The sequence below is a fragment of the Pseudomonas sp. NPDC086566 genome (genome assembly GCF_050280885.1).
Lineage (GTDB): Bacteria > Pseudomonadota > Gammaproteobacteria > Pseudomonadales > Pseudomonadaceae > Aquipseudomonas > Aquipseudomonas vlassakiae.
On sequence record NZ_JBNNWD010000002.1, the window covers coordinates 389,042 to 446,712 of the forward strand.

Genomic DNA, 57,671 nt, shown 5'->3' on the forward strand with positions numbered 1-57,671 from the left:
GCCCCAGGTATCAGTCGCGCCAGTGGCGCTTGTGCTTGCGGTGGCCGTAGTGGTGGCCACGGTCGTAGTGACGACGGTCGTCGTAGTCACGACGGTAGCGACGGTCGTCATGGCGCTCGTCTTCATCGGCCTTGTTGCCTAGGTAGTTACCCAGGGCACCACCAGCACCGCCGCCCGCGGCCGCACCGATGTAGCTACCGGTGGTGCCGCCCATCGAGCGACCTACCACGTTACCGCCTGCAGCGCCCAGGGCGCCACCAATGGCGGCCTCGCCACGCTGACGCTTGTCGGCACCGAGGGCACCGCCGGCCGCACCGCCCAGGCCGGCACCAATGGCACCGCCGGTGCTACCACCGATGGAGTTGCCCACTACGGAGCCGAGTACCCCACCCAATGCGCCGCCAATGCCAGCCTCGGTATTGCCGCCTGCCATGGCAACGCCGCTGAGCAAGCTGAAAGACAACAACAGAATCGAGGAGTACTTCTTCATCGAGAAAGCCTCATAGGGATGACGATGGCGAATTTGAGGCTAAGGCGAGCGGCTGGCAACGAAAATCCGACGAGTAACACGAGTTGTACACAATTCTCTAAGTTACTGTATTTGCTATGAAACTTTATCGTTTTTCGCTTGTCTGAGGTATTTGTGACAAAGCCCTGGACCTCGCGGTTCAGGGCTTTTTTCGTTCTTGCCGAGGCGCTTGCGTTTACAGGATACGGCCGTCGTCCCGCGCGCGTTCCAGCTTGATGGCGACGAATTTGGAAGTCGGCGTATGGCTGCCGTCGCCGATGCTCTCCAGCGGAATCAGCGGGTTCACTTCCGGATAGTACGCCGCCGCCTGCCCGGCGGGGATGTCGAAGGCCAGCAATGTGAAGCCGTGCACACGGCGCACATGTTCATCTCCCCACAACGAGACAATGTCGACCTTCTGCCCGGGCTGGAAGCCCAGGCGGATGATGTCGGCCTCGTTGGCAAAAAGTACCTCGCGCTGCCCGCGCACGCCTCGGTAGCGGTCGTCCAGGCCGTAGATGGTGGTGTTGTACTGATCGTGGGAACGCATCGATTGCATGATCAGGTCCGGCACCTGCCCGCTGGCTCGAACGCGCTCGTCGATCAGGGTGTCGGGCAGCAGGTTGGCCTTGAAGTTGGCGCGGCCGGTGCTGGTTTTCCACTGACGGCTGCCGGCGCTGTTGCCGAGGTAAAAGCCGCCCGGGTGAGCCAGGCGCTGATTGAAACCGGCAAATCCGGCAATGGTGTCGCCGATCAGGTCGCGAATGCGCGCGTAGTCGGCCACCAGCCAGTGCCAGTCCACCGGGTGCTTGCCAAGGGTGGCGGCCGCAATACCGGCGACCACGGCAGGCTCCGAGCGCATCTGGTGTGAAAGCGGCTTGAGCTGGCCATTCGAGGCGTGAACCATGCTGAACGAGTCTTCCACGGTGACTGCCTGTGGCCCGTCGGCCTGCAGGTCGATGTCAGTGCGGCCCAGGCACGGCAGGATCAGTGCTTGCTTGCCGTGGATCAGGTGGCTGCGGTTGAGCTTGGTGCTGATCTGTACGGTGAGTTCGCAGTTGCGCAGTGCCTTGGCGGTACGTTCAGTGTCTGGGGTAGCCTGGGCGAAGTTGCCGCCGAGGCCGATGAACACTTTCGAACGGCCATCGAGCATGGCGTGGATCGCCTCGACGGTGTTGTGACCGTGATGTCGCGGCACCGGGAAGTTGAAGCGTTTTTCGATGGCATCGAGCAGCGCCACAGGCGGGCGCTCGTTGATACCCATGGTGCGATCGCCTTGCACGTTGCTGTGCCCACGTACCGGGCACAGGCCGGCGCCCGGCACGCCGATGTTGCCGCGCAGCATCTGCAGGTTGACGATTTCCTGGATGGTCGGCACCGAGTGTCGGTGCTGGGTGATGCCCATCGCCCAGCACATGATCACTCGCTTGCCACGGCAATACATGCGCGCCGCCAGCTCGATGTCGGCCAGCGTCAGGCCGGATTGTGCCTGGATGTGCTCCCAGGAGGTGGCGTCCACCGCTGCCAGGTACTCGTCCACGCCATGGCCGTGCTCGGCGATGAACACATGGTCGAAGATGGCGGGCTCGCCGTTGGCCTGGGCATCGCGCTCCCATTGCAAGACGAACTTGGCCATGCCGCGCAGCAAGGCCATGTCACCGCCCAGTGACGGGCGGAAGAAAGCGGTGTTGGTCGGCCGGTCGCTGTTGGTCAGCATCTCCAGCGGGTTCTGCGGGTGCTGGAAGCGTTCCAGCCCACGCTCCTTGAGCGGGTTGACGCAGACCACCTGGGCGCCACGTTTCACCGCATCGCGCAGTGGGTCGAGCATGCGTGGGTGGTTGGTGCCCGGGTTCTGGCCCCAGACGAATATCGCATCGGCGTGCTCGAAATCGTCGTAGGTGACTGTGCCCTTGCCGACCCCGACGCTCTGGCTCAGCGCCACGCCGCTGGCCTCGTGGCACATGTTCGAGCAGTCGGGGAAGTTGTTGGTGCCATAGGCCCGCACGAACAGCTGATACAGGTAAGCCGCTTCGTTGCTGGCCCGGCCGGAGGTGTAGAACTCGGCCTGGTCGGGCGTGGCCAGCTTGTTCAGTTCACGGGCGATCAGGGCGAAGGCGGCATCCCAGCTGATCGGCTGGTAGCGATCGGTCTGTGCGTCATAGACCATTGGCTCGGTCAGACGGCCCTGGTACTCAAGCCAGTAGTCACTTTGCTGCAGCAGTGCGCTGACGCTGTAGCGAGCGAAGAACGCTGCGTCGACACGGCGCTTGGTCGCTTCCCAGTTGACCGCCTTGGCGCCGTTCTCGCAGAACTTGACCATGCCGCTCTCGGGCGAATCGCCCCAGGCGCAGCCGGGGCAGTCGAAGCCGCCGTTCTGGTTGGTCTTGAGCAGGGCGCGAATGTTCTTCAGCGCGTTATCGCTGCCGACCCAGGCCTTGGCTACGCTGCGCAGCGCGCCCCAACCACCGGCAGGGCCGTGGTAGGGCTGGTAACGAGGGGTGGAGGCAGGGGCGTTGTCCGGGAGTTGCTGGTACGAGGTCACGACTGTTACGACTCCGCCGCAGGGCTGTAGACCCGCGGTGCACTGTGTTTGGGCAGATGAATGAGGTTGAGGTTGTGCTTGCGCGCCCATTGCAGGGCCAGGCCAGTGGGTGCCGAGAGGCTGACCAAGGTCTGGATGCCGGCGCGCAGCACTTTCTGGATCAGCTCCAGGCTGCAGCGGCTGGTGACGATGGCCAGGCCGCCTGCGGTGCTGATGCCTTGGCGCAGCAGGGCGCCGATCAGTTTGTCGAGGGCGTTGTGCCGGCCAATGTCTTCGCGGCCCATCAGCAGTTCGCCCTGGGCGTTCATGAACAGCGCGGCGTGCACGGCACCGCAGTGCTGGCCCAGCGGCGTGTACGCATCGATGCGCTCGCGCAGGCCTGCCAGCCATTGCGCCGGCGGCAACGGCGCGCCAGGCAGAGCGGTCAGTTCTGGCAGCGCCTGTTCCAGGGCTTCCACCCCGCACAGGCCGCAGCCGCTGGTACCGGCCAGCTGGCGGCGCTGGTTCTTCAGGTTCCAGAACGCCCGGCTGGAAATCTCCAGGTCGGCATACATCGCCGAGCCACTGCCGGACAGTTTCAGGTCGTAGATTTCCGCGGTGCCTTCGACGATGCCGCTGCCAACACTGAAACCGACTGCGAAGTCTTCCAGGTCGGTGGGGCTGACCAGCATTACCGCCTGGTTCAGGCCGTTGTAGGCAATGGCCAGGGCGACTTCTTCGGCCAGTGGCGTGCAGGCGCGTTCGCCGTCGCTGAGCTGGACGTAGTCGTAGGTGTTGCTGGCGGCGGGCAGGGCCAGAGGCATGGAGGCTGCGCAGACCGGAGGTTTGCTTTGCATCGGGAAACTGACTGTTGGCGGCTGTTTGATAGCATCAGCCTAGGCCGCTGTGCCGAGCGCGTCTAATCGCTAGGGTCTATGCCTTGATAGACCGCGTCGATTGGTCGCAGTGGGGCGGGCAGGGCAATCCTGGCCTAGACTCCTGGCTCCGAGGTTTACGTCAACAAGGAGCGCGTCATGAGCCTGTTCAGTTTCGTGAAAGAAGCCGGCGAGAAGTTGATCGACCTGCTGACTCCCGGCAATGCCAATGCCGAGGCACAGCTGAAGAAACACGTGGAAAGTGTCGGCCTGGGCAACCCGAACATTTCGGCCACTGTAGAGGGTGACAAGGTCATTCTCAAGGGCGAGGTGGCCAGCCAGGAGGAGAAAGAGAAGATCATTCTTGCCGCCGGCAACATCGAAGGGGTGGCCACTGTTGAAGACCAGATCACCGTGAGCGGGCCGGTCGTGGCGGCGGCGAGGTTTGTCACCGTGAAGAAGGGTGACACGCTGTCAGCTATCTCCGTTGTCGTGTACGGCAATGCCGGCCAGTACAAAAAGATTTTCGAGGCCAATAAGCCGATGCTCAAGCACCCGGACAAGATCTACCCAGGGCAGGTGCTGCGCATTCCTGACTGATCTATGGCAGTTTCGCGGGCACGCCCGCTCCCACAGGATTTCCACTGGTCCTGTGGGAGCGGGCGTGCCCGCGAAGAGGCCCTTACAGGCCAACCAGCAAGTCCCGGTAATCTTCGACCGCCGCGAACTCCTCGGTATCGCGCGGCTGCGCCTTGCTGTCCGGCTGGCGCACGGCCAACAGGTGCCCCACGCCAAACCGCCGCGCACTGCGCAGGATGGCCAGGGTGTCATCGATGAACAGGCTGCGCTGCGGATCAAAGCCGATATCCGCCATCAAGGTGTCCCAGAACTGCGGGTTCTCCTTCGGGTAGCCGTAATCATGCGAGCTGATCAACCGCTCGAAATACGGTGCCAGTTCCACCCGCTCCAGCTTCAGCGACAGCGAATCGCGATGAGCATTGGTGATCATCACCACGCGCTTGCCGGCCTTGCGGATAGCAGCAAGGAACGTATCGGCATCGGGCCGCAGGGCAATCAGGTCGGCGATTTCGCGCTTGAGCTCGCGAATTGGCAATTTAAGCTCGCGGCTCCAGAAGTCCAGGCAGTACCAGTTGAGCGTGCCGGCATTGCGTTCGAACAGTGGTTGCAGTTCCATTTCCGCCATGGCCCGGCTGACCCCGTGCAGCTCGGCGTAGCGCTGGGGCAGGTGGTCGAGCCAGAAGCGGTTGTCGTAGTGCAGGTCGAGCAGGGTGCCGTCCATGTCCAGCAGGACGGTATCGATGGCAGACCAGGGAAGAACAGGCATGGGAAACTCTCGATCAGTCGGCAAGCCACGGTATAGTAACGCGTTCACGCCAAGGAGCTGCCCCATGCGCCAGAAACCCACCGTCCTCAGTCGCGAGATCGTCGCCAGCAGTCGCCTGTTCAGGGTCGAGGCCGTGCAGCTGCGCTTCAGCAATGGCAACGAGCGTACCTACGAGCGCCTGGTTGGCCGAGGCAACGGCTACGGGGCGGTGATGATCGTCGCCATGCTCGATGCCGAGCACGCGGTGCTGGTCGAGGAATACTGCGGCGGCACCGACGAATATGAGCTGTCGCTGCCCAAAGGCCTGATCGAGCCGGGCGAGGACGTGCTGGCCGCGGCCGACCGCGAACTCAAGGAAGAAGCCGGTTTCGGTGCTCGTCAGCTGGAGCATCTGACCGAGCTGTCGCTGTCCCCAGGCTACATGAGCCAGAAGATCCAGGTGGTGCTGGCCAGCGACCTCTACGAGGAGCGCCTGGAGGGCGATGAGCCGGAGCCGATGCGGGTCGACAAGGTCAACCTGCGCGAACTTTCGGCCCTGGCCATGCACCCGCAGTTCACCGAAGGGCGGGCGTTGGCGGCGCTGTACCTGGCCCGCGACCTGCTGATCCAGCGGGGGCTGCTCGAAGCATGAACGACCTGCAACTGATGCACGAAGTGGTCAAGCTCGCCCAACTGGCTGGCGAGGCCATCCTGCCGTTCTGGCGCGCCGACGTGGCAGTGACCAACAAGGCCGACGATTCGCCGGTGACGGCCGCTGACCTGGCGGCGCATCGGGTCATCGCCGATGGCTTGCTGGCGCTGGCGCCGCAGATTCCGGTGCTGTCTGAAGAAGACTGCAATATCCCGATGGCCGAGCGCCTGGGCTGGAGCCGCTGGTGGCTGGTCGATCCGCTCGACGGCACCAAGGAGTTCATCGCCGGCAGCGAGGAGTTCACCGTCAACATCGCGCTGGTCGAGAACGGCGAGGTGGTGTTTGGCGTGGTGGCCATGCCGACCAATGGTCGCTGCTATTTCGGTGGTCGTAGCTTCGGTGCCTGGCGCTGCGAAGGGGCTGCCGAGGCGCAGCCTGTTCAAGTGCGCAATGCGCCGCCTGCCGATGGCCGCTTCACCGTGGTGGCCAGCCGTCGTCATTCCAGCCCGCAGCAGGAAGCGCTGCTGGCTGGCCTGAGTGCTGCTGTGGGTGAGCTGGAATTGGCGAATATCGGCAGTTCGCTGAAGTTTTGCCTGCTGGCTGAGGGCAGCGCCGATTGCTACCCGCGCCTGGCGCCGACTTCGCAATGGGATACCGCGGCAGCGCAGGGTGTGCTGGAAGGTGCCGGGGGCGAGGTGATCGAGGTCGATGGCCAGCCATTCCGCTACCCGGCGCGTGAGTCGCTGCTCAATCCGTTCTTCCTGGCGCTGCCTGCCAACGCGGCCTGGCGTCAGGCGTTTCTTGACCTGATCTGACCTACCCTGTGGGAGCGCGTCAGCCCTGTCAGCGGTGCAGGACGTACTGCCCGCTGAAGGTGACGGCGGGCTCATCACTGCCGGCGTTGCTGACCGTGGTCGCCAGTGTCAGCCGCGCCCGGCCCCGGCGCTGGTACATCGTCAGGAACCGCTCCCACGTCTTATCGTCCGGTGCTGCGCAACGCGCCACCGCCGCGCCGGTCACCGGCAACGGGTAGCTGATCTGGCCCTCCTGTATGACGATATGCCCGTCGTCGATGCCCACTTCGCGCAGGCGCAGGTGCAGCCAGCCCCATCCCGCCAGCACTGCGGCACAGTACAGGCTGCCGCCGAACATGGTGCTCTTGTGGTTGACGTTGGCCGCCAGTGGCAGCTGCAGGCGCAGGGTCTGGGCGTGCCAATCGATGACTTCCAGGCCCATTTCACGGGTCAGGGGAATGTCGCCGTGCAGCACGGACTGCAGGTATTGGCTATCGGCACTCATGAACGGTTTTCCTCGTGGTCGTCGCTGCCGCTGCTACCGCCTTCGAAATGCAGGCCGTGCTTGCGTAGCTTGTCGTGCAGGGTCTTGCGCGGAATGCCGAGGGCTTCGGCGAGGCTGCGCATGGAGCTGTGGGGCTGGGCCAGTTCGGCGGCGATCAGCGAGCGTTCGAACTGCTCGACCTGTTCGCTGAGGTTGCCCAGCAGGATTGGCGGCGCCGTCGGCGCAGCAGCAGGTGCCTGGCCATCGAGGGCCAGCTCCAGGCCCAGGGCAAAGCGTTCGGCGGCGTTCTGCAGTTCGCGCACGTTGCCTGGCCAGCCATGGCGCAGCAGCATGGCCCGCTGGGCCGGTTGCAGGCTGTGGGGCGGCAGGCCATGCCGCTGGCTGGCGGCATCGGCGAAGTGCTGGAACAGCACCAGGATGTCGTCCCCACGCTCGCGCAAAGGGGGGATGCGCAGTGGCGCGACGTTCAGGCGATAGTAGAGGTCGGCGCGGAAACGGCCCTGGTCGGCGGAGGTGCGCAGGTCTTCCTTGGTGGCCGCGATGATGCGGATGTCCAACGGGATGAGCTGGTTGCCACCGAGCCTCTCGACCACTCGCTCTTGTAGCAGACGTAGCAGCTTTACCTGCACGTCCAGGCTCATGCTCTCGATCTCGTCGAGGAACAACGTGCCGCCATTGGCGAACTCGAACTTGCCGATGCGGCGCTTCTGAGCACCGGTGAAGGCGCCCGGCTCGTGGCCGAACAGCTCGCTTTCGACCACCGACTCGGCCAGTGCGCCGGCGTTGATGGCCACGAACGGACCCTCACGGCGGCTGGACAGGTCGTGCAGGGCGCGGGCGACCACCTCTTTGCCGGCACCGGTCTCACCGAGGATCAGGACATCGGCACGGGTACCCGCCAGGGCGCCGATCTGTTCACGCAGGCGTTGCATCGACGGTGAATGGCCGACCAGGCGAGTGGCCAGTTGCTGGCGGTCGCTCAGGGCCAGGCGCAGGCTGCGGTTGTCCAGCACCAGGCGGCGCACGGCCAGGGCGCGGCGCACGCTGTCGAGCAGGGCGTCGCTGGCGAAAGGTTTTTCCAGAAAGTCGTAGGCGCCCGCGCGCATGGCCTGCACCGCCAGCGGCACATCGCCATGGCCGGTAATCAGCAGCACTGGCAGCTCGCTGTCGCGGCCGTGCAGCTGCTCCAGCAGCTGCAGGCCGTCGATGCCTGGCATGCGAATGTCGCTGACCACCACGCCTGGCCAATCAGGCTCGATGCGCTCGGCCAGGCCCTGGGCGTCAGCCAGGGCGACAACCTTGAGCCCGGCCAGGTCGAGGGTCTGGCTCAGGGCCTGGCGCAGGTGTGGGTCGTCATCCACCAGGATCACCTGGGCCTGGCTGTCGATGTTAGGCTCGGTCGTCATGCCGAGGAGTCCTCCGAAGTGGGCAAGGTAGCGCCGGGTGCGGCCACGCGCAGTTGCAGGGTGAGCAGGGCACCACCTTCAGGGTGGTTGGCCAGTAACAGTTCACCGCCCAACGTGCGCATCAGGCTTTCGCAGATGGCAAGGCCCAGGCCCAGGCCCTGGGTGCGGGTCTTGGTGGTGAAGAACGGTTCCTTGGCGTGCTCCAGGGCCTGGCGGCTGAAGCCTGGGCCGTTGTCGCGAATGTACAGGTAGACGTAATCCTCGTGCTTCTCGGCACTCAGCCACAGGCGGCGCGGGTTGGCCTTTTCGGTCAGGGCATCGAGAGCGTTGGCCAGCAGATTGCCGAGCACCTGGCGCAGGCGGGTTTCGCCGGCCTGCACCCACAGGGTGGCCTCTGGCAGGTCGCGGATCAGCTCCACGGCCATCGCCCGGCGGCGCTTGGCCAGCAGCGCCAAGGCATCATCCAGTGCCGGCTGCAGGGCCACGCTTTCCGGGGCGTGGCGGTCGCGACGGGCAAAGGCGCGCAGGTGGGCGATGATCGAGGCCATGCGCCCCGTCAACTCGCCAATCAGCTTGAGGTTGCCGCGGGCGTCCTCGGTGCGCTGGTGGTCGAGCAGGATCTCGGCGTTTTCGGCGTAGCTGCGGATCGCCGCCAGGGGTTGGTTAAGCTCGTGGCTGATGCTCGCCGACATGGTGCCGAGTACCGACAGCTTGCCGGCCTGGACCAGTTCATCCTGGGCACGTACCAGCTCCTGCTGGGCGTTTTCGCGCTCCAGCACCGCGCTTTTCAGCCGGGTATTGAGGCCTTCTAGGGCAGCAGTACGCTCGGCCACGCGTGACTCCAGCTCCTGGCGGCCACGGGCTTCAAAGTCGATACGGTCGATGTAATGGCGACGCCGCTGCATTACCAGGCCGGTAAACAGCATCAGTACCAGCAGAGCGCCAGCGCCAATCGCCATCACCGTCTGCACCGAGCGATCAACCAGCTGGCGCGGAGCGAGGATGCTCACCTGCCAGCCGGTTTCCTTGATGTCGCGGGTCTGGGTGAGCCAGGCGTCATGGTTGAGCACCAGCGGCTGCGGGGCCTGGGTCGGGTAGGGCTGGATAGCGATGATCGCCTGGCGCTCGGCGTCGGTCAGCTCACGGGTGGCGCGGAAACGCCACTCGGGGCGTGAGGTGAGGATCACCACGCCGTTGTGGTCGGTCAGCAGCAGCTGTTCGGGGGTACGGCCCCAGAGGGTTTCGGTGTGGTCCAGGTCGACCTTGACCACCAGCACTCCCACGATGCGTTCGCGGTCGCGCACGGCGGCAGCGAAGAAGTAGCCGCGTTTGGCCGAGGTGGTGCCTTGGCCGAAAAACCGCCCCAGATGGCCGGCCATGGCTTCGATGAAGTACGGGCGGAAGGAGAAGTTACGGCCGACGAAGCTGTCCGGCTTGTCCCAGTTGGAGGCGGCAAGAGTATTGCCACTGACGTCCATCAGGTACATCACTTCGGCGCCGGTCTGGTGGACGATGTCCTTGAGCAGGCGGTTGGCATTGGTGACGGCTTCGAGGCGGAACGGGTCGGCCAGCACGCCGCGCAGTGCCGGGAGGTCGCCGAGGATCTGCGGCAGGGTTTCGTAGCGGTGCAGGGTGCCGAGCAGGTTGGCGACGTACAGGTCGAGGGTCTGGCGGTTCTGTGAGGCCAGCTCATCCTGGTAGTAGCGCTCGGCCAGATGGTGCAGTGGCCACAACAGGGGCGCCAGGCACAGGGCCAGCAGGGCCAGGCTGCGCCAGCGGGGTCGGCGTGGGGGGGTGGGTTTTGCAATCATCGGGTCAATGCGCCAGAAGGGTCTGGCGCAATTATGCGCTACTTGAGGCAGTCGATCAGTGCCTGCTGCCAGTGCGGCAGGCGTACATCCCACGCACAGGCCAGGCGCGAGCAGCCCGGATCTTCATGGGAACAGGTCCGCGTCTTTCAAAAGCACGGCTGCCTGGTCCTTGGCCGACAGGGTCGGGTGCTGCATGCCCCAGTCGATGGCCAGATCAGGGTCGTCCCAGCGGATCGAGCGCTCGGCGGCTGGATTGTAGTAGTCGGTGGTCTTGTACAGGAAGTCGGCGGTTTCGCTCAGCACCAGGAAGCCATGGGCGAACCCCGGTGGAATCCAGAACTGCAGGTGGTCTGTGGCGCTAAGGCGCCGCGCCACCCAACGGCCAAAGGTTGGTGAACTGCGGCGGATGTCCACGGCCACGTCCAGCACTTCGCCGTGCACCACGCGCACCAGTTTCCCCTGAGGGTTGTCGATCTGGTAATGCAGGCCCCGCAGCACGCCGCGCTGTGAGCGCGAATGGTTGTCCTGCACAAAATGGCCGCCGAACCCGGTCTGTATCTTGAATTCGCGCGCATTGAAGCTTTCGAAGAAGAAGCCACGGCTGTCGCCGAATATCTTCGGTTCGATGATGACTACGTCAGGTATCTCGGTCGCTATGATGTTCATGGAAGTTTTCTTCGGTCAGTGTGCTGATGGTCCGACCTTGAAAGGTCCGCTCTAAGTCCGCCGCCCTGCAACCTGAGCCTAGATCGGCTGGCGGGGAGCCAGCATGAGACTACCTGCGGATTTCATCTTTACACCGGGTTATCGGCCACAAGCCCGGCTTCCCCAGCAGAAACATGAAACAGGTTTCATCTTGAGGCCTTTTGGCATGCAGATGCAGCCCGCGCCAAGCGACTATATCGAAGGTAGAGGTCGCAAGGCTTTGGGTGAACCGTTTGTCGATCAATATCGGTAAAAATATGGATATACCTCAATAATAATTGAATTTTAGGCTTCTAAAGTCGATATGTATCGGTTATAAATTGGCCAATCGCGGCGAGCATCCTGCACCGTCGGAAATGCCACATTCATTTGCCAACTTCGGCCCATCGCCCAGTGCCTTTGCAGAGGTTAACCATGAAAACCCTCAACTCCACCCCCCGCGCCGACGGCTTCCACATGCCCGCCGAATGGGCGCCGCAAAGCCAGGTCTGGATGGTCTGGCCGGAGCGTTCGGACAACTGGCGCCTGGGCGGCAAGCCAGCCCAGGCGGCCCATGTCACCCTGGCCAAGGCCATTGCCCGCTTCGAGCCGGTAACCGTGGCCGTTTCAGCCGGGCAGTACGAAAACGCCCGTCGTCAGCTCGACCTGCCGAACATTCGCGTGGTGGAAATCAGCAACGACGACGCTTGGGTGCGCGACACCGGCCCGACCTTCGTGATCAATGACCACGGTGAAGTGCGGGGTGTGGATTGGGGCTTCAACGCCTGGGGCGGCTTCGATGGTGGCCTCTATGCGCCGTGGAACCGCGATGAGGAACTGGCGGCCAAGGTGCTGGAAATGGAGCGTTGCCAGCGCTACCACACCGAAGGCTTCGTGCTGGAAGGCGGCTCTATCCATGTCGATGGTGAAGGCACCCTGATCACCACCGAAGAGTGCCTGCTCAACCGCAACCGCAACCCGCACCTGAACCGCGAGCAGATCGAAGAGATCCTGCGCGAGCACTTGGCAGTGGAAACCATCGTGTGGCTGCCCGATGGCCTTTACAACGACGAAACCGATGGCCACGTCGACAATTTCTGTTGTTACGTAAGCCCAGGCGAAGTGTTACTGGCCTGGACCGATGATTCCAACGACCCCAACTACGCCCGTTGCCACGCCGCCTACGAGGTGCTGAAAAACACCCGTGACGCCAAGGGCCGCGAGTTTGTGGTGCACAAGATGCCGATCCCTGGCCCGCTGTTCGCCACCGAGGAAGAATGCGCCGGTGTCGACCAGGTGGCCGGTAGCCAGGAGCGCGACCCGTCGGTGCGCCTGGCGGGTTCGTACGTGAACTTCCTGATCGTCAACGGCGGCATCATTGCGCCGAGCTTCAATGACCCTGCGGATGCCCAAGCCAGAGCGATTCTTGCCAAGGTTTTCCCGGACCATGAAGTGGTGATGATTCCAGGCCGCGAGCTGCTGCTCGGCGGTGGCAACATCCATTGCCTGACCCAGCAACAGCCGGCACCGTTCAAGCGCTGACTCGCTGCCAACACGAAAAAGCCCGTCGAATGACGGGTTTTTTTTGCCCTGCCGATATGCGGAGGGTCGAGTGGCATATGTTTTGTATTGTTTTTCAGGGGTTTACCCAGGCAGACCGGGCACACCGTTCTGTAACAATCAAGACGTAAATTAGCCGCTCACGGGCCAGGGAGTACGTGTGGACATGAACGCAGCAAGTGAGACGGCTTTGCGCCCATCGGCAGTCAATCACCAATCGCTCAGGGTTGTGGCGCAGTGGTTGAAACACCATGGAGGCAAACGGGTCAGGACGACCGACCCACGACGTCTGCTTGACGGCCGCTACCCTCAAGGGCTGATAAGCGACGCTGAGCTGGATGCGCTGCTGGGGGTCTGGCACTGACCAGGGCAGGAGCCCGACCCATGAATAACGCCACCGCAATTGCGGTGGCGTTTTCGTTTGTGGGATGGCGCAAAAAGCGCATCAGAAACGGTAAGTACCGGTCACCACCAAGCTGCGTGGGTCGCCGATCTGGATCTGCGCGGCGCTAGTCGCCGAGCTGTAATAGGTCTTGTCGGTGATGTTGTTCAGCGCTGCCCGCATGTCCCAGTCATGGGTACGGAACCCGGCCAGGGCATCCCAACGGCCATAGCCTGGCAATACCGTGGTGTTCTGGTTATCGGCGTAGCGTTCGCCGACCAGTGTCAGGCCGGTCTCGGCATACCAGCCCAGCTCGGGTTTCCAGGTCACGAACAGGCTGCCATTGCGTTTTGCCACATCGTTGATGCGATTGCCTTCCAGGCCATTGTTGTCTTTGACAATGGTTGCATCCTGCAAGCCAATGCCGCCACGAACGTACCAGTTGCCGACGATATTGCCGGTGGCCGTCAGCTCGATACCGCGTGAGCGTTGCAGGCCGCTGAGCAAGGTGATCTCCGGGTTGTTCGGGTCGCGGGTGCGGCGGTTGTAGAGTTCCAGTTCATAAATGGCAAGGGTGGTGCTCAGGCGTTCGTCCAGCCAGTCGCTCTTCACCCCGATTTCCTTTTGCCGGGTCAGCTCGGGGCTGGTGTCGTTGGTGTTGCCTGGGGCGCCCGGGGTGATGCCGATCAGGCCACCGCCGACGGGCGAGAATGTCTTGCTCCACGACGCATAGAAGGAGTGGTCGCGCCAAGGTGTGTAGACCACGCCCAGGCGCGGACTGGTGGTGTTGCTGTCCTGCTTCTCGGAAAGCTTGCGCAGCTTGTTCGTGGTCTCTACTTCGAACTGGTCGAAACGCACCCCGGCCAGCAATTGCCATTGGTCATTCAGGCGGATCTGGTCCTGCAGGTAGAGGCCACGGCTGTCGACCACGGTGTGGTTGTCGCTCGACACCACCATGCGGCCATTGTGCTGCAGGCTGCGGGCGGGGTTGTACACATTGAGGCTCGGTACCGGGCTGCCTCCGGCAGCCACCGGCGCGGCTGTATACAGCGTCGGGTCGCGGCGCTGATTACCGAACTCCAGGCCGATCAGCAGCTTGTGCTCCAGGCCAAGGGTGGCGAAATCACCTTCGGCTTCAAGGTTGTTGAACAGGTTGCGGGTGGTCAGGTCCTGCTGCCAACGCTGGCGGGTTACCGTCTGGTTGCTGGCGTTGTAGCCCGTCAGGTAGGTGTTGTCGAAATCGCTGTCGAGCTTGAACAGGCCCAGGGTGTGGCGCAACTGCCAGGTTTCGTTGAGCTGGTAGTTCAGGCGAGAGCGCAGCGACTGCGCACGGTCATCGATGTAGTCGCGCTGGGTGTCGCCGTAGGTGGTACTGCGGGCGACATCCGCGGGGCGCCCGTCGACACCGGGAATGCCACGGTCCGGCGTGCGGTTGTAGCGGCTGTACTCGTACTGCACCAGCCAGTTGAGGTCGGGTGCAAGCTGCCAGCTCATCGATGGCGCGAACAGCTGCCGGCTACCGTCGATGCCATCGCGGAAACTGTTGTTGTCCTGGTTGCCCATGTTCAGGCGCAGGCTGATGGTGTCGCTGGGGTCGGCACTGAGGTCGGCATACAGGCTGCGCAGGTCTTCACTGCCACCCTGGGCTTCGATCGACGAGCGCCGCCCAGGCTCCGGGGCCTTGCTTACCCGGTTGACGATGCCGCCCTGGCTGCCACGGCCATAAAGCACGGCTGCCGGCCCTTTGAGGACTTCGACCCGCTCGATGTTGTTGAGGTCGCGAATGTACTGGCTGTCGTCGCGGATGCCGTCCAGGTAGAAGTCGTTGCTGGCCTCGAAGCCCCGGATACGGATGCTGTCGAAGCGCGTATCGGCACCGCTGCTGACGTTGGGAATGCCCTCCAGCGCCTTGCCCAGCGTATTGCTGCCGTAGTCCATCACGGTGGCGGTCTTCACCGTGTCGATGGCTTGTGGCACATAGCGCACTGGCGTCGACGTACGGGTCGCGGTACTGACCTCCTTGACCTGTGGGTTGTCTTCTTCGCCCTCGCTCCGGGCAGTCACCGAGAGTTCGGGAAGTGTGGTGCTGGTGGCGTTGGCCAGGCCGGCGCTGATCAACAGTGACAGGCCAAGGCCGAATGAGGGCAGGCGATTGGGGGCAAGCATCAGAACATCCGTGCAGGGGTAAATGGAAAATAGGCGCGAATGGTAATGCTTGCTATTTGCGGCTGCATAGGTATTTGTAAAGACTTGTCTTTACATATGTTTCAGCTTGTAAGTTCCGCTTTTCCGCCGGTTTATTGCGAATACTCCCACCGAAGACAAAATGCCTGCCGATTGCCTCAAGTAGCGTGAAAATGCACCAGCGATGCCAGTGAAATTGGTTATAACAACCTTCAATTCACGACTTTTTGACATTTGTAATCGCGCACGGCTAGGATTCGGCCAACGCTTGCTGGCCACCCATGGCCATGCTGCTGCGAAAGGCCCGCAACACGATTGCCGGCGGGCCTTTCAGTTCGGATCCGCATAGCGTCGAACCTACGAAGGGGCGTTGGTTCCTGGCGTAATAGTGCAAAGCGTTTTTGATTTAGAAATAAGGAAAACAACATGTTGAAAACCAGGATCAGCCTGGTCGCCCTGGCGATGATCGCCGCGACCCAGGCCCAGGCCAACGATCAGGCCGACAGCAAGGGCTTCCTCGAGGACAGCCACGCCAACATTCTGCTGCGCAACGCCTATATCAACCGTGACAAGAAGCACGGCAAGAACGACCAGAGCGAATGGGGCCAGGCCTTCATCGGCAAGTTCTCCTCCGGTTTCACCCAGGGCACCGTGGGCGTGGGCGTCGACGCCTTCGGCCTGTACGCACTGCGCCTGGATGGCGGCAAGGGCCGTAATGGCGGGGCCGGCATCGATTTCTTCAAGCCCAGCGACACCGCGCCGACCAATTCGCCGCACAACCTGGCCCGTGGTGGTGCTGCCATCAAGTTCCGCGTCTCCAACACCGTGCTCAAGTACGGTGACATGATGCCTGAGCTGCCGGTGCTGCAATATGACGACAGCCGCCTGCTGCCCGAGAGCTACACCGGTACCTTCATCACCTCCAAGGAGATCGAGGGCCTGGAGCTGAACGCCGGTCACTTCACCGAGCAAGCGCGCAAGAGCGCCGAAGGTCGCGACAGCGGCCACCTGAAGTCGATCGATGTGTTCGGCGGCAGCTACAAGTTCACCGACAACTTCACCGCTTCCGCCTACACGTCGAACATCGAAGACGTGATGAAGAAGCACTACCTGGGCATGAACTACGTCTTCCCGATCGCGGCTGACCAGTCCCTGACCCTGGACTTCAACGGCTACAAGTCGGACGTCAACAGCAAGTACGTCCAGAAAGCCGAGCTGACCGGTGACGAAAACACCATCTGGAGCCTGGCGGCCACCTACGCCTTTGGCCCGCACTCGGTGACCCTGGCGCACCAGCGCAGCACCGGCAGCACCGGCTACAACTACGGCTGGTACCAGGACCGTGGTGGTGTGGGTGACGGTGGTTCGACCATCTACCTGGCCAACTCCTACTGGTCCGACTTCAACGCCGAAGACGAGCGTTCCTGGCAGCTCGCCTACGGCCTGGACTTCGGTGCCTTCGGCATCCCGGGCCTGACCTACAAGATCGCCTACGTGGCGGGTGACAACATCAACACCCACGGCTTCGGCGAAGGCAAAGAACGCGAAATCTTCAACCAGCTGCGCTACGTCGTTCAGGACGGCCCGGCCAAGGACCTGTCGGTCAAGCTGCGCGGTTCCTGGCTGCGTACCAACAACGCGGTACAGCAGAACGGCTACAACGACGACGGCAACGAAGTCCGCGTATTCGTCGAGTACCCGATCAGCATCTTCTGATCCTGACCGAGCGTCTCGAACAGCCCCGGCCCATGCCGGGGCTGTTTCTTTGCGGCGCATGTGGGCCGCTGCCGGCGCGGCCGGTAACTCGCCTTTCTCCGGCGCAAAGCTGTCACTGCGCGCCTTTCGCCACATCCTTGCATATCGCGGTGGTAAGGGCTGATCCTGCCCTCGCCGGTGGGTCCATCGCAGGCTGGATGACGCGGCCTGGTACAGTCAGGGAGGCAGCCGCTTATGGCTGCTCAGCTTGCCAGCAGTTCGGGATAGTCGCTGAACCAGTAGCGCACAGCGTCATCGTTGATGCCATGCTCGCCGCGCCAGAAGTCCACCGGATAGCTCCAATCCGACGAGCGAGAACTGCGCGGTGCCAGGCCAAGGTTCGTGTAGCGGTAAAGCAGGCCAGGGTGCTCCGGCGTCTGCAGAATGCCGCAGTGGCCTAGCAGGTTGAGAAACCCGCGCCCCTCGTCATCGCTCATCTTGACCCCTGGAAGCTTGCGCAGCTGTTTGAGAAGGTCATTGGGTTTGCTCTGCGCGGGCATGTGACGGATCAGGTCGAGGATCCTCAGCATCAGATCGAGACTGCCAGGCAGTTGTTTGTCACTGGTTCGATGCTCTTGCAGAAGGAAGGCCATGTTCGAAATATTGCCTGCCTGCACCGCACCGACCAAAAAACGAATGCGGTTGAGTGCAATGAAACTGACGTCGCGTTGCTTGAAGAAGCTGCAGATCTGGCAGCTCAGTTGGGTTTGTGCTGTAAAGCTGTGTTCAGGCAGGTGCATGGCACAAGAATAGGCTGAGAGTGCAGCACGCAGGTAGGCGTGATTCCGCTCTACGCCTGCGAGAAAACTGGCCACTACCTCTGCCTTGATTGCTGCTTGGCGTTCGCCGACAAGCCACGCCATGACCTGATCATGGTCCATGGATCTGGTATCGGTCGCCAAGCCAGTTGCTAGTAATGCCGGGCTCGGCGCTTCGTTGGGGTGCTGTGCCTTGAGGAGCTTGCACAGTTGTTCCGCAGTTGCTGTCATGTTCATTTCCCACAGGAACTTTTATTGGCCTTCGGTGGCAGTGCTCCGCGGCTGGCGAGCACGGGGAGTTGCGTGACTTTCTTGACGCCGTTGGCCTTGAGGTACTCGTTGGCCAGTGCGATACGTTCGATGCCGAGGTCTTTTCGCGCCTTAGCGTCGGAAATGCCAAAGATCTTGTTTCCGCGCACGTAGGGGCTCTTTCTGCCGAGCACTTCACGTTCACGAATACCGGAGTCTTCGATACCTCGAATGGTGTCGTAGTCGGTGCCTTTTGGGGTGACTTGATTGATCCGGTCACCTTCCTTGAACCGTGGTCCGTCAACGCCAGTGGTTTCCATATGGCGGCGCACGACGCCTTCGAGCGTATCGTTATCCGATGCCCGTCCGTTGTAGTAGGGAACACCGTCCTTGTCGGACAGGAAATAGCTCCAGTCCAGCCCCAGCGGGTCAATACCACCTATCGGATTAGGCCCATACCGGTAGAGGTTTACACCACCCTCAAGACCGATCGGGTCAGGTTGGGTGAAGCGACCGCTGTGCGGGTCATAGTAGCGGAACAGGTTGTAGTGCAAGCCGGTTTCACGGTCGAGGTACTGCCCCTGGAAGCGCAAGTTCTGTTGCTCGACAAAATCGCTTGCTCGCCACTCCTGCAATGTCACCCCCCAAGATGAGCATTCTCCTGTCCAGACAGGGTCGCCCTGGCTGTCTGTCAGTTGTTCAGGCAGACCGTTGAGGGCGTTATGGTAGTGTCGCAACTGTTGATGCGGCCCTTGCCCATCGATGCGTGCCAGCACTCTGTAGTCCGGCTCGTTCACATACAAGGTGCAATGGCCGTTAACGCGCTCCTGCAGCAGTTTGAGCCCGTCCCAGCCAAAGTCGGTACAGCCGAGAAGGTTATCGTTATGGTCGCGCTCGGTCTTGGCGATACGACGCCCGAGAGGGTCATAGCTCAGGGTAACGATGCGCTCGCGGCCATTTTTCAGGGTACGGACCTGCACTAGCCGATGATGACGGTCGTAAGTCATGCGCTGCTCGCCATACTGCGCACTGCGCTTTTCTGCGAGGCGGCCGAAGCCGTCATAACGGTACTGCCGGTCTTCGAGCTGATGCAACTGATCGTGCTGGACAACTTCACTGAAACGCGGCGTTCGGTTGCCTGCCGCATCGTAGTCAAAGCACTCATCCTGGCCAGGCAGCCAACCTTGACTGGCAAGCAAGCGGTCAGTGGCATCGTAGTGCAGCACTCGCTGCTGCAGGACATGGGGCTGCTGGCGCAGATAGCTGATCAGGTTGTCCCGGTCATCGAAGTCGAAACGTTGCTGCCAGGCGGCAGGCAGCAGCGCATTTTCGTCTTTCCTACGGCGCAGACAGGCTGTCAGGCGCCCGCTGCGATCATACAGGCTGCGAGTGATCAGCTGCCCCTGAGTGCGTGTAACCTCCCGGTGCAGGCGGTCACGTTCAAAGTCGCATATCACCTGGCCATCGATATTGATCTGGTGAAGATGACCTGAACCGTAAACCAGTCGGTTCAAGCGTCGACCGTCGGGCAAGCGCGTACTCACGCGGTTGCTCAGCGCGTCGTAGGTGTGGTCCAGCCGTCCTGCGCTGTTGCTCTCGCTGATGCGGCGCCCACAGGCGTCATACTGGAAAGTGACACGCTGAACGTTGCCATTCTGATTTTCACAGCGTGCCTCCAGAAGGCGGTTTGCAGGGTCAAGGTGGTAGTAAGTGCTGTCGTCCTGGGTGTGCAGGGCAATGAGCCTTCCGGCAGCGTCGCGCTCCAGGCTGTGATGCAGCGGCAGCTCCAGCGCTCCGGGTGTCGGGATGAAGTGCAGTTCGGTTAGCTGTCCCTGCCCGTTGTAACGGTAGCCTTTGCGGCTGCCGTCGAGATTCTCCTGCCAGGCCAAGCGATCGGCATCATCCCAGGTAAAACGATAGCCTTCGCCGTTGGCGTTGATCAGTGCGACCAGCCGCGCGCGCACGTCGTACTTGAAGCGCACCGAACGCCCAAGATTATCTCGATGTTCGACGAGTTGTCCGTTGAGGTCATGCTTGAAATGCTCCGCATTACCCAGTGGATCAGTCACCTGTTCGAGCAGGCCTGATGGTGCGTAGCGGTATTGCGTGATACGGCCATCTTCACATTCCAGACTTACGGTACGCCCCAGGGCGTCATGTCGGTAGCGGGTGATCTGTCCTTGCGCGTCGGTCAGGCTCAGCAGATTGCCTTGGCGATCATAGTCAAGGCGTGTGCCAAGGCCTGAGCAATCGATGTGTTCGACCAACAAACCCTGCTCGTTCCAGCGTTGTCGCCTGTGCCTGCCCATGGCATCGATGGTTTCCAGCAGCTGTCCATGTTCATCGTAGCGATAGCGCGTCACCTCACCCAGTGGGTCAGTTTCACGGATGCAGTTGCCGCGCTGGTCATACCGATATGTCCATGTCGCACCTGTGGCATCCGTTTCGCTTCGTGGCAGTGCCCAGTGTTCCAGCCACTGGGTCGACTCGATTCGACCTAGTGGGTCCACGGTTTCACTGAGGTTCCCGGACTCGTCGTAGTTGAAGCGCCATTGACCGCCCTCGGGGTCGCTTGCTGCCAGCAATTGACGCTCGTCATTCCAGTTGAACAGCCAGCTCTGCCCCAGTGCATTGGTGGACTCGATCACCTGATACTGCGCATTCCAGCGACAGACCCGTGTGCGTCTGAGGGTATCGGTGACATAGGTGGCGCCGGCGTCGATGTCGTACTCGAAGTGGTAGTCGTCGCCTGCATTGGACCAATGGCGAATCACCCGCCAGTCGTCGAGCTTGCGCCATTCGTACTGGCATATCAGGCCATTCGAGTTCTCATGCCTGACCATACGGCGGCCTTCGTCATACATGAACCGTCGCTGCAGCTGCCCCAACGCGTCGCGTACCTCTGCAAGGTCGCCAGCGTCATCGTAGCTGTAGCGGGCCAGCACCTGCACGTCATTGGCGGCGAACACCCGTTCGATGTGGCTGACCCGAGCCGGCCACCTGTCGCTATAGTGCAGCCGCACATGAGCGACATCGAAGGTGTCGTGCAATGAAGACAGTCGCCCTTGTTCGTCATACTCGAGATGGATGCGGTTGTCGTTACGGTCCCCCAGCTTGGCCAGCCGCAGATGCCGAGGGTCTTGTGGGCGAGGTTCGAACAGCCGGTACAAGCCGCTGCTGATATCCTCGATCAATAGCTCGCCATTGAGGGCGCGGCGCACGCTCATGCCTTCGCCGGCACTGAACACCGCTTCGCCTGGCGCGATCATGCCCATGTCGATAATGCGCGCCTGTTCATCCGTGTAGAACAAACGGTCATTTTCGACGAGCACCGATACCTCGTAGGGAACGCTCCAGCTGGCGCCGAACAAGCCATCGCGACGATTGTCCCGGCTGTTGTAGTAGCGCTGCCAGTCCAGCGGGATCATGGCCTGAAGGGTGAAGTCCAGATCGTGTTCATCGCTCAGAATCTTTGCCCCAGTGGGCGTATGAACCGGGTTGGGCGAGCCGACGATGGCCGATGTCAGTGCGGCGGTTACCTGGCTGCTGGCAAAGCTGACGACGCCACCTACCAGCATGCAGCCGAAGCGGCTGTAGAACTTGCCACCGCGCCCGCGCAACATCATCAACGCCGTGATCGCCAAGCCGATGCCAGGTGTCTTGCCGCTACGGATTTCGCGCACCACGATCGGCTCGCCACCGATGCGCACGTTGTTCGAGACCAGCCCGCCGTCGACGATCACTGCCTCGCACGTGCTGCGATCACCGCTGCGGCAAGCCGGGTGGCCGTTAATCAGTACCTTGCTCGAGCCCTCGGCCAGGAACTGGGGCGGCATGGGCGGGTGCTTGCTGCAGATGACTTTGTCATCGGGCGCTTCCTGGGTGTTGGCCGCGGGCCTGGCAACGGTAGGCCGCCACATCTGCGAGAAGAAGCCCTTGGCCATGTCGAGAAAGGTTTCTTCCTCGTCCTCTGCCGCCTCGCCCTGGCCATTTTCCAGCGGGGCAGGTGGTCCGGTGACCACGCCCGCCGCGCGCGCTGCGGGCTTGCCGTTGGTCTTGGTGTTCGACGAGCCGCTGGCGATGGTGGCCTGCACCGAGGGCGGGAACAGAAAGTTGCCTATGCCCTCGCATAATCGACTGAGCCCCGTGTCTGTCCCCGTCTTGGCCATGACCACGCCCACTACCACACCCACGACTGCCCCAAGCACGAAGCAGCCCAGGCCACCGGTGGCCACGGTGATGCCCAGGGCCGCTGCGACGGCGGCAGTGGCCAGGGCGCCAATCGCCACGTTGGCCGCCACTTCCAGTACACCGCCGACGATGTCGGCCATCAGCGAGGTGTGCATCAGCGCGTCGCCTTCGCGCGCGGCCCAGAGTGCGTCGGACATAGTGCGGCGCCCGTCAGCCCAGGTTGTCGAAGTCGAGCGACTGCTTGAGCGCCGCCCAGTGAGCGGCCTCGGCCTCACCCAGCGGCTGCGCCTTCACATAGCTCAAGGCGAACATCCTGCGCGTGCCCGGCAGCACCAGCGCCAGCTGGTACTGGTAGACCTTGTCCTGGCCTTTGCTGAACTGGCTGCTCAGCTCGATGGCGTCGATCGGCTGGCCTGCGCCTACCTGCACGGCCTGTGCCGGCTGGAAGCGCAAGTCCTTGACCTGTTGCTGCAGGCGCTGCAACTGGCCGTCGAAATTGCTCTGCAGGGTTTCGCCTTCGGCCAGCAGGCTGCGGCTGACGATCAGCGAGGTGCCCAGCGCTTCGAAGCGCAGGATGTTGATGCTGGTGTCCTGTACCGCGGTATCGGGCAGGGCAAGGCGGAATTCGTTGACGCGATAGCTCATGGGCTGAGTGTCTCGTTACTGGTCGGAACCGGAGAAGATGGCCTTCACCGAGTCGTCGATGGTGGATTTCGCGCCCTGGCCTTTGGTATCGGTCTGCGCACCGTTGCCGACGTTGAGGTCGAGGGTGCCGTCGGTGTTGATCTCGGCGTCCTTGCTGGCATGGAAGCTGAACTGCTCGCAGCTGATGTTGATCTGCCCGCTGGCATTGAGCTCGATCACGCTCTTGCCGCAGACCAGGCGCAGGTTCTCGCCCACCTCGATCAGGTAGCTGGTGCTGACGCTGTCGGTCTTGCTGGCGCCGACCAGCAGCATGTCGTCACGGCGCACGGCGCGGATGCGGTCCTGGCCGATGGTGATGGTTTCGAGCATGCCCACGGTCTGGGTGCGGTTGATGCCCACCGCCAGCGTCTCGTTCTGCTCTACCACGGTGTCCATGTTGCGTTCGGCATGCAGGTACAGCTGCTCGGCGCCCTTCTTGTCCTCCATGCGGATTTCATTGAAGTTGGCCGGGCTGCCGCCTTTGCTCGAGCGGCTCTTCATGCCGCTTTGCGTGGCGCTGCCGGGCAGGTCGTAGGGGACGCTCTGTTCGGCGTTGTACACGCGCCCGGTGATGATCGGCCGGTCGGGGTCGCCTTCGAGGAAACTGACGATCACCTCCTGGCCGATCCGCGGGATCTGCATCGAGCCCCAATTCTTGCCGGCCCAGGCCTGGGACACGCGGATCCAGCACGAGCTGTTCTCGTTGGACTGGTCGTGCCGGTCCCAGTGGAAGTGCACCTTGACCCGGCCGTACTGGTCGGTCCAGATCTCCTCGCCAGCCGGGCCTACCACCACGGCGGTCTGCGGCCCTTTGACGATCGGCCGCAGGGTGCTGCCCGCGGGCCGGTAGCTCTGCTGGGCATCGATGCAGCTGAGGTGGCTTTCGAACTGCGCGGCGCCACCGCTGGCAAGGCCGCTTTCCAGGCGCTCCTGGTGCACGTAGTAGCGGGCGGCGACGATCAGGTATTCGCGGTTCTGGTCCTGGCGGCTGAAGCCGCTCAGGCTGAACAGGTGGCCGCTGCCAAGGCCGCGGGCGTTGCCGCGCAGTTCGATGCGCTCGTGCTGGCTCTGCAGCGCCTCCAGGCGGGTGCGCGCGTAATGCTCGCCATCCTGGGTCTGCTCGTAGGCGCCCGGGTAGTCGTAAAGCGGGTAGTCACCGGCCTGGTGCGGGCGTGGCATGGCCGAGCGCACGTCGATGCGTGCGCTGGGGCGCTGAAAGTCGTAATCGTTTAGTTCCAGCGAGCCTGGCTGCACTTCCTGGGCCAGGTGCCAGTCGTTGATGTGGTCGCGCTCGCGGTGCTGGCCGTCGGGCGGGTAGTAGGGCACGGTTTCGTAGCCGGGCACCTTCTGGTGCGCGCCGTAGGCATCGGCGAGCACCAGCACGTGACGCTCCTGCTCGTGGCGGAAGAAGTAGTAGATGCCTTCTTCCTCCATCAGCCGGCTGACGAAATCGAAGCTGGTCTCGCGGTACTGCACGCAGTACTCGCGTTCCCGGTAGCTGCGGCTCAGGGCATCCTCGAAGTCCGAGAAACCGAGGTCGCGAAACACTTGCTTGATGATCTGCGGCGCGCTCAGGTGCTGGAAGATCCGACAGTCGCTGGTGCGCGTCAGCAACCACAGCCACGGCCGCAGCGTCACCCGGTAGCTGGCGAACTGGCCCTGGTCGACCGACTGGCTGCAGCGGGCGACGATGCCGTGGAAGTGGCGCGAGCTGCCCAGGCTCACCTGCACGCTCAGGCTCAGGGGTTTGCCCAGCAGCTGGTTGAGGTCGATGGCCGGGTCGTCGCTGGTCAGTTGCAGCTCATACTCGAACAGGCGGCCGAGCTCCTCGCCGCCGCTCATGTCGCTGAGCACCAGCACGTCCGGCCCCAGTGGGCTGTTGATCTGCGCCAGGCGCGTGAACTGCTTGAACAGCATGGCTGCTCCCGTATCAGCCGCCGTCAGCCGGCGGTGTCGAAGTCATAGTGCAAGTCGTTGTCGCGCCGGCTGATGCTGACGCTGGCCAGCGGTTTGCCTTCGAGCAGGCGGGTCAGGAACTCGCGGCTCATGTCCGGCAGCAGGCCGTTGGTGAGAATGGCGTCGATCATGCGGCCACCGCTTTCGGTCTCGCTGCAGCGCGAGACGATCAGCTCGACCACCCCGTCGTCATAGCTGAAGCCGACCTTGTGGGTGGCCTCCACGCGTTTGCGAATACGCTCCAGCTGCAGGCGGGTGATGGCCTTGAGCATGGCGTCGCTGAGCGGGTAATAGGGGATGGTCACCAGGCGGCCGAGCAGGGCCGGCGGGAAGATCTCCAGCAGCGGCTGACGCAGGCGGGTCGCCACCGACTCGGGGTCGGGCAGGTCCTGCGGGTTGCTGCAGATGTCAGCGATCAGCTCGGTACCGGCGTTGGTGGTGAGCAGGATCAACGTGTTACGGAAATCGATCTGGCGGCCTTCGCCGTCTTCCATCACACCCTTGTCGAACACCTGGAAGAAGATCTCGTGTACGTCCGGGTGGGCCTTTTCCACCTCGTCCAGCAGCACCACGCTGTAGGGCCGGCGGCGCACTGCCTCGGTCAGCACACCGCCTTCGCCGTAGCCTACGTAGCCGGGCGGCGCCCCCTTGAGGGTGGACACAGTATGGGCTTCCTGGAATTCGCTCATGTTGATGGTGATCAGGTTCTGTTCACCGCCATACATCGCTTCGGCCAGGGCCAGCGCGGTTTCGGTCTTGCCCACCCCGGAGGTGCCGGCAAGCATGAACACGCCGATCGGCTTGTTCGGGTTGTCCAGGCCAGCGCGGGAGGTCTGGATGCGTTTGGCGATCATCTTCAGCGCATGGTCCTGGCCGATGATGCGCTTGGCCAGGTGGCTGTCGAGGTTGAGCACGGTCTCGATTTCGTTGCGCGCCATGCGGCCCACCGGGATGCCGGTCCAGTCGGCGACCACCGAGGCCACGGCCTGGTAGTCAACAGTCGGCAGGATCAGCGGGCTTTCACCTTGCAGGGCGGCCAGACGCTGCTGCAGGTCGACCAGCGTGTCGCGCAGTGCCGAGTTGCCCTGGTCAACCGCAGCCGCCTGCTCGCGCAGCTCGGCGCGGGTGGCCAGCAGCTCGTCGACCAGCGCTTTCTCGTCGGCCCAGCGGCTTTCCAGGCTGGCCAGGCGCTCGCGCTCCTCGGCCAGCAGCACATCGGCCTGGGCCTGGCGCTGCCCGGTGGCGACGCCGATGGCGGCCTCGCGGGCAATGATCTGCAGTTCCACCTCCAGCGCCTCGATGCGTCGGCGGCTGTCATCGACCTCGGCCGGCACTGCGTGCAGGCTGATGGCCACGCGGGCGCAGGCGGTGTCGAGCAGGCTGACCGACTTGTCTGGCAACTGACGCGCCGGGATGTAGCGGTGCGACAGCTTCACCGCGGCCTCCAGTGCCTCGTCGAGCACCTGCACCTGGTGATGCTGTTCCATGGTCGAAGCCACCCCGCGCATCATCAGCAGGGCCTTGGCTTCGCTCGGCTCATCGACCTGCACCACCTGGAAGCGGCGAGTCAGGGCGGGGTCTTTTTCGATGTGCTTCTTGTATTCGGCCCAGGTGGTGGCGGCCACGGTACGCAGGCTGCCGCGGGCCAGCGCCGGCTTGAGCAGGTTGGCGGCATCGCCGGTGCCGGCCGCGCCGCCGGCGCCGACCAGGGTGTGGGCTTCATCGATGAACAGGATGATCGGCCTGGGCGATGCCTGGACGTCCTCGATCACCTGGCGCAGGCGCTGTTCGAATTCGCCCTTCATGCTCGCGCCGGCCTGCAGCAGGCCGACATCGAGGCTGCGCAGTTCCACGTCCTTGAGCGCCGGCGGGACGTCGCCAGCGACAATGCGCAGGGCGAAGCCTTCGACCACGGCGGTCTTGCCGACACCGGCCTCGCCGGTGAGGATCGGGTTGTTCTGCCGACGGCGCATGAGGATGTCGACCAGCTGGCGGATTTCCTCGTCGCGGCCGACGATGGGGTCGAGCTTGCCGTTGCGTGCCTGTTCGGTGAGGTCGACGGTAAAGCGCTGGAGCGCTTCCTGCTTGCCCATCGCTGCCGGCGCTACGGCGCCGCTGGCTTCGCCGGGTACACCGGCGCTGAAGCCGTCGCTGGCGGCCAGGCCGTTTTCCGGCGAGTCGCCGACGTATTCGTCGAAGCGTTCGCTCAGGGCCTCGACCTTGAGCTTGGCGAACTCCCCCGACAACCCCAGCAAGGCGTTGCGCAGGCTCGGTGTCTTGAGGATGCCGACCAGCAGGAAGCCAGTGCGCACCTGGCTCTGGGCGAACATCAGGCTGCCATAGACCCAGCCGCGTTCTACCGCTTCTTCCACCTGCGAGGACAGGTCGGTGATCGAGGTCGAACCGCGTGGCAGGCGGTCGAGTGCGTCGGTCAGGTCACGTGCCAGGCGCGCCGGCTCGACGTTGAACTGGCGGATGATGCGGTGCAGGTCGCTGTCCTGCAGCTGCAGCAACTGGTGCAACCAGTGCGCCAGCTCGACATAGGGGTTACCGCGCAGCTTGCAGAACACGGTAGCGGCCTCGATGGCCTTGTAGGCAACGCTGTTGAGTTTGCCGAACAGCGCGGCGCGGCTGATTTCACCCATGGTCCTGGCTCCTTGTGTGGGGGGCTGCGACCGGCTGCGCGGCGTAGTACCGGGCCAGCTTCAGGTCGCGTGCATCGTGCGTGGGGCGGTCCAGCCAGGTATCGAAGCCCAGGCGTTGGCCAGCATTGAGTTGCAGGGCGGGCACCTGGCCCTGCGCGAGGATGAGGTTGAGTTCCCAGTCCAGTTCCAGGCCCATGTACTCGGCCACCCAGGCCGCCAGCTCGACGAAGGCCTGGCCACCCGGCAGCAGGGCGTGGTACTGCTCGAGGCTGAGCGGGCCGAGGCACAGGCGGAACTTGTGCTGGCGGTCCCACACGTGGCTGCCCAGGCACAGGTCGACCCCCAGGCGGTTGGCGCGCACCCCCAGCTGGCTGCGTTCGGGCAGCGCCAGCCACTGGCCGACGTATTCCTCGAGGCTGACCGGCACGCCGAAGTAGTCGGCGAGAATGCTGCACAAGCCATCCGGATAGCGGGTCTGCGCCGCCAGGTGGCCGGACCAGTGCAGCTTGGCGGTGTCGGCCAGCGGACCCTGGTTCAGTAGCTCGGGCTGGCCCCGACCGCTCAGGGCGGCCAGGCGCGCGGCCCAGTAGTCATCGCCCGGGCGGTCGTGGCTGACGGTCGGCCGCGCCTCGGCCCAGGCCCGGTAGAAAAGGCTCAGCAGGCGGTGATGGAAGATATCCAGGAAGCGTTTGCTGGTCGGGTCGGCATGGTTGCGCTGGCGTTCGCGCATGTATTCGGTAAGGTGCAGCGGCAGTGGGCCGTTGGGGCCACCTAGGCCGAAAAAGAACTGCTCCAGGCGGGCCGGCTGGTCTTCGGCGGTTGTCACCGAAGCCAGGGTCGAGGGGGCGAAGCTGCAGTCCAGGCGCTGGCCAAGGCGCACCGGCTCATCGGCCAGGCGCAGCGAATGGCCGAAACGCGGCAGTTCGGGGTTTTCCGCTTCGAGCCGGCGCAGGGCCTGGAAGAAGTCGTACTCCCACGGCTCAGCCTGCATGTTCGCCAGGGTATTCACAGCACCGGCCTGCGCCCGGGCTTGGCTCGCCAGCGCATGATCTCGCCACGTTCGCTGGTGCGCAGCACGGTTTCGGTAAAGCTGTTAACCGACACGTAGCGGGTCAGGAAGCGCTCGAACACCGCCCCGAGCAGGAACACGCCGGTGCCGCGAAAGGCGTTTTCATCGAAGGTCAGGGTGATTTCCAGGCCCCGCCCGAACACGATCGGCCCTGGCATCGGCAGGCGCCGGGTGCAGGGCTGGCAGCTGACCGCTTGCAGGCCGTCGATCTGCAGCTGCAGGGCGCTGTCGTGGGTGTCGCCATACAGGCGCAGCAGTTCGCGCAGGGCTGCCGCGCCCTGGCCCTGTTCGGCCAGCGACAGGTAGTTCAGCGACAACTGGCTGATCAGGCGCCAGGCGCGGTTGTCGTGGGCGTGGCTGGGCTTGGGGCGGCTCGGCCCGGCCAGGCAGCGCACGGCGGCCACCGGCGCACTGTCGGCCAGGCTGAAGTCGCTGCGCCCGTGGCCAACGCTCATGAATAGCGGCAGGTCGCGGTTGCTGCACAGGGCACTGATGCCCAGCTGGCGCAGGTCGTGGCGGTACGGCGCCTGCTGGCCGTCGACCAGGCTGACGAACGTTTCGCTGCCAATGTAGCTGGAGCGGGTGCCGGTGCGCCGCTGCTCGCTGGACAGCACCCGGGGCTCTCGGCGCACCACGTAATAGGCCTGGTCGCGGCCATAGCGCGATGGGTCGCGCACCGCGTAGAACGGCAGGAAGGCCTGGTCCGGCCCGGTGCCGTGGCCGCTGACCTGCTGCAGCGAGTGGATCTCGAAATCGGTCGGCCGGGTGCGGTCGGCGATCACATGGTGTTCGTTGACCCGGTCGCTCAGGTGGATGCGGTCTACCCGGCGTGGGAACAGGTTGATCGCCGGGGTGCAGAAGGGGACCAGCTGCGCACTGCCAACGCCGCCCTGGAGGGCCTGGTCGAAGCGCTCGAACAGCACCAGCAGCTCCAGTTCCTGGCCGTTGCAGCGCTTGACAGCAGGTGCCAGGCCGGCGAAATCGACGAACAGGAAGCGCTGCGGCAGGGCGAAGTATTCCTGCAGCAGGCGATAGCCTTGGAACGCCTGGGGCACCACAGGCAGAGCCGCTTCGCGGTCATCGAAGCCGCAGGGCAGCAAGGCTTGCTCCACGGGGATGCGCTCGACCCAGTCGGCCCCCGGCTGGCGCACGAACACCGCACAGGCACTGCCCAGCAGCTGCTCGTAGAGACGGAACGGGGTTTCGTCGGCGCCGTTGAGGTACAGCGGCAGGTGCGTCAGCGGCAGGCTGGAGAACGGCATCTCGGCGCCGCTACGCAGGGTCAGGCGCAGGCCGGCGCGGGCCCGCGGCTCGCTGGCCGCGAGGCGCCCGAGCACCGCGCCGGGGTTGCCGAAGTATTCGGCGCTGGCCACTTGCAGCGGCCAAAGGGTGACGTCCTGGGTGCTGCGAAATTCGCACGGGGTCTGCGAGTTGCGGCCCAGGTTGGCGCGCAGCACGCTGTGCCGGGGCAACTGGAAGCCCGCCGCCAGCGAGCCTTCGTCGGGGTCGGTCTGCAACTGCACCACGGTCATCGACGGGGTCGGTGCCAGGTAGTGCGGGTAAGCGATTTCCAGCAGGTTGTGGGTGAAGGTCGGGTACTCGGCGTCGAGCTTCAGTTGCACGCGCGCGGTGAGGTAGGCGAAACCTTCCAGCAGTCGCTCGACGTAGGGGTCGGCGCATTCGACGCCGGACAGGGTCAGGCGGCCGGCGATCTTGGGGTATTCCCGGGCGAACTCTTCGGCACCCTCGCGGATGTGTTGCAGTTCCTGGTTGTACAGCTCCAGCAGGCGCGGGTTCATGGGCGCCTCCGGCGATCGGCCGGGGCCACGCGGACATGTCCGGATTCCAGGTCGACATCGGTCTGCAACAGCAGCGGCAGGGCCGCCGGCTGTGCCCACAGGTCACCTTCGATCTCGAAGCTCAAGGCGTTGCCATTCATTTCGCCGGGCGCCGCCTGGGCGTGTACTTTCAGGGTGTGGGCGAGAATGCGCGGTTCGTAGGTGGCGATGGCCTGGTGGATGATTCGCTCCAGGGCACCGATGTCGATGTTCGAGGCACTGTTGCCCGCCAGGGCAGGCAGGCCGTAGTTGATCACGGAAATGCCGGCCGGGGTGTTCAGGGTGGCGGCGCTGTCGAGCAGCGAAGTGGTGTTGAGCAGCCAGGCCAGGTCGCGCAGCACCGAGGCCTTGAGCTGTTGCAGGCTGAGCACGCGTTTGTCTGCGGCTTCCTGTGGGTTGCCCGGCTCGTCGTCGGTCAGGCGATCCAGCAGCGAGGGCTGCAGGCGGTCGCGGGTGGCGATCTCGGCTACCACTTCGGTCAGTCTCTTGGGCTGTTATGGAACCTGTGGCCAGGGGCCGGCCACAGGCGTCATCGGGGTCAGATCTTGACGTTGGAGCGAATGTTCCAACCGTACTTGATCGGGCCGCCTTCCTTGGTGCCGTCGGCCTTCTGCGGCTGGTAATCGACGGTGACCTTGGCGAAGTTAAGGGTCACGTTCTCGGTCAGGCGGTCATCGGAGCCCGAACCGCCGGTGCTCAGCGAGCTGATGATCACCTCTTCGAGGTTGATGATCAGGTACTCGACCTGGCTTTCGCCGCCGGCCTTGCGCACGGTCAGCTTGACCTTGTCGATGTGCTTGCCGCTGGAGCAGTGGGCCATCAGGTTGGGGCTGGACTTGTCGATGTACTTGGTGATCGACAGGTCCTGGATGTTGACCTTGCCGGCACCGCCGCCGCTGCCCATGTGCATGTTGCCGGACTGGGACATGCCCCAGTGCCAGTTGAGCACGTCGATTTCGTCCTTGTGGGCCTTGTCGTTGGACTCGCCCTTGATGTCGCCGATCTTGATGAAAATATCTACAGCCATGATGTCCTCGGGGTTTCAGGTCGGTTGGCAATGCCAGCGGGGCCGCCAGGCGGCCCCAGGGTCAATCAGGCGCCTTTGGCCGAAGGCAGCTTCGAAACCAGGCGCAGCGACACGGTCAGCCCTTCGAGCTGGTAGTGCGGGCGCAGGTAGAAGCGCGAGTTGTAGTAACCCGGGTTGCCTTCGACGTCTTCCACCACCACTTCCGCGGCCGCCAGCGGATGCTGGGCCTTGGTGGTTTCGGTGGAGTGTGCCGGGTCGCCGTCGACGTAGTTGAGGATCCAGTCCTGCAGCCAGCGCTGCATCTCGTCCTTCTCCTTGAACGAGCCGACCTTGTCGCGCACGATGCACTTCAGGTAATGGGCGAAGCGGCAGGTGGCGAACAGGTATGGCAGGCGCGCGGCCAGGTTGGCGTTGGCGCTGGCGTCCGGGTCGTCGTATTCAGCCGGCTTCTGCAGCGACTGGGCGCCGATGAAGGCGGCGAAGTCGGTGTTCTTCTTGTGCAGCAGCGGCATGAAGCCGTTCTTCGCCAGCTCCGCTTCGCGGCGGTCGGAAATGGCGATTTCGGTCGGGCACTTCATGTCCACGCCACCGTCGTCGGTGGGGAAGGTGTGCGCCGGCAGGCCTTGCACTTCGCCGCCCGACTCGACGCCACGGATGCGCGAGCACCAGCCGTAGTACTTGAAAGAGCGGTTGATGTTCACGGCCATGGCATAGGCGGCGTTGGCCCAGGTGTACTTGCTGCTGTCGGCGCCGTCGGTGTCTTCTTCGAAAGCGAAGGCCTCGACCGGGTCTGTCTTGGCGCCGTACGGCAGGCGAGCCAGGAAGCGCGGCATGGTCAGGCCGATGTAGCGCGAGTCTTCCGATTCGCGCAGCGAACGCCAGCCGGCGTATTCCGGGGTAGTGAAGATCTTGCTCAGGTCACGCGGGTTGCTCAGCTCCTGCCACGAACCCATGCCCATCACCGTCGGCGAGGCGGCGGCGATGAACGGCGCGTGCATCGAGGCGCAGATCTTCGACAGCTCGCCGAGCAGCTCGACGTCTGGTGGCGACTGGTCGAAGTAGTAATCGCCGACCAGGCAGCCGTAAGGCTCGCCACCGAACTGGCCGTACTCCTCTTCGTAGAGCTTCTTGAACACAGGGCTCTGGTCCCAGGCGGTGCCCTTGAATTTCTTCAGGGTCTTGTGCAGATCGGTCTTGGACACGTTGAGCACGCGAATCTTCAGCTGTTCGTCGCTCTCGGTGTTGTTGACCAGGTAGTGCAGGCCACGCCAGGCGCTTTCCAGCTGCTGGAAATCGTCGTGGTGGATGATCTGGTTGACCTGAGCGGTGAGCTTGGCGTCGATCGCGGCGATGATCTGCTCGATCGAACCGATGGCGTCGTCGGAGACCAGGTTGGTCTGTGCCAGGGCCTGCTCGGCCAGGGTGCGCACGGCGCTTTCCACGGCTTCCTTGGCGCGCTCGGTCTTGGGTTTGAACTCCTGCAGCAGCAGGTTGGCGAATTCGCTGGGGTCCTGGGTGGCCGCAGTCTGGGCCTGGGTATCGCGCAACGGGTCGTTCATGGGCTGTCTCCTCAGGCGCTCGGCTCGGTGTCGGCGGGTTTCGGCGCGCTGGCCAGGGCCTGCAGCAGGGCTGGGTCCTTGATGGCCTTGAGGATGACGTCCTCGGCGCCGGTCTTGCCGTCCATGTAGGTCAGCAGGTTGGCCAGCTGGGTGCGGGCCTCCAGCAGCTGGTTCAGCGCATCGACCTTGCGCGCCACGGCGGCGGGGCTGAAGTCGTCCATGCTCTCGAAGGTGATGTCCAGGCTCAGGTTGCCTTCGCCAGTCAGCTCGTTGGGCACGTTGAACGCCACGCGTGGCTGCATGGCCTTCAGTCGCGAGTCGAAGTTATCCACATCGATCTCGAGGAACTTGCGATCGGCCACGGCGGGCAGCGGCTCGGCCGGCTTGCCGGCGAGGTCGGCCATCACGCCCATGACGAAGGGCAGCTGCACCTTCTTCTCGGCGCCGTACAGTTCGACGTCGTACTCGATCTGCACCCGCGGCGCGCGGTTGCGCGCGATGAATTTCTGGGAGCTGTCTTTCGCCACGTTGTTCCTCCTGGGCGCCGGTCAGGGCGGCTGTGTGCATGCGGGCGTCGGTGTGTTGCGCGGGCCTTGAGCTCAGTCTTGGTCCGGGCCGCGCAGGTTTTCGTATTGCGAGAAGCCATCGGGGATCAGGTTGCGCACGATGGTTTCGAAATCAGCGTTCACCAGCTGCCTGGCCCTGCGCAGCAACACCGGCAGCGGGCTGGACGGCTCGTGGCGGGCGTAGTACTGCAGCAGGCGGTCAAGGCTCTGCAGCACATCTTCGCGGCTGTTCACCTCGCCAGGGCGGGCGGCGGGGCGTGGAGCGCTGGCAGGACTGGTCGGCAGCGCGTCGTGGCTGTCGTGAGCGGCGTGGTCGGCGTGCTGGTTGGCTGCTGCCGGCAGCGAAGCACCCTGCGGGGCATAGTCGGCCAGTACTTGCTGCACCTGGCGCAGGGGCTGGCGCAGGGACGACAGGTCGATGCCACTGGCTGACCCGACCTGGTCGTTGACCCTCTGCTCGATGGCGTCCAACGCGTCGCGGGCAGTTTGCAGGGCATCGAGACACTGCTGCAGCTGCTCGGGGTCGGCATCGCGCAGGGCGGCGGCCAGCTCCTCGGCGCTCATCTGCTCGCTGGCGAAGTGCTGCACACCGGCGGCATGCAGGGCCGCACGCAGAGTGATCGGGCCAAAGGCGCGCGAGCGCACCAGCACAGCCTCGCGCAGCAGCGCGATGTTGGTGTCGCAGGTGAGGCCGGCCAGGGCGTTGATGCGCACGGTCGGGTCGTTGTCGTCGGCGGCGTCCAGTTGCGGGTGCAGGTACAGCCAGTACTCGGCCAGCAGATCGCGGATCAGCTCGAGGCTGGCGGCCAGGCCCGGCAGGCCTTGCAGGGCCAGGTTGGCTTGCAGCAGAAAATGGGTGATGCGCAGGTCCTTGCTGCGTTGCAGCAGGGCACTGCTGGCCCGCTCGATGTCACGCCACTGCGGCGGTTCGGCCGGCTGCACGGCATCGCCCATCACGCGTTCGGGGCGGCCCTGGGCGTCACGCTCCAGTTGCAGGAATTCGGCGTCATATTCCAGGTCGTCGCCGCAGGGAAAGTCTGCGGAAACAGCGGCGAGGAGCAGCGGCGAGTTCACCAGGATTCGATCTCCATATCAGCCCGTGGTGAGGGCTTGGTGCAATAAAAGTTCACTTTGTGAACAAGCGCACAAACTTGTCAAATAACACTTGGGTGATATCGAAGTGATATCACTTTGGCATTCCGAAGTTGCGCATTTATGGTTTATTTCCAAAATGATGTCAAGGTAAGCTACGCGCCGCAAGTGTCGTCCGTGAACCAGTTCGACGGGCTGTTGTCCATTTGTCCGCGTGCCATCATAGTGCCTTTAGATTGCGGTTGAATGACCCTGGAAAAAACGCTATTCCACGCTTGCAGCCCTTATAATTCGGGGGTTCTCCACAAAATTGATGCAGTGATGCCGATCTATCCATTTGGATGGAAGTTCGATTCGAAGATATGCAAGGAGGCATGATGGCACTTCGCCTTACCATTACCAGTTACCACAAGATTACCCCTGGGCAACGACCGGAGATGGTATTGGAATCGGGTGCCATCACGCTCGGCCGCGCAGCGGACAATGACTGGGTACTTCCCGACCCGGAGCGCCTGGTATCTTCGCGTCATTGTGTGATCCAGTTCAAAGATGGGCGATTTTATCTGACTGACAACAGCACCAATGGTGTCGAGTTAGTTCACGCGGGCATACGCATGCGCCGCGGAAACAGCGAGCCGTTGATGGACGGCGAAGTTATCCGTATTGGCGAATACGAAATCCAGGCGCGGTTGGAAAGCGAGCTGCCATTGGCCCTGGCGGGGCAACCCGAAGCGCACAGCTTCGAGGCGCTGATGGCTAACCAGGTGGCGGCCAGCAGCCCGCCCATCGCTGGCGCTCCGGCGGCCTTCCTGCAAGGGGCGCCGAGCCATGACACCTTGCCGGACCTGTTCGACTTCCTTGGCCCTGGCAGCGTGCCGCCCGCCAGCCAGGCGGACCACGTGCCGGCCCAGCAACATGACTTTCGCCCACCGGCTCCGCTGGCGCCCGCGCCCGAACCGGCCCCGGCGCCTGCGGGGCTGATCCCCGAAGGCTGGGACCTGCTCGCGGATACGCCCGTGCCGCCTTGTGCCCGGCCAGTAGAGGCCCCTGTGCCACTGCCGGACGTGCCGGCGCCGGCTGCCGAGGACAGCGCTGCGCCGGCACCTGCGGCTCCAGCCCTGGCTCCAGCCCCGACGCACGCCGAAGCCGACCTGCTGCAGGCCTTCCTGCGGGGTGCCGGCATCGAGCACTTGCGCATCGATGCCGGTGACGCCCATGCGCAGATGGAGGCCATCGGCCGCAGCTACCGGCTGATGGTCGAGGGGCTGATCGATGTGCTGCGCGCGCGCAGCAGCCTCAAGGGCGAGTTCCGCATGCAGCAGACCACCATCGCCCCGGTGCAGAACAACCCGCTCAAGTTTGCCCCCAACGCCGACGAGGCGCTCCTGCTGTTGCTGCGCCAGCACAACACGGCGTTCATGGCGCCGGACCAGGCCGTGCAGGACAGTTTCGATGACTTGCGTGCCCACCAGCTGGCGGTGATGGCGGGTGTCGAAGCCGCCATCAGGCAACTGCTCACCCGCTTCGAGCCGCAAGGCCTGGAGCAGCGTCTGGCCCCGGCTTCCGGGCTTGGCAAGCTGTTTGGCAGTTCGCGCCAGGCCCATTGCTGGCAGCAGTTCACCACGCTCTACCGGCAGCTTTCCCAGGAAGCCGAAGAAGATTTCCAGGATTTGTTCGGCCGCGAATTCAGCCGGGCCTATGAGGCTCACAGCAGCCGCTTGCAACGTTCCTGAGTGACCACAGGAAGAACACGGTACGTCATGAGGACGAGGATGAACGCAACACCACTGCTCGCCGCCCTGGCTCTGCTGCTGCTCGGTGCCTGCAGCAAAGACGCGGCCCAGCCCGCCCTGCCGGCTGCCGGCGACCCTGCCAAGGTCAGCCTGTATTTCAGCGCGGCCCAGGGCCTGAACCCCGGGGCCAACGGCACGCCGGCGCCTGTGCGGGTGCGCCTCTATGAGCTGAGGAACAGCGCCGCTTTCGCCCGCGCCGACTACTTCGCCCTCACCGAACGCGCCCAGGCCACCCTGGGTGCCGACCTGGTCGACCAGGACGAAGTGTTGCTGCAGCCCGGTGCGCAACTGCACCTCGAGCGCCCGCTCGACCCGGCCACCCGCCAGGTCGGCCTGGTGGTCGGTTACCGCGAGGTCGACCAGGCCCTGTGGCGCAGCGTGCTGCCGGTACCACCCCGCGACTATCAGATCAGCCTCGATGTGCGCGCCGTGCGCAGCGCCGTGGCAGCCCCTCAACCAGCGCCTGCCCAGTAGGCATTCGGAGTCCCCATGTCCTGGAACAATCGCGTGGTGTGGTCGGAAGGCATGTTCATCACGACCCAACACTTCCAGCAGCACGACCGCTACCTGGAGAACTTCGTCGATGCCCGCAGCCGTCCCTTGAGCGCCGCTGCCTGGGGCTTTTCCGAGCTGTTGATCGACCAGGGCCTGCTGGCTCAGGGCAAGCTGGCCATCCTCAGCGCCCGTGGCCTGCTGCCGGACGGCACGCCGTTCGATATCCCGCGTGACGACTTGCCGCCCGCGCCGCTGGACATCCCCGACGACCTGCGCGACGGCGTGCTGTACCTGGGCCTGCCGCTCAAGCGCGCGGGCGCCCGCGACACGGTCGACGAAGGCGAAGCGCTGGCGGCTGCGCGCTACATCAGCCGCATCAGCGAAGTGCGTGACGACAACGCTCCGTTCGAGAACCGCGCCCAGCTGGCCCTGGGCAGCCGGGCCTTGCGCCTGCTGCGCAGTGAAGACGGCCTGAGCGATTACGCGGCCCTGGGCGTGGTGCGTGTGCGCGAGAAACGCGCCGACCGCGCCGTGGTGCTGGACGACGCGTACATTCCGCCGCTGCTGGACATCAGCGCCAACGACAGCCTGGCCAGCATGCTCGGCGAACTGCTCGGCCTGCTGCATCAGCGTGGCGAGGCGCTGGCCGGGCGGGTGGTCGCCTCGGCCAATGGCGGCGCCTCGGAAATCGCCGACTTCATGCTGCTGCAGCTGGTCAACCGTGCCCAGCCGCTGGTCGAGCACCTCACCCAGCTCAGCCCGCTGCACCCCGAGCGGCTCTACAGCGAGTTGCTGGCACTGGCTGGCGAATTCGCCACCTTCACCCGTGACGGCCGCCGCCCGCAGGGTTTCCCGGCTTACCAGCACGATGACCTGGCAGGCACCTTCGCACCGGTGATCGCGGCCCTGCGCGAAGCGCTGTCGACCCTGATCGACAGCAAGGCGGTGGCCATTCCCATCGTCGAGAAGGCCTACGGCATCCACGTTGCGATGCTCGCCGACCGCAGCCTGCTGGACAGCGCCAGCTTCGTCCTCGTGGTCCGCGCCGACGTGCCCGGCGAAACCCTGCGCGGCCGCTTCGGCCAGCAGAGCAAGATCGGCTCGGTGGAACACATCCGCGACCTGGTCAACCTGCAACTGCCAGGCATCGGCCTGTTGCCGCTGCCGGTGGCGCCGCGGCAGATCCCGTTCCATGCCGGCAGCACCTACTTCGAACTGGACCGTGGCAGCGAGCACTGGAAGCAGCTGCAGCATTCCGGCGGGTTCGCCTTCTATGTGGCTGGCGAGTTCCCCGGCCTTAGCCTGGCCTTCTGGGCCATTCGAGGATAAGCCGCGATGCAATCGGACGATCCGCAGGCCTTCGACCGCACCCAGTTCATGCCACGCCCCGGCGGCCGCAGCCCGCAAGCGGCGGCGCCGAGCCAGGCCCAGGCCGCGCCTGTATCTTTGAGCGTGCCCGCCGAGCCGCTGGCACCCGGCCAGGCCCAGGGCCTCAACCCGCTGGAGCAGGCAGCCGGCCCTTTGCTGGCCTTGCTGACGCGCCTGCGCAATACCATCGCCCACCCGGCGCCGGCCAGCCTGCGGGCGCAGTTGCTGGCCTACCTGCGCCAGTTCGAGGAGCGCGCCGAGGCCGCCGGCGTGGCGCGCAACGACGTGCTGTTGGCGCGCTACAGCCTGTGTACTGCGCTCGACGAGGCGGTGCTCAGCACGCCCTGGGGCAGTGCCAGCGACTGGGGTAAGCAGAGCCTGCTGATCACCGTGCACAACGAAGCCTGGGGCGGCGAAAAGGTCTTCCAGTTGCTCGAACACTGCCTGCAGAGTCCGCGTGAGCGCCTGCACCTGCTGGAGCTGCTGTACCTGTGCACCAGCCTCGGTTTCGAAGGCCGCTACCGGGTCATGAGCGGCGGCCGCGCCCAGCTCGAAGCACTGCGCGAGCGCACTGCGGCGGCCATTCGCAGCGCCCGTGGCGAGCGCGAGCGCGAGCTGTCGCCGCACTGGCGCGGGGTCACCGTGGCCCGCGACCGCCTGGCGCAGTTCCTGCCGCCGTGGGTCGGGCTGGCCCTGGCCCTGGCGTTGTTGCTGCTGTTGTTGCTGGGCCTGCGCTTGCTGCTGGCCGGCGAAGCCGAGCCGGTGTTTCGCAACATCCATGCGCTGGGCGAGATCCCGGTGCAGGCCATCGACCGTCCGGTGGTGCAGCCCAAGCCCGTAGACCGCCCGCGCCTGGCCGGCTTTCTGGCCGACGACATCAAGGCAGGCAGGGTGGCGGTGGAGGATGCCGTGGACCGCTCGGTGGTGACCATTCGCGGGGATGAGTTGTTCGCCTCGGCCAGTGCCAGCATCAAGGAAGGCTTCCAGCCGCTGATGCTGCGCATCGCCGAGGCCGTGGCCAAGGTCAAGGGCAACGTCAGGGTGACCGGCCATAGCGACAACCAGCGCATCGCCACCTTGCGCTTCCCGTCCAACTGGGCGCTGTCGCAGGCCCGCGCCGAGCAGGTCAAGGACCTGCTCGCGGCGCGCACCGGCCAGCCTGGGCGCTTCACCGCGCAGGGGTTGAGCGACACCGAGCCGCTGGCGTCGAACGACAGCGCACAAGGCCGGGCAAAGAATCGCCGGGTCGAAATCACCGTGCTGGCGGAGGGCGTGGAGTGAAGGCGTTTTTGAACATTGTCGTGCGTTGGCTGATCCCGCTGCTGGGCCTGATCGCCCTGAGCCTGATCATCTGGTACGTCGGCCCGCTGCTCGACTGGCTGGCGCCACCCGCGCCACGTTGGGCGTTGATCGTGCTGCTGTTCGCGCTGTGGTTCGGCTACCGTGCCTGGCGCATCCTGCAGGCCCGCCGGCAGGCAGCGAAAGTGCTGGAAAGCATGGCCGCCGAGACACCGCCCGACCCTGCCAGCGTGGCTACCGCCGAAGAACTGGCGACCCTGCGCCAGCGCATGAGCGAAGCCGTGGCGTTGCTGAAGAAGGCGCGCCTGGGCGGCGATGAGCGGCGCAACCTGTACGAACTGCCGTGGTACGTGATCATCGGCCCGCCCGGCTCGGGCAAGACCACTGCGCTGGTCAATTCCGGCCTGCACTTCCCGCTGGCGGCGCAACTGGGTGAGGGCGCGGTGCGCGGTGTGGGCGGTACGCGCAACTGCGATTGGTGGTTCACCGACCAGGCCGTGCTGCTGGACACCGCCGGGCGCTACACCACCCAGGACAGCCACGCGCAAGTGGACAAGGCCGCCTGGCTGGGCTTTCTCGACATGCTCAAGCAGCAGCGCACGCGGCGGCCGATCGACGGCGCGTTCATCGCCATCAGCCTGTCCGACCTGCTGCTGGGCAGCGATGCCGAACGCGCGGCCCACGCGGCGGCGATCCGCACGCGCATCCAGGAGCTCTACAGCCAGCTGGGCGTGCGCTTCCCGATCTACCTGATGCTGACCAAGCTCGACCTGGTGCCGGGCTTCATGGAGTTCTTCGACAATCTGGGCAAGGAAGAGCGTGCGCAGGTCTGGGGCATGACCTTCGCCCTGGACGACGGCCAGCACGGTGACGGCCCACTGGGCAGCTTCGTCAGCGAGTTCGGCCTGCTCGAGCAACGCCTCAACCAACGGCTGGTGGAGCGCCTGCAGCAGGAGCGCGACCCGGCACGGCGCGACCTGGTGTACGGTTTCGTCCAGCAGTTCGCCGCGCTGCGCGGCAACCTGCAGGGCTTTCTCGAAAGCGTGTTCAAACCCAACGCCTTCGAGGAGCGCGCGCTGTTGCGCGGCGTGTATTTCACCAGCGGCACCCAGGAAGGCAGTCCGATCGACCGCCTGATCGGCAGCATGGCGCAAAGCATGGGCCTGGACCGTGCGCACCTGGCGCGGCAGAACGGTAGCGGGCGCAGCTACTTCATCGAGCAGCTGTTCAGTGCCGTGGCCTTCGCCGAGCGTGGCCTGGTCGGCAACAACCCGAAAGTGGAACAACGGCGCAAGTGGCTCGCCCGTGGTGCCCTGGGCCTGAGCGTGGCGCTGGTGCTGCTGGTCGGTACCTTGTGGACCCTCAGCTACCGGGCCAACCAGCAGTACATCGCTGATGTCGACAGCCGTCTCAAGCCCCTGGGCCAGAGCGTGCAGGCACTGAGCCCGGCCCAGCGCAGCGTGGTCGAGGTGCTGCCGCTGCTCAACAGCGTGCGTCACCTCGCCGACAACCCGCCGAGCTGGGCACGAGGCCTGGGTCTGTACCAGGGCGACATGCTCGAAGGCGAGGCCAGCAGTGTCTACCGCAAGCTGTTGATTGCCGTGTTCGCCCCGCGGCTGGTGACCCGCATCGAAGAGCAGCTGTATGCCGGCGGCCCCTCCGACTACCTGTACGAAGGGCTCAAGGCCTACCTGATGCTGGCCGACGGCGAACATTACGATGCTGACTTCATCAAGGCCTGGATCACCCTCGACTGGGAGCACCAGCTGCCGCGTGACCTGGCCCCCGACCTGCGTCAGGCGCTGGAGCAGCACTTGGCCGCGCTGTTCGACAAGCGCCCGCCGAATGCGCGCCTGGACCAGCGCCTGATCGACGACACTCGTCGCCAGTTGCAACAGCTGCCCGTAGCCCAGCGCGTGTACGACCGGGTCAAGCGCCAGAAACTGCCGGCGGGGGTCAGCGACTTCAAGGTCAGCGAAGCTGCCGGTCGCGATGCCGCGCTGGTGTTCCGTTTCAAAAGTGGCAAGCCGCTGAGCGAGCCGCTTCCCGGGCTGTTCACCGTCACCGGCTACCGCAAGGCGTTCCTGGCTGCCAGCCTGGCCCAGAGCACCACCCTGGCCGAAGAGCGCTGGGTGCTGGGCCGAGCGCCCGGCGAAGCGGATGATGCCCGGCGCCTGGCCGATGATGTGCTGCAGCTTTACTACCAGGACTACATTCGCCAGTGGGATGCGCTGTTGGCCGACCTGGACTTCGCCCCGATCACCAGCGTCGGCCAGGCGGCTGACGTGCTGCGGGTATTGTCCGGCCCCACATCGCCGCTGAAAAAGCTGCTGCAGGCGGTCGCCAGGGAAACCGACCTGCAACAGCCTGGCACCCTCGAACAGGCCCAGGCCAAGGTCGAAAAGGTCGGTGTCGACCAGCTGCGTCAACGCCTGGGCGGGCTGATCGGTGACGCGCCGCTGGCCAGCGACACCCCGGCAGCCCGCGAGGTTGACCCGGTCACTGCGCACTTCGCCGAACTGGCGGCGCTGGTCGACGGCGGCGAAGGCCAACCTGCGGCAATCGACGGCCTGCTCAGTGACCTGAATGCGCTGTACGTGCAAGTCAGCGCCATGGTCGGCGCCAGCGGTGACGCGCTGCTGGGCGAAGCCAAGAACCAGGCCCAGGCCGCGGCGCAGCGGGTCGCCCTGGGCGCCGCACGCCAGCCGGCAGTGCTGCAGAACCTGGTCAGCTCGGTGCTGGGTGCGACCCACGGTCTGGTCATGGGGGGCGTGCGCAACCAGCTCAATGCCGCCTGGACCAGCGAGGTGGTCAACGTCTACCGCCAGTCGCTGAGCGGGCGCTACCCTTTGGTCGCCGGCAGTACACGGGATGCCACGCTGGAAGACTTCGGCCAGTTCTTCGGCGTTGGCGGAGTGATGGACAATTACTTCCGCAAGTACCTGCAACCTTACGTCAACACCTCCAGTTCGCCCTGGAGCTGGCAGCCGGGCGCGGCGCAAAAGCTGGGGATCAACGCCAGTGTGCTGCACACCTTCCAGCGTGCGGCGAACATCCGCGATGCCTTCTTCCGTACTTCCAGCGGCCTGCAACCGGGCGTGCGCTTCGAGCTCAAACCGGTGGCGATGGACGCCAGCATCACCCAGTTCCTGCTTGACCTCGACGGCCAGCAGGTCAGCTACGACCACGGCCCGAGCCGCCCGGTGGCGCTGCAGTGGCCCAACCCCAACAGCATCGGCGTGGTGCGCCTGTCGATATCGCCACCGGCCGCCAGCGGTCGCTCCGGGCTGACTGTGGAGGGCCCCTGGGCCTGGTTCCGCCTGCTCGACCAGGCCGACCTGGTTGCCGGCGGCTCGCCCGAACGCTTCAACCTGCGCCTGCGTGTGGATGGTGTCAGCGTGTCCTACGAGCTGCGCGCCAGCAGCGCCTTCAACCCGTTCCGCAGCCGAGTGGTCAGCGGTTTCAGCCTGCCGGAGCACCTGTGAACGACGTCGGCTTTTACGGAAAACTGGCCTGCCGAGGCGACTTCGTCAGCCGCAGCCTGCCGCCTGACTTCATCAAAGCGTGGGACCAGTGGCTGGCAGCGGGCCTGCAGGCCAGCCAGCAGGCATTGGCCGAGCGTTGGCTCGAGGCGTACTTGGTGAGCCCGTTGTGGCGCTTTGCCCTGGCGCCCGGCGTATGTGGCGCGCAGGCGGTGACAGGGGTGCTGATGCCCAGCATCGACCGGGTCGGGCGTTACTTCCCGTTGACCGTGGCCCAGGTACTGGAGCCGGAGCAGCCGTTGGCGGCAGTGGTGGCCGGGGCGGATGAGTGGTTCGAGGGTGTCGAAGCGGCCTTGTTGGCGACCCTGGAACCCTCGGCCAGCCTTGAGGCTTTTGCCGCCGCCTTGCAGCCTTTTCGCGACCCGAGGCCGCGCCTGCAGGCAGCGCCGCGCACCACCGTGGGTGGTTTGCAGCGGCTGGACGCGACCACCCCGCAAGGGCGGGCGATGGCCCTGGCCGAATGCGCCTGCGCGGGCATGAGCCTGTGGTGGGGGCGCGGTTCCGAGCGCATCCCGGCGGGGCTGATGCGCTGCGCCGGCTTGCCGCGCTGCGAGGCTTTCACCGGCTTGCTGCTGGGCAGCGAGGGGCAGGGCGCATGACCGATATGCACTACAAGGCCGCCAGCTACAGCCATGTCGGCATGGTACGCAAGATCAACGAGGACGCCTGCCTGGAGCTGACCTGGGATGGCCTGTGGGCGGTGGCTGACGGCATGGGTGGCCACGCCGCCGGTGATTACGTCAGCAGCCTGGCGGTCGACAGCCTGCGCCAGTTGCCGATCCTGCACAGCCTTGGCGATGTCGCCCAGGCGGTGCGTGACACCCTGACCCGGGTCAACGCCAGCGTGCGCAGTGAAACCAGCCGCCGTGGCGTGGCGATGATGGGCAGCACCGTGGTGGTGCTGGCTGCCCGCGGTGCCCGGGCGGTCGGCCTGTGGGCCGGTGACAGCCGCCTGTATCGCCTGCGCGACGGGCAGCTCGCACGCCTGTCCCACGACCACAGCTACGTCCAGGAGCTGCAGGACAGCGGCTTGCTCAGCGAAGCCGAAGCGCGCGTGCACCCGCGCGGCAACATCGTCACCCGCGCCATTGGCGTCGAGGAGCACCTTGACCTGCAGACGGTGGACCTGCACGTGGCGCCTGGCGACACCTACCTGCTGTGCAGCGATGGCCTGAACAAGACTGCCGAAGACCACGAAATCGCCGATGTACTGGGCCACGCCGACCCCTACCAGGTGGTGCGCAGCCTGGTGCACCTTGGGCTGACCCGCGGCGCCCCCGACAACATCACCGCCGTGGTGGTGAAGGCGAACCGATGAGCACCCCGAACATGCAGATCCCCGGATTCGACATCGACAGCGAGATTGGCCAGGGTGCCATGGCCAGCGTCTACCTGGCCACCCAGCGCTCGCTGCAACGCAAGGTCGCGCTGAAGATCATGGCCGCGAGCCTGGCCGCCGACCCGACCTTCTGCGAGCGCTTCCTGCGCGAGGGGCGCACCCTGGCACGGCTGGCGCACCCACACATCGCGACCATCCATGACATCGGCAATGTCGGCGAGCTGTACTACATGGCCATGGAGTACCTGCCCAGCGGCACGCTCAAGGAGCGCATCTCGGCGGGCCTCACGCCAGAACAGGGCCTGCTGTACGTGCGCCAGATCGCCCAGGCGCTGGGCTATGCCCATGCCCAAGGGCTGGTGCACCGTGACGTGAAGCCGGCCAACATCCTGTTCCGCGCCGATGGCACCGCGGTGCTTTCGGATTTCGGCATCGCCAAGTCGCTGGATGACCGTACCCAGTTCACCCAGGCCGGCTTCGCCGTCGGCACGCCAAGCTACATGAGCCCGGAGCAGGCCCGGGGCCTGGACATCGACGGCCGCGCCGACCTGTATGCGCTGGGTGTGGTGCTGTACGAGATCCTGGTCGGCGAGCTGCCGTACCGCGGCACCGACGCGCTGTCCACGGCCCTGGCGCACCTCACCGAGCCGCTGCCGGAGCTGCCCATCGAGCACGGTGTGTATCAAGGCATTCTGCGCGGGCTGCTGGCCAAGGAGCCGGAGGCGCGCTTTGCCGACGCCGGTGCCTTGCTCGCTGCCCTCGACAGCCTGACGGTGCCGTCTGCGCCAGCATCCGCCGAAGCGGACAGTACGGTGATCCGCCCGCTGCCTGCGCCGGTCGTGGCGCCTCAGCCTGCGCCGGTTGCCACCGGTCAGCCCAAAGCCAGGCCGGTTTCGAACAAACCGGCCAAGGCCGTGCTGGCGGTGGCCATTGCCGTAGCGCTGGGCTTGGGTGGCACCTTCTTCTGGTTGCTCACGGGCGATGACAATCACACCAGCGAGCCGCCGGTGACGCAGGCGCCAGCTGCAGCACCCCCGGTCGCGGCCTCCCAGGATGGTCGCCCGCTACTGATGCCTGGCAAGCACACGCTGTTCCAGCGTGTGCTGAGCAAACCTGGCGCACAGCTGCTGGCGCAGCCCGGCGCTGCCACGGGTGAGGCGCTGCCGGCGTTCTCCGTGCTCTACGTGTACCAGCGCAAGCAGCTCGATGGCCAGGACTGGCTGGAGGTCGGTGCCGCCAGTGACGGCCAGCGCGAAGGCTGGCTGAAGGCTGCACAGACCAGCGACTGGAAGCAGAGCCTGGTGCTCAAGTTCACCGAACGCTCGGGCCGTGCGCCGATGATGTTCCTGCGCCAGGCCGACGACGTGCAGCGCCTGCTCGACGACAGCGGCAAGGCCCGTGAGGTACTGCAGCAGGCCCAGCGCAGCCCCGACCAGGTGCCCCAGGTGCTGGCCCTGGAACCGGCCGCCAGCGCTGTGCCGCAGAACCAGTTCTACCTGATGCCGATTTTCGACTACCGCGAGAGCTTCGACGCCGACGGCCAGCCGGTACAACTGCTGAATATTGCCTCCATCGACCCCGGCAGCCACGTGCGCAGCCCTGAGCCAGCGGCAGCAGGCGTGGCATCGGCCGCTGACAACAGCTTCCGCACCGGTATCGTGCTGGTGGTGGATACCTCGGTGTCGATGCAACCGTACATCGATCGGGTACGCCAGGTAGTCAGCGAATTGCAGCAGCAACTGGCCAGCCGTGGCGAGCTGGACAGCGTCAGTTTCGGCCTGGTGGGCTTTCGCAACAGCGTCAAGCGCACCCCGGGCCTGGAATACCTGAGCAAGACCCTGGTCAACCTTGATCAGGGCCGCGACCCGGTGCGCTTCCTCAAGGCCGCCGAACAGGTCAAGGCCACCCAGGTCTCCAGCCATTCCTTCAACGAAGACGCGTTCGCCGGTGTGATGCAGGCGGTCGACGGCATGGACTGGTCCGGCTATGGCGGGCGCATCATTCTGCTGGTCAGCGATGCCGGGGCCCTGCGCAAGAACGACCCGTTCAGCAGCACGCAGATGAACGAAGCCGAAGTGCGGCAGGCGGCGCTGAGCAAGCAGATCAAGATCTACGCCCTGCACCTGCGTACTGCGGCCGGGGCGAACAACCATGCTTCGGCAGAAACCCAGTACCGCGTGCTCACCGCCGACAGCAATCCGAAGATCGGCGACCTGTACGTCGGCGTGCCCGGCGGCGAGGTGGGCGCGTTCGGTGACCGCGTACGGGAAATCGGCTCGACCTTCGCCGAGCTGGTGCATCAGGTGCGCAACCAGCAGCCACAACCGCTGCCGCTGCTGGCCTCGGGCGCCAGCCTGGCGGCCAAGTCCCAGGCCATCGGTTATGCCATGCACATGGATTTCCTCGGCCGCCACGGCGCTAGCCAGGCGCCGCAACTGGTCAGTGCCTGGACTGCCGACCGCGACCTGACCAACCCGGCACTGCCCAGCCTGCAGGTGTGCGTGATGCTGACCAAGCTGCAGCTCAACGACCTGCAGCAGTCGCTGAAGCTGATTGTCGATGCCGCCCGCAAGACCCGCAGCTCGCCTGGCGACTTCTTCAACGAAATTGCCAGTGCCAGTGCCTACATGAGCCGCGACCCCGGCGCCTTGCGCAAGGGCGCCAACCTGGCCCAGGGCGGTGTACTGGGGGAATACCTCGACGGCCTGCCGTACCGCAGCAAGTCGCTGGGCATGACCCAGGACCTGTGGCTGTCGCTGTCGGTGGCCGAACAGGAAGACTTCATCGACGAGCTGGAGTCGAAGATCCGCCTGTATGAAACCTTCCACAACGACATGGCCAACTGGGTGCGCTTCGGCAATGCCGAACCGGGTGATGCCCTGTACCGTGTCCCGCTGTCGACGCTGCCGTGATGCTGGGCCTGAACGGGGTGCGCATGACGCGTGGGCAGGGCGCCCAGCGTTACAGCCTGCAGGTCGACGACCTGCAGTTGGCGACCGGCGAGCGGGTGGCGCTGGTCGGCCCCAGCGGTTGCGGCAAGAGCACCTTGCTCGACCTGTTGGCGCTGGCGCTGGCGCCGGATGCCGCCGAGCGCTTCGAGCTGCATGTGGGCGGCACGCGGGAAGACATCGCCGGCCTCTGGCGCCAGCGCCAGGTCGACCGCCTGGCTGCACTGCGCAGCCGTCACCTGGGCTATGTGCTGCAGGCCGGTGGCTTGCTTGGCTTCCTTGATGTGCGCGGCAATATTCGCCTGCCCCGGCAGTTGCTGGGCCTGGCCGACGACGGCAGCGTCGAGCGCCTGGCCCGCGCCCTGGATGTGCATGACCAGCTGGCCAAGCCGCCTGCCGCACTGTCCCTCGGCCAGCGCCAGCGGGTCAGCTGCGCCCGGGCGCTGGCCCATGCCCCCGGGCTGCTGCTGGCCGACGAACCCACTGCGGCGCTGGACCCGTTGAATGCCGAGCGGGTCATGCAACTGTTGCTGGGCGAGGCCCAGGCGCGCCAGGTGACCTGCGTGATCGCCACCCATGACGAAGCCTTGGCACGCGATGCCGGGCTGCGCCTGCTGCGCATGGCCTGCCGCCGTGATGCCGATGGCGGCGTGACCGCAACCCTGGAGCGAGCCGCCTGATGCGCCCGTGGCTGATCGCCGGGCTGGCCTGGCAGGACTTTCGCAACGATGCGCGGCTGTCGGCGTGCAGCGTGCTGGCGCTGGTGGCGGTGATCGCGCCTTTGCTGGTGCTGTTCGGCCTCAAGTTCGGCCTGGTCGGCAGCCTGACCGAGCGCTTGCAAAATGACCCTGGCGTACGTGAGATCGTTCCCTTGGGCGGCGGGCGCTTCCAGGCCGATTTCATCGGTGAGCTGGCCCAGCGCCCGGACGTCGCGTTCGCCATCCCGCGCACCCGGCAGATCGCTGCCACGGCTGAGTTGCTGCTGCCTGCCCAGGGCCGCGGGGCGACCGTGGAGATGCTGCCAACCGGTGCGGGCGACCCGTTGCTGCAGGCCGTGATGCCTCCCGCCGATGAGCGCCAGGTGGTGCTCAGCTACACGGCTGCGGAAAAACTCGGCGCCCGCGCCGGTGATGAATTACAAGCCAGTTTCAGTCGCCAGCAAGCCGGGGAGGTGCAGTGGCGCCAGACGCGCCTGCAGGTGACGGCCGTGTTGCCGTTGGCGGCGTTCGAGCGGGATGCTCTGTTCGCGCCGCTGGCGCTGCTGGAGGCGGTCGAGGACTACCGCGATGGCCGTGCCGTGCCGGCCTTCGGCTGGCCGGGCTCGGTCGAAGCGGGCCAGGCACCGCGGGTGTACCCGGCGTTTCGGCTGTATGCGCGTGACTTGAACGATGTCGAGCCGCTGCGCCAGTTCTTTGCCGAGCGCCAGTTGCTGGTGTCCACGCAAGCTGCGCAGATCGCCCAGGTGCAGTCGCTCAGCCGCAACCTGGGCCTGGTGTTCTGGATCATCGCCGCGCTGGCCGTGGCCGGTGCGGTGGCGGCGGTGGCTGCGGGTGCGCTGGCGGCGGTGGAGCGCAAGCAGCGCGAGCTGGCGGTGTTGCGCCTGCTGGGTTTCGGCACTGCGTCGTTATTGTTGCTGGTGATGCTGCAGGCGCTGTTCAGCGGCCTGATCGCCGCCGCGTTGGCGGCCTTGCTGTACCTGTTGGCCGAGTACGGCCTGAACCGGCTTTTCATGCAGACGCCTGGCGAGTTCGCCAGCCATCTGCTGCCCCTGCACTACGTCTGTGCGCTGACCCTCGTGCTGCTGGCCAGCACCGGCGCCGCCGCCCTGGGCGGCTGGCGGGTCACGCGCATCGATGCCTGCCAAGGAATTCGTGATGTCTGACATTCGCCTCGGGGCTGCGGCCCTGGTTTTCACCGCACTTGGCCTGGCGGCCTGTTCGCCGGCCGATGGCGACGACAAGGGCAAGGCCAAGGTCGAGGCGTCGCTTTCGGCGCCGGCCCAACCCCAGGCTGACGCCCCGGTGGATACCGTCAAGCTGGATAACCCCAAGCCGTTGCCCGGTGATGTCAGCCTGCCGCTGCCCTGTGGTGGCGAGCTGGTGCTGCGCAGCGTGTACGTATTGGCCCAGGGCAGCCTGGATGACCGGGAAGTCAACCTCGGCTACCCGTTCAGCGAAGGTGACGCGGGCTACAAGCAGTCGTTCATTTCTGGCTACCGGCGCGACTTCATCAATGGCCAGTTCAGCCTCGATGACCTTGCCCCCCAGTGGCGGCAGGCCGTGGCGCCGTTGCTGCCCAAGGTCGATGCGGGCAGCCCGCTCAAGCCGATGATGTACTTCATCGGCAAGTACGAAGTCACCGCACGTCAGTATGCCCAGGTGATGGCACAGGCACAGGCGCTGGCCGATGGCGACGCGGAGCCGGCCTGCCAGGCTGACACCAGCGCGGCGGGCCGCCTGCCCAAGGTCAGGTTGTCGCGCTTCGAGGCCGAGCGTTTCGCCGCCGTGTACAGCGCCTGGCTGATGAAGCACCACCGCGACTTGCTGCCGGTCAGTGGCCGCGGCAGCAAGGTTGAGGACGGCGGGATCGGCTTCGTGCGCCTGCCCACCGAAGTCGAGTGGGAATTCGCCGCCCGTGGCGGTTCGGCGGTCAGCCGCCAGGAACTCGAAGGGCGGCTGTTCCCGCGCAAGACCGAAGGCGCCGAGGGCGATGGCCCGCTGGCCGATTGGGCGGTGTTCAACCAGGTCGCCGGTGGCACCGGGCAGGCGGCGCGGCTGATGCCGATCGGCACCCGGCAGCCCAACCCGCTGGGCCTGTTCGACGTGATCGGCAATGCCGCCGAGATGGTCCAGGAGTCGTTCCAGCTGGTGCATGGCGGCCGCCTCCAAGGCGCCTACGGCGGCTTCGTGGTCAAGGGCGGCAACTACCTCGAAGGCGAAGGCACGCTGTTCACCGGCATGCGCCGTGAATACCCGCTGTTTGCCGCCGATGGCACCGAACAGCGCAACGAGACCACCGGTTTTCGTGTGGCCATCGGCGCCCTGTCGGCGCCGCGTTCGCGCTACCAGGAACTGTTCGAGCAGTGGCAGAAGGAAGGCCGCCTGGCCAACCTGACCGACGATATCGACGCAGCCCAGGACCCGACCAAGCGGCTGGACGGCATCATCGCCGCCACCCGCGACCCCAAGCAGCAGGCCGAGCTGGGGCTGGTCAACGAAGAGTTCAAGCGCAGCGTCTCGCTGATCGCCCGGCAGCGTGAGGAAGCCGCTGGCAACCTGATCCAGTCGGCTGCGCTGGTGGCCGAGACCATCAACAACTACAACATCCGCCTGACCAACCTGAGCAATTCCCAGGCGCAGGCCAAGGCCTCCGGCGACCAGACCAGCGCGCGCATGTATGGCATGGCCATCGCCAACGGTCGCGCTGCGCTCGATGGCGCCGTGGCGATCTACATCGACAACCTGGCCAGTGGGGCGCGCTACACCGATGCGGTGATCCAGGCGCAGTTCCAGCAGGTCAAGGAAGCACTCAACCGCAAGCCGGTCCTGGGCAACAGCCTCATGGCCCGCGCCACCCTGTTCGTCCGCCATGTCGGGGAGTACCGCCAGAAACGGCGGGCCGACCCGGCGACGATCCTCAAGGAGCTACTGGCATCGGCCGCCCCTCGGGCTTCGTGACGGCAGCTTCTGCATGATGCACCCCGGGAGGCATGAGGCCCCCGGTTCGACCCACCCAAGTGAGAAACCTGAACATGCTCAGCCGAAAATCCATGATCAACGCTTCCCAGGCCCGTACCGCTCTGCTGCTGGCCGCAGGCTTCAGCACCGTGCTGCTGAGCGGCTGCGCCAGCTCGCCAGTGGCCAAGGTTGGCGCCACGACCAAGGTCGAGTACTACCCGAGCTGCTACGAGCCGGTCTCGCACCTGCGCTCTACCGACGGCGACATGACCCGTTCGGTGGCCAGCGGCGCGGTGATCGGTGCACTCGGTGGCGCCCTGACCGGTGCCCTGGTCGACAAGGAAAACCGCGGTCGCAACGCCGCCATCGGTGCCGCCGGTGGTGCCCTGGTCGGCGGTGCTGCCGGTTACTACACCGAGCGTCAGAAGCAGATCAGCGACGACAAGCAACGTATCGCTTCGTATGCCACCGACATCGACAAGAGCGCCGCAGACCTGGACCGCACCACCGCCTACGCCAAGGCTTCGCAGAGCTGCTACCAGCGTGAGTTCACCAGCCTGATCGAAGGCCGCAAGGCCAACCGCATCAACGACACCGAAGGGCGCAAGCGCCTGGCCGAGATCGTCTCTGGCCTGCAGGAGTCGAACAAGCTGCTGACGGCAGTCAACGGCCGCCTGGGTGAGAACCTGGACAACTATACCCAGGCCTACGAGCAAGACCTCAAGCAGGTTGGCGTGGAGCGCACCGAAGTGGCTGCGGTTGCCACCCCGGTGAAAACCACTGGCAAGAAAACCCAGGCCAAGAAGGTGACCAAGGCGGTGCCGCCGGAAGCCGTGGCCACCGAGAAAACCTTGCAGAACGCCACCAGCAAGAAGGCCCAGGCCCAGCAAGTGGCCAATGCCGGTACCGATCAGGTCAACAAGATGTGCCGCAGCCCGGACATGGGCGACTGGGCACCGGTGCCTTGCCCGAACGTTTAACAGCGGCTGACCTCGCAGGTGCGGCCGGTGTCGAGAAAGGCCGCACCTGCAAGTTTGGCATTGCGCTCAAGGAAAGAGATTCATGACAGATACATTGGCCAACCCGCTTGGCAGTACTTCGCAGTTCCTGGCGCGCCAGCGCATCGAGGGGCTGATCGACAAACAGAAGCTGTGTGCCGCCGTTGACGCCGATCCAGGAATCGTCGGGGCTGGAGTGGTCTACATCGATTGCAACTACAACGTGGTGCAGTTGCGCGAATTCCGGCCGGTTTGCAGCCTGCGGCCCAAGCGCCTGATCCTGCGGGAAATCAATCGCTATGTGACCCCTGCACAGTTCTCCGAGCAGTTGCAGAACAACCCGCGTGAATCGAAAGTGCTCAAGGAAGCGGCCAACATGACGCTGGCCTGTACGGGCGCTTTCATCTCCTGGTGGGTGGTGCTCAGCGGGACTATCGCCGTACCGTTCACCGCCGGCGCCAGTGGGGTGTTGACCGCCATCAGCTATGCCGCTGCCGTATCCAGCATCGCGCAATGCATCAATGGCGCCACTCGCACGGCGTTCGAGATCAAGGCGCCGGAGTGGAACGACAAGCTCGATAGCAACGAGTTCTACACGGCTGCCAGCAACGTGCTCGATTATGTCGCGCTGATGGGCGTGGCGGTAAGCGGGCTGACTACCGTCAAATACCTGCAGGCCTACAAGGCCTCCACCGGGCGCAGCTGGTATGAGCTGACCAAGAGCCTCAGCCGTCAGCAGCGCAAGGCGCTCGCCACCGAACTGCAGTCGATCCAGAACCCCGCCCTCACGCCCAAGCTGCTGAAACTTGAGCAGGCGGCAGGCAACTTGCCCAAACGCTTCACCCCAACCGAAATCAGCAATGCCACCAAGACACTGGTACGCGACAGCCTGGGGGCGGTACTGGGGTTGGCCGGCAGTGGCACGGTGCAGCAAAGCATCGCCATCGGGTTGTACGAGGAGCAGGAATGAAGATGGGCTTCAGTGAGTTTCGGGCGTTCATGGCCCGTTACTTCCCGACCTTCATGTTGGGGTTCTTCCTCTGTGTGCTGGCCGTCGCCATCGCCACGGTACTGTTCTTTACCACTTTCTGGCGGCATCACCCGGACGCACCGTTTTACGCGATTGCCTGTGCCGCCGTGCTGTCGTTGTTGCTGTCGTTCGGCCATATCATGATGGTCCGAGGGGCCGGCTGGTCGATGTGGGCCACGCTGCCGGTACCCGGCGCCGCCTTGCTGATGGGCTTGAGCCTGATCGGTTCCGGCACCAGCATGGTTGAACTGGGGCTTGCCCTTGCTTTCCCTTTGCTGGCCTTGCTGGCCTTCAACAGCGCCCGCCATCGGCAAATGCGCCAGCGCCTGGTCGAACTGCGCCAGGCCCGCCAGCGCAGCTAGGCGGCGCCATCACGTGGCAGCAGCACACTGACCCGCAAGCCACCGCCTTCGCGGTTGCGCAACAGCAGGGCGCCACCGTGGCTGCTGGTGATGCGCTGGGCGATACTCAGGCCCAGGCCGTAGCCTCCCGAGGCGTGGTTACGTGAGCCTTCGCCACGCACGAACGGGTCGGTGATGGTTGCCAGCAGCGCTGGCGCGATGCCCGGGCCGCGGTCATCGATATGCAGGTAGACACCGGTGGGCGCAGTCTCCAGGGTGACCGAGACCGTTTTCGCGTAACGCAGGGCATTGGTCAGCAGGTTCTGCAGGCAGCGCTGCAGCAGCAGGGCATCGACCCGCAATGTACCGCCTGAGCCGTGCACCGGCAGGGGTTCGCTCGCGGTGGCCAGCTCGGTGCACAGGCGCGCCACCAGGCGGTCCAGGTCGACCTGCTGCAGGTTCTGCTGCTCGCCGGCCCGCAAGTAGTCCAGCACCTGGCCGATCATGGCGTCCATCTGGGTGATGTTCTGCCGCAGGCGTTCGCGGTGTTCGTTGTCGGGCAGGCGCTCAAGGCGCAGGCGCATGCGTGTCAGCGGGGTGCGCAGGTCGTGGGACACGGCGGCGAGGAAGTAGGCCTTGTCGTTGACCATGGCGATCAGCCGTTGCTGCATGGCGTTGAAGGCCAGGGCGGCTTGGCGCACTTCCTCGGGGCCGTCGAGGGCCAAGGGGGCTTGCTCCAGGTTGCTGCCCAGCCCGCGTGCTGCGTCGGCCAGGCGCCGCAACGGGCGCAGGCACAGGCGCACCGCGATCAGGCAGACCAGCAGCACGGCGACGATGCGCAGCGCGTACACCCGCAGCAGGTAGTCGCTGATCAGCACCCAGGCTGACTCGCCGCTCCAGCCCTGCAGTTCCTGGCCATCAATGCTCAGCCAATGGCCATCGGGCAACGGCACGGCGAACTGGATATGCGCCTGGGCGGTGCGCAGGCCGAACAGGCTGCGCCAGACGATCGGCTGGCCCAGCTCATCGGTCAGCTGCACCTTCAGCAGACGTACCTTCTGGGTATGTCCCAGTTCATAGCTGAGCGCCTGTTGCAGTAACAGTTCGGCGCGCCGGTGCCCGCGCCGCTGATCCTGCTGTTGCGTCGGTTCGCTTTCGGCGCAACGCAGCTGATAGTGCACCGGCACCTGCAAATGTTCCGTATGGCAGTCGGCTTGGGCAATCAGTGGGGCACTGCGTGCGGCCATGAGCCGGACCGGTGCCTCGAGCACCTGGGCGAACCGCACATCGAACCAGATGCTGCTCGACATCAACTGGATCGCCAGCGTGCCGCTGACCATGATCAGCAGCAGCTGGCCAAACAGCGTGCGCGGCCACAGGTGACGGAGCCAATGCATTTTCAGCTGGCGGCCTCGGCACTGGCGATGCTCAGCAGATAGCCCTCATTGCGGATGGTCAGGATCTGGATATCGCTGGCCGGCGCATGGCGCAACTGCTGGCGTAGGCGGCTGATGCACATGTCCACCGAGCGATCGTCGGGGTGGTGGTCACGGCCAAACGCGCTGCGGGTCAGCTGATCACGCGAGACCACACGGTTGTTGGCCTCCAGCAGTTCACGCAGCACCCGATAATCGGAGCGGGGCAGGGTGAGGGTTTCGCCGTCCGGGCGGCTCAGCAGGCGCTTGACCGGGTCGAGGCTGAAACCGGCGAAACGCTGGGCTTCGGCAGCCGGCTGTTCGGCAGGGCTATCCTGGCGTTGTGGGCGGCGTAGCACCGCCTTGATGCGGGCGACCAGCTCGCGCGGTTCGAAAGGCTTGGCCAGGTAGTCGTCAGCGCCCACTTCCAGGCCGATGATGCGGTCCAGCGTGCTGCCCTTGGCCGACAGCATGATCACCGCCAGGCCCGGCATCGCTTGCAACTGGCGGCACAGGCTCAAGCCGTCCTCGCCAGGCAGCATCAGGTCGAGCACCACCAGGTCGACCTTGCTTGCTGCCAACTGCTCGCGCATGCCTTCTCCGTCTGCTGCCGCCAGTACGGTATAGCCAGCATCGATCAGGTAATCGCAGAGAAGTTCGCGGATCTCGTCGTCATCGTCGACAACCAGCAAGGTCGTGCTCATCGGGAATTACACCTGTTCAGGGAGGGCTGGCAGCGCTCGTTACGTTCAATTACATCCCCGTACAAGCCGGGTATGGAGCCCAAAGGGCGGATCCCTAGAATCGTAACAAAAAATCATCTGCGAATACGAAACCTTCCCAAATGAATCTCAAGAGCGCCATGTACGACTTCACTCCTGTAGTCCGCGGCGGTAGCCGCCTGCACCCGCTTGCCTTCTTCGTTGCCGTCGCCTTCAGTGGCAGCGCCCTGGCTGCAGAAAGCCAGCCTCTGGAGTTGGAGGCCACGCAGATCGAGGACAGTGCGCTGGTATCCGCAGATGAAACCGGGCAGCTCGGCTACACGGTGGAAAGCACCCGCAGTTCCACCGGCCTGAACCTTACACCGCGGCAGACGCCACAGTCGGTCACCACCATCACCCGCCAGCAGATGGACGACCGCGATGTGCACTCCATCGAACAGGTGCTGGACACCACGCCAGGCGTAAGCGCCACCAAGTCCGAAGTCGGCGGGCGCACCGACTTCCGTGCCCGTGGCTACTCGATCAGCAACTGGAAAGTCGATGGCCTGCAGTTCCAGGGCGGCTCCGACTTCAGCGGTGGCGGCAACGCGCTGAACATGGACCTGTACGAACGCATCGACATCGTCCGCGGCGCCAATGGCCTGCTCGGCGGCACCGGCGACCCGTCGGCGACCGTCAACCTGATCCGCAAGGCACCGACCAAAACCTTCGGCGGCAGTGCTTACGCCACCTACGGCAGCTGGGACAAGCGCCGCCTGGGCGCCGACCTCAACCTGCCGCTGTCCGAAGATGGCCGCCTGCGTTCACGTTTCGTGATGACCCAGGGCGACGCCAACTCGTTCCGCGACAACCAGTCCGAGCGTTCGCGCGCGGCCCTGGCCAACTTCGAATTCGACATCGACGATGCCACCACCATCGGCGCCGGTTACCAGTACGAATACAACAAGGTGGTCGGTGGCGGCTGGGGCGCCAACATCCCGATCTGGTACAAGGACGGCAGCAAGACCGACCTGCCCCGCAGCACCAACGTGGTGCCGAGCTGGAGCTTCGGCGAATACACCACCCGCACCGCCTTCGGCTCGTTGGAGCACCGCTTCGACAACGACTGGACCCTGGACCTCAAGGCGGCCCAAAGCATGGCCGAAGTGCTCAACCACCGTGGCCTGGCCAAGGTCAACTCGGCGGGCCGTGGCAGCTACGGCGGCTACTGGGACCAGGATGGCAGCGGCGCAGTGCTCAACGGCCTGCACAGCTCCAGCGACACCACCCAACAGTCGGCGCAGATCGACCTGTCCGGCCCGTTCCAGCTATTCGGCCGCACCCACCAGGCCATGGTCGGCTACAACGACAGCCGCACGGTAGCCTGGTCGCCGGAATACAGCTGCACCATGGTCAGTGACGACCGCGTCAGCGCGCCCTCGGTCGGCTGCCAGTTCCGCGCCAACAACGGCTTCCCGCTCACCGACTGGCACAACGGCGTGGACAGCGACTACGACATGATCGCCTCGCGCACCGGCCGCCACAGCAAGACCACCACCCGCTTGCAGGGCATGTACGCGGCCACCCGCCTGAGCATTACCGACCCGCTGTCGGTGATCGTCGGGGTGCGCACCACCGATTACTCGGCAACCACCAACAGTGTCGCCGGCGTGCGCAGCAACCAGCAGAACAACGGCATCGTCACCCCATACCTGGGCGCCGTATACGACCTCAACGACACCTACTCGCTGTACGCCAGCTACACCGACATCTTCAACCCGCAGACGGCCGAGACCGAAAGCGGTACCAAGGTCGAGCCGATTCGCGGCCAGAGCTACGAGACCGGCATCAAGGGTGAGTGGCTGGACGGGCGCCTGAACGCCTCAGCGGCGTACTTCCGCACCAAGCAGCAGAACAAGGCGGTGCTCGACGACGGCCTGACCACGCCGACCGGGGGTGATGCCTACAAGGCCGGCACGGGCCAGGAAACCGACGGTATCGACCTGGAAATTGCAGGTGCGCTGACGCCGAACTGGAATGTGTACGCCGGTTATACCTACCTGCACTTTCGCCGCGTCGACAGCGACGGGCGCAGCGACCCGTCGCACCTGTTCAAGGCCTCGACCACTT

General features: G+C 64.9%; 43 protein-coding genes (1 of these 43 cut by a window edge). 20 read left to right on the forward strand and 23 right to left on the reverse strand.

The window, feature by feature from the left end:
* Positions 1 to 10: 10 nt before the first annotated feature.
* The 3 genes from ACQKPS_RS06030 to fdhD form a co-directional block, all read right to left on the reverse strand.
* On the reverse strand, positions 11 to 490 hold the full coding sequence (locus ACQKPS_RS06030) for a glycine zipper domain-containing protein (protein ID WP_254485631.1): 480 nt from the start codon (positions 488 to 490) through the stop codon (positions 11 to 13).
* Positions 491 to 704: 214 nt separating this feature from the next.
* Positions 705 to 3,050, reverse strand: coding sequence for an FdhF/YdeP family oxidoreductase (locus ACQKPS_RS06035; protein ID WP_427603154.1), 2,346 nt, complete (start codon positions 3,048 to 3,050; stop codon positions 705 to 707).
* A gap of 5 nt (positions 3,051 to 3,055) precedes the next feature.
* Positions 3,056 to 3,886 (reverse strand): formate dehydrogenase accessory sulfurtransferase FdhD, encoded by an 831-nt coding sequence (gene fdhD, locus ACQKPS_RS06040; RefSeq protein ID WP_283723337.1) that lies wholly within the window; start codon positions 3,884 to 3,886, stop codon positions 3,056 to 3,058.
* A gap of 177 nt (positions 3,887 to 4,063) precedes the next feature.
* Between fdhD and lysM the strand changes: the two genes are divergently transcribed.
* The gene (gene lysM, locus ACQKPS_RS06045) at positions 4,064 to 4,504 is read left to right on the forward strand and encodes a peptidoglycan-binding protein LysM (RefSeq protein WP_254482031.1); all 441 of its coding nucleotides are present in this window, start codon (positions 4,064 to 4,066) and stop codon (positions 4,502 to 4,504) included.
* A gap of 82 nt (positions 4,505 to 4,586) precedes the next feature.
* Here the strand turns inward: lysM and yrfG are convergent, their stop codons facing one another.
* Positions 4,587 to 5,249 (reverse strand): GMP/IMP nucleotidase, encoded by a 663-nt coding sequence (yrfG, locus tag ACQKPS_RS06050; protein WP_427603157.1) that lies wholly within the window; start codon positions 5,247 to 5,249, stop codon positions 4,587 to 4,589.
* 64 nt (positions 5,250 to 5,313) lie between these two features.
* On the opposite strand from yrfG, the gene nudE reads away from it, so the two are divergent.
* Together nudE and cysQ are read left to right on the forward strand one after the other, a co-directional pair.
* Positions 5,314 to 5,880: an ADP compounds hydrolase NudE gene (nudE, locus tag ACQKPS_RS06055; protein WP_015268611.1), complete on the forward strand. Its 567-nt coding sequence runs from the start codon at positions 5,314 to 5,316 to the stop codon at positions 5,878 to 5,880.
* Positions 5,877 to 6,695: a 3'(2'),5'-bisphosphate nucleotidase CysQ gene (cysQ, locus tag ACQKPS_RS06060; protein ID WP_427603159.1), complete on the forward strand. Its 819-nt coding sequence runs from the start codon at positions 5,877 to 5,879 to the stop codon at positions 6,693 to 6,695. Before nudE ends, cysQ begins: the two co-directional genes overlap by 4 nt.
* A 28-nt stretch (positions 6,696 to 6,723) precedes the next feature.
* On the opposite strand, the gene ACQKPS_RS06065 is transcribed toward cysQ, so the two are convergent.
* From ACQKPS_RS06065 to rfbC, 4 genes are all read right to left on the reverse strand, one after another.
* Positions 6,724 to 7,179, reverse strand: coding sequence for a YiiD C-terminal domain-containing protein (locus ACQKPS_RS06065; protein ID WP_427603161.1), 456 nt, complete (start codon positions 7,177 to 7,179; stop codon positions 6,724 to 6,726).
* A complete protein-coding gene (locus tag ACQKPS_RS06070) occupies positions 7,176 to 8,585 on the reverse strand; it encodes a sigma-54-dependent transcriptional regulator (protein ID WP_283723342.1) in 1,410 nt (469 codons plus the stop codon). The genes ACQKPS_RS06065 and ACQKPS_RS06070 overlap by 4 nt, the downstream gene beginning before the upstream one ends.
* Positions 8,582 to 10,396: a sensor histidine kinase gene (locus tag ACQKPS_RS06075; protein WP_254482014.1), complete on the reverse strand. Its 1,815-nt coding sequence runs from the start codon at positions 10,394 to 10,396 to the stop codon at positions 8,582 to 8,584. Before ACQKPS_RS06075 ends, ACQKPS_RS06070 begins: the two co-directional genes overlap by 4 nt.
* Positions 10,397 to 10,519: 123 nt before the next feature.
* Positions 10,520 to 11,062, reverse strand: coding sequence for a dTDP-4-dehydrorhamnose 3,5-epimerase (gene rfbC / locus ACQKPS_RS06080; protein WP_283723343.1), 543 nt, complete (start codon positions 11,060 to 11,062; stop codon positions 10,520 to 10,522).
* Positions 11,063 to 11,515: 453 nt separating this feature from the next.
* Between rfbC and aguA the strand changes: the two genes are divergently transcribed.
* Positions 11,516 to 12,622 (forward strand): agmatine deiminase, encoded by a 1,107-nt coding sequence (aguA, locus tag ACQKPS_RS06085; RefSeq protein ID WP_254482002.1) that lies wholly within the window; start codon positions 11,516 to 11,518, stop codon positions 12,620 to 12,622.
* Positions 12,623 to 13,085: 463 nt separating this feature from the next.
* On the opposite strand, the gene ACQKPS_RS06090 is transcribed toward aguA, so the two are convergent.
* On the reverse strand, positions 13,086 to 15,188 hold the full coding sequence (locus ACQKPS_RS06090) for a TonB-dependent receptor (protein ID WP_427603163.1): 2,103 nt from the start codon (positions 15,186 to 15,188) through the stop codon (positions 13,086 to 13,088).
* Positions 15,189 to 15,632: 444 nt separating this feature from the next.
* Between ACQKPS_RS06090 and ACQKPS_RS06095 the strand changes: the two genes are divergently transcribed.
* Positions 15,633 to 16,922 (forward strand): OprD family porin, encoded by a 1,290-nt coding sequence (locus tag ACQKPS_RS06095; protein ID WP_254481981.1) that lies wholly within the window; start codon positions 15,633 to 15,635, stop codon positions 16,920 to 16,922.
* Between the two features lie 242 nt (positions 16,923 to 17,164).
* Here the strand turns inward: ACQKPS_RS06095 and ACQKPS_RS06100 are convergent, their stop codons facing one another.
* The 12 genes from ACQKPS_RS06100 to tssA all read right to left on the reverse strand — a co-directional run bounded on the left by ACQKPS_RS06100 (position 17,165) and on the right by tssA (position 34,577).
* Positions 17,165 to 17,950, reverse strand: coding sequence for a hypothetical protein (locus tag ACQKPS_RS06100; RefSeq protein WP_254481980.1), 786 nt, complete (start codon positions 17,948 to 17,950; stop codon positions 17,165 to 17,167).
* Positions 17,951 to 17,952: 2 nt separating this feature from the next.
* Entirely contained in the window at positions 17,953 to 22,356 is a 4,404-nt protein-coding gene (locus ACQKPS_RS06105; RefSeq protein WP_283723346.1) for an RHS repeat-associated core domain-containing protein, read from the reverse strand.
* Between the two features lie 13 nt (positions 22,357 to 22,369).
* The gene (locus ACQKPS_RS06110) at positions 22,370 to 22,804 is read right to left on the reverse strand and encodes a DcrB-related protein (RefSeq protein ID WP_254481976.1); all 435 of its coding nucleotides are present in this window, start codon (positions 22,802 to 22,804) and stop codon (positions 22,370 to 22,372) included.
* Positions 22,805 to 22,819: 15 nt separating this feature from the next.
* Complete coding sequence (locus ACQKPS_RS06115; protein ID WP_427603166.1) at positions 22,820 to 24,760, reverse strand: type VI secretion system Vgr family protein; 1,941 nt, start codon at positions 24,758 to 24,760, stop codon at positions 22,820 to 22,822.
* A gap of 23 nt (positions 24,761 to 24,783) precedes the next feature.
* Entirely contained in the window at positions 24,784 to 27,444 is a 2,661-nt protein-coding gene (tssH, locus tag ACQKPS_RS06120) for a type VI secretion system ATPase TssH (protein WP_427603168.1), read from the reverse strand.
* Positions 27,437 to 28,486, reverse strand: coding sequence for a type VI secretion system baseplate subunit TssG (gene tssG / locus ACQKPS_RS06125; RefSeq protein WP_427603345.1), 1,050 nt, complete (start codon positions 28,484 to 28,486; stop codon positions 27,437 to 27,439). The genes tssH and tssG overlap by 8 nt, the downstream gene beginning before the upstream one ends.
* Positions 28,450 to 30,312, reverse strand: a complete 1,863-nt coding sequence (gene tssF / locus ACQKPS_RS06130) for a type VI secretion system baseplate subunit TssF (RefSeq protein WP_254481965.1) — start codon at positions 30,310 to 30,312, stop codon at positions 28,450 to 28,452. Before tssF ends, tssG begins: the two co-directional genes overlap by 37 nt.
* Positions 30,309 to 30,824 (reverse strand): type VI secretion system baseplate subunit TssE, encoded by a 516-nt coding sequence (gene tssE / locus ACQKPS_RS06135; RefSeq protein ID WP_427603171.1) that lies wholly within the window; start codon positions 30,822 to 30,824, stop codon positions 30,309 to 30,311. The genes tssF and tssE overlap by 4 nt, the downstream gene beginning before the upstream one ends.
* A 65-nt stretch (positions 30,825 to 30,889) precedes the next feature.
* Positions 30,890 to 31,378 carry an Hcp family type VI secretion system effector gene (locus ACQKPS_RS06140; protein ID WP_254481955.1) on the reverse strand — a complete coding sequence of 163 codons (489 nt, stop codon included), beginning with the start codon at positions 31,376 to 31,378 and terminating at the stop codon, positions 30,890 to 30,892.
* Between the two features lie 65 nt (positions 31,379 to 31,443).
* The gene (gene tssC / locus ACQKPS_RS06145) at positions 31,444 to 32,937 is read right to left on the reverse strand and encodes a type VI secretion system contractile sheath large subunit (protein ID WP_254481953.1); all 1,494 of its coding nucleotides are present in this window, start codon (positions 32,935 to 32,937) and stop codon (positions 31,444 to 31,446) included.
* 11 nt (positions 32,938 to 32,948) lie between these two features.
* Positions 32,949 to 33,464 (reverse strand): type VI secretion system contractile sheath small subunit, encoded by a 516-nt coding sequence (gene tssB, locus ACQKPS_RS06150; RefSeq protein WP_254481951.1) that lies wholly within the window; start codon positions 33,462 to 33,464, stop codon positions 32,949 to 32,951.
* A gap of 72 nt (positions 33,465 to 33,536) precedes the next feature.
* The gene (gene tssA / locus ACQKPS_RS06155) at positions 33,537 to 34,577 is read right to left on the reverse strand and encodes a type VI secretion system protein TssA (RefSeq protein WP_283723351.1); all 1,041 of its coding nucleotides are present in this window, start codon (positions 34,575 to 34,577) and stop codon (positions 33,537 to 33,539) included.
* 395 nt (positions 34,578 to 34,972) lie between these two features.
* Here tssA and tagH point away from each other — a divergent pair, with 395 nt between their 5' ends.
* From tagH to ACQKPS_RS06225, 14 genes are all read left to right on the forward strand, one after another.
* A complete protein-coding gene (gene tagH, locus ACQKPS_RS06160; protein WP_427603175.1) occupies positions 34,973 to 36,328 on the forward strand; it encodes a type VI secretion system-associated FHA domain protein TagH in 1,356 nt (451 codons plus the stop codon).
* Between the two features lie 39 nt (positions 36,329 to 36,367).
* Positions 36,368 to 36,862: a type VI secretion system lipoprotein TssJ gene (gene tssJ / locus ACQKPS_RS06165; protein WP_254481945.1), complete on the forward strand. Its 495-nt coding sequence runs from the start codon at positions 36,368 to 36,370 to the stop codon at positions 36,860 to 36,862.
* 15 nt (positions 36,863 to 36,877) lie between these two features.
* Positions 36,878 to 38,212, forward strand: a complete 1,335-nt coding sequence (gene tssK, locus ACQKPS_RS06170; protein ID WP_254481943.1) for a type VI secretion system baseplate subunit TssK — start codon at positions 36,878 to 36,880, stop codon at positions 38,210 to 38,212.
* Between the two features lie 6 nt (positions 38,213 to 38,218).
* On the forward strand, positions 38,219 to 39,532 hold the full coding sequence (locus ACQKPS_RS06175) for a DotU family type VI secretion system protein (RefSeq protein ID WP_427603178.1): 1,314 nt from the start codon (positions 38,219 to 38,221) through the stop codon (positions 39,530 to 39,532).
* Positions 39,529 to 43,035, forward strand: a complete 3,507-nt coding sequence (gene tssM / locus ACQKPS_RS06180) for a type VI secretion system membrane subunit TssM (RefSeq protein WP_427603180.1) — start codon at positions 39,529 to 39,531, stop codon at positions 43,033 to 43,035. The genes ACQKPS_RS06175 and tssM overlap by 4 nt, the downstream gene beginning before the upstream one ends.
* Positions 43,032 to 43,691, forward strand: a complete 660-nt coding sequence (gene tagF / locus ACQKPS_RS06185) for a type VI secretion system-associated protein TagF (protein ID WP_427603182.1) — start codon at positions 43,032 to 43,034, stop codon at positions 43,689 to 43,691. The genes tssM and tagF overlap by 4 nt, the downstream gene beginning before the upstream one ends.
* The gene (locus ACQKPS_RS06190) at positions 43,688 to 44,410 is read left to right on the forward strand and encodes a PP2C family protein-serine/threonine phosphatase (RefSeq protein ID WP_427603184.1); all 723 of its coding nucleotides are present in this window, start codon (positions 43,688 to 43,690) and stop codon (positions 44,408 to 44,410) included. Before tagF ends, ACQKPS_RS06190 begins: the two co-directional genes overlap by 4 nt.
* Positions 44,407 to 47,343 (forward strand): protein kinase domain-containing protein, encoded by a 2,937-nt coding sequence (locus ACQKPS_RS06195; RefSeq protein ID WP_427603186.1) that lies wholly within the window; start codon positions 44,407 to 44,409, stop codon positions 47,341 to 47,343. Before ACQKPS_RS06190 ends, ACQKPS_RS06195 begins: the two co-directional genes overlap by 4 nt.
* Complete coding sequence (locus ACQKPS_RS06200) at positions 47,343 to 48,059, forward strand: ABC transporter ATP-binding protein (RefSeq protein WP_254481924.1); 717 nt, start codon at positions 47,343 to 47,345, stop codon at positions 48,057 to 48,059. The genes ACQKPS_RS06195 and ACQKPS_RS06200 overlap by 1 nt, the downstream gene beginning before the upstream one ends.
* A complete protein-coding gene (locus tag ACQKPS_RS06205) occupies positions 48,059 to 49,261 on the forward strand; it encodes an FtsX-like permease family protein (protein WP_254481922.1) in 1,203 nt (400 codons plus the stop codon). Before ACQKPS_RS06200 ends, ACQKPS_RS06205 begins: the two co-directional genes overlap by 1 nt.
* The gene (locus ACQKPS_RS06210) at positions 49,254 to 51,056 is read left to right on the forward strand and encodes a formylglycine-generating enzyme family protein (protein ID WP_427603189.1); all 1,803 of its coding nucleotides are present in this window, start codon (positions 49,254 to 49,256) and stop codon (positions 51,054 to 51,056) included. The genes ACQKPS_RS06205 and ACQKPS_RS06210 overlap by 8 nt, the downstream gene beginning before the upstream one ends.
* A 74-nt stretch (positions 51,057 to 51,130) precedes the next feature.
* Positions 51,131 to 52,036 (forward strand): type VI secretion system-associated lipoprotein TagQ, encoded by a 906-nt coding sequence (gene tagQ / locus ACQKPS_RS06215; RefSeq protein WP_254481909.1) that lies wholly within the window; start codon positions 51,131 to 51,133, stop codon positions 52,034 to 52,036.
* 82 nt (positions 52,037 to 52,118) lie between these two features.
* Entirely contained in the window at positions 52,119 to 53,024 is a 906-nt protein-coding gene (locus ACQKPS_RS06220) for an NAD synthetase (RefSeq protein ID WP_427603192.1), read from the forward strand.
* The gene (locus ACQKPS_RS06225) at positions 53,021 to 53,446 is read left to right on the forward strand and encodes a hypothetical protein (protein WP_427603194.1); all 426 of its coding nucleotides are present in this window, start codon (positions 53,021 to 53,023) and stop codon (positions 53,444 to 53,446) included. Before ACQKPS_RS06220 ends, ACQKPS_RS06225 begins: the two co-directional genes overlap by 4 nt.
* Here ACQKPS_RS06225 and ACQKPS_RS06230 read toward each other — a convergent pair.
* Positions 53,443 to 54,822, reverse strand: a complete 1,380-nt coding sequence (locus ACQKPS_RS06230) for an ATP-binding protein (protein WP_427603195.1) — start codon at positions 54,820 to 54,822, stop codon at positions 53,443 to 53,445. The two genes, ACQKPS_RS06225 and ACQKPS_RS06230, sit on opposite strands and share 4 nt — an antisense overlap.
* A gap of 2 nt (positions 54,823 to 54,824) precedes the next feature.
* Positions 54,825 to 55,544 carry a response regulator gene (locus tag ACQKPS_RS06235; RefSeq protein ID WP_427603197.1) on the reverse strand — a complete coding sequence of 240 codons (720 nt, stop codon included), beginning with the start codon at positions 55,542 to 55,544 and terminating at the stop codon, positions 54,825 to 54,827.
* A gap of 140 nt (positions 55,545 to 55,684) precedes the next feature.
* On the opposite strand from ACQKPS_RS06235, the gene ACQKPS_RS06240 reads away from it, so the two are divergent.
* Positions 55,685 to 57,671 carry the 5' portion of a TonB-dependent siderophore receptor gene (locus ACQKPS_RS06240; protein WP_427603199.1) on the forward strand. 311 nt of this gene lie beyond the right edge of the window, so only the first 1,987 of its 2,298 coding nucleotides appear in the window; the start codon lies at positions 55,685 to 55,687; its stop codon lies off the right edge, out of view.

Bases quoted from the DNA above. Each gene is read 5' to 3' on its own strand.
- ACQKPS_RS06030 (WP_254485631.1), bottom strand. From the start codon at position 490: ATGAAGAAGTACTCCTCGATTCTGTTGTTGTCTTTCAGCTTGCTCAGC.
- fdhD (WP_283723337.1), bottom strand. From the start codon at position 3,886: ATGCAAAGCAAACCTCCGGTCTGCGCAGCCTCCATGCCTCTGGCCCTG.
- lysM (WP_254482031.1), top strand. From the start codon at position 4,064: ATGAGCCTGTTCAGTTTCGTGAAAGAAGCCGGCGAGAAGTTGATCGAC.
- yrfG (WP_427603157.1), bottom strand. From the start codon at position 5,249: ATGCCTGTTCTTCCCTGGTCTGCCATCGATACCGTCCTGCTGGACATG.
- nudE (WP_015268611.1), top strand. From the start codon at position 5,314: ATGCGCCAGAAACCCACCGTCCTCAGTCGCGAGATCGTCGCCAGCAGT.
- cysQ (WP_427603159.1), top strand. From the start codon at position 5,877: ATGAACGACCTGCAACTGATGCACGAAGTGGTCAAGCTCGCCCAACTG.
- ACQKPS_RS06065 (WP_427603161.1), bottom strand. From the start codon at position 7,179: ATGAGTGCCGATAGCCAATACCTGCAGTCCGTGCTGCACGGCGACATT.
- ACQKPS_RS06070 (WP_283723342.1), bottom strand. From the start codon at position 8,585: ATGACGACCGAGCCTAACATCGACAGCCAGGCCCAGGTGATCCTGGTG.
- ACQKPS_RS06075 (WP_254482014.1), bottom strand. From the start codon at position 10,396: ATGATTGCAAAACCCACCCCCCCACGCCGACCCCGCTGGCGCAGCCTG.
- rfbC (WP_283723343.1), bottom strand. From the start codon at position 11,062: ATGAACATCATAGCGACCGAGATACCTGACGTAGTCATCATCGAACCG.
- aguA (WP_254482002.1), top strand. From the start codon at position 11,516: ATGAAAACCCTCAACTCCACCCCCCGCGCCGACGGCTTCCACATGCCC.
- ACQKPS_RS06090 (WP_427603163.1), bottom strand. From the start codon at position 15,188: ATGCTTGCCCCCAATCGCCTGCCCTCATTCGGCCTTGGCCTGTCACTG.
- ACQKPS_RS06095 (WP_254481981.1), top strand. From the start codon at position 15,633: ATGTTGAAAACCAGGATCAGCCTGGTCGCCCTGGCGATGATCGCCGCG.
- ACQKPS_RS06100 (WP_254481980.1), bottom strand. From the start codon at position 17,950: ATGACAGCAACTGCGGAACAACTGTGCAAGCTCCTCAAGGCACAGCAC.
- ACQKPS_RS06105 (WP_283723346.1), bottom strand. From the start codon at position 22,356: ATGTCCGACGCACTCTGGGCCGCGCGCGAAGGCGACGCGCTGATGCAC.
- ACQKPS_RS06110 (WP_254481976.1), bottom strand. From the start codon at position 22,804: ATGAGCTATCGCGTCAACGAATTCCGCCTTGCCCTGCCCGATACCGCG.
- ACQKPS_RS06115 (WP_427603166.1), bottom strand. From the start codon at position 24,760: ATGCTGTTCAAGCAGTTCACGCGCCTGGCGCAGATCAACAGCCCACTG.
- tssH (WP_427603168.1), bottom strand. From the start codon at position 27,444: ATGGGTGAAATCAGCCGCGCCGCGCTGTTCGGCAAACTCAACAGCGTT.
- tssF (WP_254481965.1), bottom strand. From the start codon at position 30,312: ATGAACCCGCGCCTGCTGGAGCTGTACAACCAGGAACTGCAACACATC.
- ACQKPS_RS06140 (WP_254481955.1), bottom strand. From the start codon at position 31,378: ATGGCTGTAGATATTTTCATCAAGATCGGCGACATCAAGGGCGAGTCC.
- tssC (WP_254481953.1), bottom strand. From the start codon at position 32,937: ATGAACGACCCGTTGCGCGATACCCAGGCCCAGACTGCGGCCACCCAG.
- tagH (WP_427603175.1), top strand. From the start codon at position 34,973: ATGGCACTTCGCCTTACCATTACCAGTTACCACAAGATTACCCCTGGG.
- tssJ (WP_254481945.1), top strand. From the start codon at position 36,368: ATGAACGCAACACCACTGCTCGCCGCCCTGGCTCTGCTGCTGCTCGGT.
- tssK (WP_254481943.1), top strand. From the start codon at position 36,878: ATGTCCTGGAACAATCGCGTGGTGTGGTCGGAAGGCATGTTCATCACG.
- ACQKPS_RS06175 (WP_427603178.1), top strand. From the start codon at position 38,219: ATGCAATCGGACGATCCGCAGGCCTTCGACCGCACCCAGTTCATGCCA.
- ACQKPS_RS06190 (WP_427603184.1), top strand. From the start codon at position 43,688: ATGACCGATATGCACTACAAGGCCGCCAGCTACAGCCATGTCGGCATG.
- ACQKPS_RS06195 (WP_427603186.1), top strand. From the start codon at position 44,407: ATGAGCACCCCGAACATGCAGATCCCCGGATTCGACATCGACAGCGAG.
- ACQKPS_RS06200 (WP_254481924.1), top strand. From the start codon at position 47,343: ATGCTGGGCCTGAACGGGGTGCGCATGACGCGTGGGCAGGGCGCCCAG.
- ACQKPS_RS06205 (WP_254481922.1), top strand. From the start codon at position 48,059: ATGCGCCCGTGGCTGATCGCCGGGCTGGCCTGGCAGGACTTTCGCAAC.
- ACQKPS_RS06210 (WP_427603189.1), top strand. From the start codon at position 49,254: ATGTCTGACATTCGCCTCGGGGCTGCGGCCCTGGTTTTCACCGCACTT.
- tagQ (WP_254481909.1), top strand. From the start codon at position 51,131: ATGCTCAGCCGAAAATCCATGATCAACGCTTCCCAGGCCCGTACCGCT.
- ACQKPS_RS06220 (WP_427603192.1), top strand. From the start codon at position 52,119: ATGACAGATACATTGGCCAACCCGCTTGGCAGTACTTCGCAGTTCCTG.
- ACQKPS_RS06225 (WP_427603194.1), top strand. From the start codon at position 53,021: ATGAAGATGGGCTTCAGTGAGTTTCGGGCGTTCATGGCCCGTTACTTC.
- ACQKPS_RS06230 (WP_427603195.1), bottom strand. From the start codon at position 54,822: ATGCATTGGCTCCGTCACCTGTGGCCGCGCACGCTGTTTGGCCAGCTG.
- ACQKPS_RS06235 (WP_427603197.1), bottom strand. From the start codon at position 55,544: ATGAGCACGACCTTGCTGGTTGTCGACGATGACGACGAGATCCGCGAA.